Origin of the sequence: Mangrovicoccus algicola, from assembly GCF_014903745.1 — a bacterium.
Lineage (GTDB): Bacteria > Pseudomonadota > Alphaproteobacteria > Rhodobacterales > Rhodobacteraceae > Mangrovicoccus > Mangrovicoccus algicola.
Genome location: NZ_JACVXA010000012.1, coordinates 1 through 54,501, shown reverse-complemented (window position 1 = coordinate 54,501; position 54,501 = coordinate 1). Strand labels below are relative to the sequence as shown.

The window sequence follows — 54,501 nt, the reverse complement described above, 5'->3', positions numbered from 1 at the left end:
CCTATGACAGCCGCTGGCTTGATCCGGCCGAACGCGCCTGTGCCGGGCTGGCATATGCGCGCCACGGAAGACCGCGCCTGACGCATGTGCAGAATGACCAGAGCCATCGCGCCGGAACCGTCCATGTGATGCTGTCGGTGGCGGCGACGGGAGACGGGACCCAGCCGATCGCCTATTGCGCCTTCGACACGCTCGAGGGCAGTGCGCGCCTGCTGCCCGATCCCGGGCCTGCGCTGCGCGACAAGGCGAGGGCGACCTTCCGCTACCTGCGGCCGATGCTGCGCGCGCAGGGCGAAAGCATGTCCAGCGCCCGCGGACCGCAAGCCGCCGCCGCCTGGCTGCGCGCCTTCGATGAAAGCCGCTTCCAGTTCTGATGCGGCACCCACGGGGGCTCCCTTTCCGTCCTTGACGAAAAATCGGCGGGACTGCCCGGATTTTCGGCAAACTCGCAGGGGCAGGGGATATGATCCCCGTCTGAATATTGCATCAATAATTATATCTTGCGCCACCTACGCCGCGGTGCAGAACTTCCGTCAAGTACGAGTGAGACGTGACATGACGGACAAGACCCAACTGACCTGGCCCGAGCAGCTGCGCCGGGATGACCGTGAGCTCAAGGCCCTGACCTGCATGGCGCAGAATCTGCCCGCGACCCGCCCGGGCGTGACGCTCGGGGTGAAGGATATCATCGACGTGGCGGGATTGCCGACCGAATGCGGGTCGCCGATCCATGCCGGGCAGGTGGCCGCGCGCAGCGCGGATTGCGTCACGCTGCTGGAACGCGCCGGGGCGGTTGTCGCGGGAAAGACCGTCACGACGGAATTCGCCACGACCCGGCCGGGCCCCACCTGCAATCCGCTGAACCCCGCGCATACGCCCGGCGGGTCCTCCTCCGGGTCGGTGGCGGGCGTGGCGGCAGGGCTGTTCGACTGGGCGCTGGGGACCCAGACAGCGGGATCGGTGATCCGTCCGGCAGCCTATTGCGGGATCGCCGGTTTCCTGCCCTCGCCGGGGGTGATCCCGCGCCGGGGCGTCCGCATCATGTCGCCGACCCTGGACCGGGTGGGGGTCTTCGCCCGCGACATGCAGGGGATCGCGGCGATGCTGGAGGCCTTTCCCGGCTGGTCGCCCGCAGCGATGCCCGACAAGGCGCCGCGCATCGCGATGCTGCCGCGCGGAGTCTGGGAGGACAGTGCCGACGAGGCCACCTGCCGGACGGTCCTCGGCACGGCCGACGCGCTGCGCGATGCCGGGGCCGAGATGACCGAACTGGATGATCCCGCCCCGTTCCTCGAGATGATGGAGGCGCAGAAGGCGGTGATGGGCTACGAGATCCCGCGCGCGCTTCACCGGGAACTGGCCGAACACCGCGATCTTCTGTCGGAGGAGCTGCGCGACTATTGCGATGCCGCGCTGGCCATTCCGCATGAGAGCTATGCCGCCGCCCTGAAGACCGCCGACCGGTTCCGCCTGTGGATCGGCGGCGTGCTGGAGGGCCACGACGCGATCCTGGGCCCGTCCGCCGCGCAGCTTGCGCCAGAGGGGCTGGGCTGGACCGGCGATCCCTTCGTCAACCGCATATGGTCGCTGGCGAAGCTTCCTGCGGTGAGCCTGCCCGGCGCTGCCGCGCGAAACGGGCTGAAGGCGGCGGTGCAGCTGACCACCGGGATCGGGCGGGACGGGCTTCTCTGCGCGCTGGCCACCCGGTTCGCACCGCTGGTGGCGGGGATCGCCCCCGAGTGAACAGGGCCCGGCGCAATGGCCGCGCCGCCGGGCAGGTCCGATGAGACCATGAAAACAAGAAAGCGGCCGCTTTCCCAACAGCGAGGACGACCCATGTCTTTCCTTTCAAAGATCGCCCGGCCCGCAAGGGGCGCCGCCATCGCCTCGGCGCTGGCCTGCCTGTCGCTGCCCGCCGCGGCGCAGGAGTTCAAATGGACGGTCCAGACCGCCTATGCCTCTGGCGACGACCTGCACATGACCTTCGTCAAGCTGGCCGAGATGATCGACGAGATGTCGGGCGGCCGGCTGGTGATGGAGGTCAGCCCCGGCGGCGCCTTCGTGCCGGCCTTCGACGTGCTGGATGCCGTGAATGACGGCGTGATCGACGCGGCCGGCGGCGATGCCGATTACTGGGTGGGCAAGCACCCGGCCGGCAGCCTCTTTGCCTCGGCGCCCGGCTTCGGGATGCCCTCGATCGACCTGATGGGCTGGATGGAATATGGCGGCGGCAAGGAGCTGTTCGCCGAATACATCAACGACACGCTTCAGATGACCAATACCGTGTCCTTCCTGCTCAGCCCCGCCCAGGCGCAGCCCTTCGGCTGGTTCGAGGAGCCCGTCACCTCGGCCGAGGACATCAAGGGCATGAAATACCGCACGCCCGGCCTGCCGGTCGACGTGATGCGCGAGATGGGCGCCGCGGTCGTCACCGTGCCCGGCTCCGAGGTGGTGCCCTCGCTGGAGCAGGGGGTGATCGAGGCGGCCGAGTATTTCGGTCCCAAGGCGGACATGATCCTGGGCCTGCCGGATGTGCGCAAGATCTACATGATGCCGAGCTACCTGCAGCTGGGCTTGGTGCAGAACTTCTTCATCTCCAAGGACCGCTGGGACGAGCTGCCCGACGACCTGAAGGCGATCGTCAAATATGCCGTCATGGCGGAATCGGCGGATTTCTACTGGAAGGGTCTGGACGAGAATTCCAAGGCGCTGGCGCAGATGGAAACCGAGATGGGCGTGCAGGTCACCGAGACCCCGCGCGACGTGATGGAGGCGCAGCTGGCCGCCTGGTCGGCGGTTCTGGACCGCTATGCCGCCGATGACGAATTCTTCGCCAAGGTTCTGGACAGCCAGCAGGACTTCGCCCAGCGGGTGGTGCCGCTGAAGGCGCGGATCAACCCCCCGGCCGATATCGCGCTGAAGCATTTCGGCTTCGAGTGATCCGGCGGCGGGGCGGCTCCGGTCGGGGCCGCCCCGTGCCCGCATCCCAGCCAAGGTATCCAGATGACCGATGACGAAGACGACGCGCTGTTGCGCGTGCTGAAACAGGACGAGGACCTTCCCGACCTCGACCAGATGCGCAAGGCCGTGCCCGCGATCCCCGACCCCTGGCGGGCGATCGTGATGCGCCTGGACCGCTTTGCCGACCTTTACGGGCATGTGCTCAGCTGGCTGGTGCTGGCGCTGGTGGCCATCGTGGTGATGGAGGCGATCCGCCGCTACGCGTTCAACAGCCCCAGCATCTGGGCCTATGACCTCAGCTACATGCTGTATGGCACGATCTTCATGCTGGGGGCGGGCACGACGCTGCGCTTCGGCGGGCATATCCGCACCGACCTGTTCTTCAAGGACTGGTCGCCGCGCACCCAGGCGGGGGTGGACCTGGTCTTCTACCTGCTGCTGTTCTTCCCGGGCCTGTTCTTCTTCTTCTGGGCGGGCTTCGACAAGGCGCTGAGTTCCTACATGATTTCCGAACGCGCCTCGGCCAGCTTCTGGCGGCCGATCCTGTGGCCCTATCGCGCGGTCATTCCGGCCACCGCGCTCCTGCTGATGCTTCAGGGGGTTTCCGAGGTGATCAAGGCCGTGTTCCAGTTCCGCAGCGGAGAGCCCGTATGAGTTTCGGCGTCATTCTAGGTTTCGCCCAGCTGGCCGCGCTGCTGGCGGGGATCTTCGCGGGATTTCCCATCGCCTTCACGCTGATCGTGCTGACGGTGTTCTTCGGCTATCTGGGACTGGGCGGGCGGGCCTTCGACCTGATGGTCTACCAGTCCTGGGGCGTGATGGGGACCGAAACCCTGGCGGCGGTGCCGCTTTTCGTCTTCATGGGCTACATCCTGGAACAGGCCGGCATCATGGAGCGGCTGTTCAAGGGGTTCCAGTTCACCCTGGCCCGCGTGCCCGGCGCGCTTTACATCGGCGTGCTTCTGACCTCGACCATCTTCGCCACGGCGACGGGGATCATCGGCGCCTCGGTCACGCTGATCGGGATGCTGGCCGCGCCGGTCATGACCAAGTCGAATTACGATCCGGCCCTGTCGGCGGGGACGATCACCGCGGGGGGCACGCTGGGCATCCTGATCCCGCCCTCGGTCATGCTGGTGGTCCTGGGCCCGGTGGTGGGGGTGTCGATCCCCAAGCTGTTTGCCGCCTGCATCCTGCCGGGGCTGCTGATCACCTTCCTGTTCCTCGCCTATACGCTGATCCGCTGCTGGATCAATCCGGCGCTGGGACCGGCGCTGCCCGAGGCGGAACGCCCGGCCAGCTGGAAGGTCGCGGCCAGGGAACTGGCCATCGGCATGGCGCCGATGCTGGTGCTGATCGGCGCGACGCTGGGCAGCATCCTGACGGGGGTGGCGACGCCGACCGAAGGGGCGGGGATGGGGGCGGCGGGGGCGCTGATCCTGACGATCCTCTACGGGCGCTTCACCATGGGGCGGCTGCGCATGGCGCTGTATCAGACGGTCATCGTCTCCTCGATGATCCTGTTCCTGCTGCTGGCCTCCAACATGTTCGGCGCGGTGTTCAACCGGCTGGGCACCGGCCCCTGGATCGCCAATCTGCTGGTGTCGTGGGACCTGCCGCCCTTCGGCGTGGTCATGGCGCTGATGGTCGTGGTCTTCCTGCTGGGATGGCCGCTGGAATGGGCGCCGATCGTGTTCATCTTCCTGCCGATCTTCCTGCCCATCGTGCAGGAGGCGGGGCTGAACCTCTTGTGGATCAGCGCGCTGGTGGCGGTGAACCTGCAGACGGCCTTCCTGTCGCCGCCGGTGGCGATGGCGGCCTATTACCTCAAGGCCGTGGCCCCGCAATGGCATCTGAAACAGATCTATTCGGGGATGTTCCAGTTTGTCGGGCTGCAGGTCATCGCGCTGATCCTGGTGCTGGCCTTCCCGGCCATCGCGCTGTGGCTGCCCGCGGTGATGTTCGACTGATCCCGCCTTGCCGTTCCGGGGCCGAAATGCCCCGGGGCGGCGATCTCAGCCGGGACGGGCGATGGCGCCCAGGACCGCGCGGCGCACGGTCTGTTCGACATGATCGCGCAGGAGCCGTCCCGCCAAGGCGCCGTCACCCGCCCGCAGCGCCGCCATGATCGCCTCGTGATCCTGCATCGCCGCGTTCCAGTCGGCCTCGCTCTTCTCCGCGAGGAAGCGGCTCATATGCATCCGTGCCAGGGCGATGCGGTAGAGTTCCAGCAGCGCGCCATTGCCGCCCATCTCGATCAAGGCCTCGTGGAACGCCTTGTTTGCCTTGCGGAACCTGGCCGCGTCGCGCCCGGCATGCCCGGCCAGGATCTCTGCATGCAGTTGCTCCAGCTGGGCCAGCATCGCCGCGCGCTCCTCGGCCGGGGCGGCATCCAGAGCCCTGCACAGCAGTTCCGCGCCCAGTTCCTCCAGAACCCCCATCACCGGCAGCAGGTCGTCGAGCTGCGCGGCGCTGACCTCGGAGACGCTGGCGCCGCGATTGGGCATCAGCGTCACCAGCCCCTCCACCGAGAGCGCCTTGAGCGCCTCGCGCAGCGGCGTGCGCGATACCTCCAGCTGCTGCGCCAGCGCCTGTTCCGGCACCTTGGTGCCCGGACGCAGCGCGCCGCTGAGGATCATCTCGCGGATCTCGCCGGTGATTTCCTGGTGAAGTGAGCGCCGTCCCACGCTGTCGAACTCCCGACGCTTCGGATTTAATGCATTATTCAATACCGGGGCAGGGACGGCAACCCCTCCGGACGACAGGACGGCACAGGCACCCGCGATGCGTTGCACCTCCCGTTGCGACCCGCTATCAAGGCGCCACGGCCCCGTAGCTCAACTGGATAGAGCAGGTGACTTCTAATCACCAGGTTCCGGGTTCAAGTCCTGGCGGGGTCGCCATCGCCCGAGGGAGGGCGACGAAGGGGAGGAGTGTTTGTCAAGCGCGTCTCCGCCGTGATAGAGGACCGGTTTCCCCGAGGGACAGGATGCGCGCGACGGTGTCGGCCGGCCCCGGGGGGATGGACGAGAGGTCTTCGAGTGACTGAGAAACGCGACTATCCCGAGCTGGCGAGCGCCGCCCGCCTGTCCGTGGCCCCGATGCTGGACTGGACGGACCGGTTCTGCCGCCTGATCCACCGGCAGTTTTCCGTGCGCACGCTGCTTTATACCGAGATGGTGACGGCCCCGGCGCTGGTGCGGGGCGGGGCGCTGCACCTGTTGGATCACGACCCGGCGGAGCATCCCGTGGCGCTGCAGCTGGGCGGGTCGGACCCTGCCGAACTGGCCGAGGCGGCGGCGCTTGGCTGGCAGGCGGGCTATGGCGAGATCAACCTGAATGTCGGCTGTCCGTCGGACCGGGTGCAGTCGGGATGTTTCGGGGCGGTCCTGATGCGCGATCCGGCGCTGGTGGCGCGGGCCGTCGCGGCCATGATCGCCGCCAGCCCGGCCGAGGTCACGGTGAAATGCCGCATCGGCGTGGATGACGACGATCCGGCCGCGGTCCTGCCGGGCTTTCTCGATGCGGTGGCCGGTGCCGGGGTCCGGCGGGTCACGATCCATGCCCGCAAGGCCTGGCTGAAGGGACTGTCGCCCAAGGAAAACCGCGAGATCCCGCCGCTGGACTATCCGCTGGTCCTGGCGATGAAGCAGAGGTTCCCGCAGCTGCATGTCTCGGTCAATGGCGGGATCACCTCGCTGGATCAGGCCGAAAGTTTCCTGGCGGCGGGTCTGGACGGGGTGATGATCGGCCGCGCGGCCTATCACGAACCGGCGGCGATCCTGGCCGATGCCGACCGGCGGATCTTCGGCGACGCGGCGCAGGCGAAAACCGCCGGGCAGGTCGCGCGCGCCATGATCCCCCATATCGCCGCGCATGTCGCCGCGGGCGGGCGGGCGCATGCGATGACGCGCCACATGCTGGGGCTCTTTGCCGGGCGCCCCGGGGCCCGGGCCTGGCGGCGGCATCTCTCCGTCGCGGCCGCGCGCCGCGAGGCGGGGGCGGAGATCGTCGAGGAGGCGCTGGCGCTGGTCGAGCGGGAAACCGCCCGCGCCGCGGGCTGAGCGGCGCTCAGACCGCCTGCGCGTCGAGATCGGCGAGGCCCGAGGCCTCCATGGCCCGCGCCGCCTGTTCCTCCATCAGCCGTTCGCGCCCGGCGCCCTCGACCGGGACCCGCCCGGCCTCCAGCAGCAGCGGCGCGGCCAGGGGCGACAGCCGGTCCAGAGGCTGGTGGTCGATCCGTCCGCCGATGCGCCGCAGCATCTCCTCGATCCGGCCGAAATCGACCAGCCCGCCAAGCGCCTCCTGCCGCGTGATGCGCAACAGCAGGTGATCGGGGTCGTAGCGGCGCAGCGTGTCATAGAGGATGTCGGTGGAAAACGTCGCCTGGCGCCCGGATTTGCGGCTGCCGGGATGGTTGCGCTCGATCAGCCCGGCGATCGTGGCCACCCCGCGGAAGCTCCGCTTCATCACCGCATTGCCCGCAAGCCAGGTTTCGAACCCCTCGCGCAGCCCCTCGGGGGAGAGCAGGGCGGCCGGATCGGCAAGCGGTTCCAGCCCCCAGATCAGAAGCGCGTAATCCGTGGCCACGAAGCCCAGCGGCGCCAGGCCCTCCGTCTCCATCCGCCGGGTCAGCAGAAGCCCCAGCGTCTGCATCGCGTTGCGTCCTGCGAAACCGTAGAAACAGGCATGGTGACGCCCGTCATGGGGGAAGGTTTCGACCAGCAGCCTCTCGCGGCGGGGCAGGCGCGACACCTGCGCCTGCAGCTGCAGCCATTCGGCGGTATGGGCGGGCAGGCCGGGCCAGCCCGGCCGCGCCAGCAGTCCCAGGATGCGGTCCGACAGCTGGGTCGAGGTGGCGAATTTCGTGCCCGAGAACACCGCCAGCCGGGGCTCCCGCCCGCGCGCGCGGCTGACCTCGACGGTCGTCTCGCGCAGGCCCTCGTAGCGCACCACCTGTCCGCCGATGAGGAAACTGTCTCCGGGGCTCAGCGTCGCGGCAAAGGCTTCCTCCACCTCGCCCAGCGGCGCGCCGCGCCCGCGCAGCCGCACCCGCACCAGGTCGCTGTCCTGGATCGTGCCCAGGTTCATGCGGATCAGCCGCGCCGCCCGCGGATCGCGCAGGCCCCAGCTGCCATCGGGGCGCTGCTTGAGCCGCTGCCAGCGGTCATAGGCGCGCAGCACGTAGCCGCCGGTCGCGCAGAAGTCGAGGCAGGCGTCGAAATCGGCGCGCGGCAGCCCGGCATAGGGACCGGCCTGTGTCACCTCGGCGTAAAGACCGTCAGCGGTGAAATCCCCCGCGCAGGCGGCGATCAGGATATGCTGGCACAGCACGTCCAGGGGGCCGGGGCCGCGCGGGCTGCCGTCGAGATCGCGCGCGCGCACCGCCTCCAGCGCGGCCTGGCATTCGATCACCTCGAAGCGGTTGGCCGGGACCAGCCGCGCGCGGGAGGGGGCGTTGTAGCGGTGATTGGCCCGCCCGATCCGCTGGACCAGCCGCTTGATGTTGCGGGGCGCGCCGATCTGCAGGACCAGGTCGACATCCCCCCAGTCGATCCCCAGGTCCAGCGTGCCGGTGCAGACGATGGCGCGCAATTCGCCCGCGATCATCGCCGCCTCCACCTTCTGGCGGCTTTCGCGCGACAGGCTGCCGTGATGGATCGCGATGGGCAGCGCATCGGCATTCTGCATCCACAGGTCGTGGAAGAATATCTCGGCCTGGGCGCGTGTATTGTGGAAGATCAGCGTCGTGCGGTGGCGGCGCACCTCCTCCAGCACGCGGGGAATCGCATAGCGCCCGCCGCCCCCGGCCCAGGGGGGCGGCACGGGCAGGTCCAGCATCGCGATATCGGGATCGGGCCCGGGATCCGCCTGCAGCACCGGGCAGGGGTCGGGATGGCGGGCCAGGAACCGCGCCAGGGCCGGAGGGTCCTCCACCGTTGCCGACAGCCCGACCCGCCGCAGCCCGGGACACAGCGCCTGAAGCCGCGACAGCGCCAGCATCAGCTGGTCGCCGCGCCTGGACTCGGCGAGGGCATGGATCTCGTCCAGCACCACCCTCTGAAGCCCGGCAAAGATCCGCGGCGCGTCCGGGTAGGAGAGCATCAGCGCCAGGCTTTCCGGCGTGGTCAGCAGGATATGCGGCGGATCGGCCCGCTGGCGCCGCCGCGCGGTCGCGGAAGTGTCGCCGGTGCGGTCCTCCACCCGGATCGCCGCGCCCATCTCGGCGATGGGACGGTCGAGGTTGCGCCGGATATCCGCGGCAAGGGCCTTGAGCGGCGAGACGTACAGCGTGTGCAGGCCCGGCGGCGGGGACAGGCCCAGTTCGGCGAGGCTGGGCAGGAAACCCGCCAGCGTCTTGCCGCCGCCCGTGGGCGCGACCAGAAGCTGGGCGGAGGCCTGCTTCTGCGCCAGCATCTGCGCCTGATGCGGATGCAACACCCAGCCGCGCGCGGCAAGCCAGTCCGAGACATGGGGGGGAAGATGCGTCATGATGCATGAACTAGTCCGCCTTGCGGTGCAGGGCCAGCAACCGAATGTTAGCCTGGCGGCGGGCATTCTGCCCCGGCCTGCCGCAATTGGGGATCCGTCGTGTTCAAGACTTTCCGCCCATCGCCGCCGCCGCCCCATATGTGCGTCCCGCGGCCGCTGGTGATCGATGCCGATCACGGGCTGATCCGCGGCGGGCAGGGCAGGCTGCGTCACCCCGATCCGCAGCGCCTCGAACTGAACCGTTCTGCGCTGGAGCTTCTGCGCCTGTGGCTACGGTTCCGGGGCCGGGTGCTGCTATTGTCCTCGCTGCCGCAGGACTGGGCGCTGTGGCTGAGCGAGACGCTGGGCATCCCCGGCGCGGTCCAGGCCGTCGGGCGACGGGCCGGCGACAGGGCGGAGGATGCGGTGCGCCGTTTCGGCATGCGCGGCTTCGAATTTCTCGGCGGGCCGGAAACCATCGCCGTGCTGGGGGCCGGGGCGGCGCGGCTGTGGCTGCTGGGCGATCCCGGGACGCTGCAGGCGCAGATGCGCACTCTGGGCGTGCCGCTGATCGTTCTCGATACGGGGGATGCGGTGGCGCTGCGCGATCTTGCCGGGCGCGGGGCCGGGGGCTGGCCGCTGGACCGGCCCCGCAGCGACGGTGCCCGCGAACAGCGCGGCCTCGGCCCCTGAGCGCCGCAGCGGGCGCCGCCGGAAGGCATCCCGCCGCGGGGCGGGATGCGCCGGGTCTCAGTTGACGATCGTCGCCTCGGTCGCGGCGCGCATCTCCTGCTCGGTCACGCCATCGGCGAGTTCCAGGATCTTCAGCCCGCCCTCGACCACGTCGAGCACGCCCAGATTGGTGATGATCCGGTCGACGACCCCGGTGCCGGTCAGCGGCAGGGTGCATTCCTTCAGCAGCTTCGACTCGCCGTGCTTGTTGGTGTGGTCCATCACCACGATCACCCGGCCGACGCCCGCGACCAGGTCCATGGCGCCGCCCATGCCCTTGACCAGCTTGCCGGGGATCATCCAGTTGGCCAGATCGCCGTTCTCCGCGACCTCCATCGCGCCCAGGATCGCCGCCGCGATCTTGCCGCCGCGGATCATGCCGAAGCTCATGGCGCTGTCGAAATAGGCGGTATTGGGCAATTCGGTGATGGTCTGCTTGCCGGCATTGATCAGGTCGGGATCCTCTTCGCCCTCATAGGGGAAGGGGCCCATGCCGAGCATGCCGTTTTCCGATTGCAGCGTGACATTCACCCCCTCGGGGATGAAGTTCGGCACCAGGGTCGGAATGCCGATCCCCAGGTTCACATAGGTGCCGTCTTCGAGTTCCTGCGCGGCACGCGCCGCCATCTGGTTGCGATCCCAAGGCATTTTCGGCCCTCCTGTGGTCGGTCGCGGGACGGGCCCCCGGGGCTGCCCGCGGATGTTGCGTCGGACGGTGTCAGGCGGCGGGGCGGGTCGTGACCTTCTCGATCCGCTTCTCGTGGGTGCCCTGGATCAGGCGGTGCACGTAGATGCCGGGCAGGTGGATGTGATCGGGGTCGAGCGTGCCCACCGGCACAATCTCCTCGACCTCCATGATGCAGGTCTTGCCGCACATGGCGGCGGGCGGATTGAAATTGCGCGCGGTCTTGCGGAAGATCGCGTTGCCGGTCTCATCCGCCTTCCAGGCCTTCACGATAGAGATGTCGGCGAAGATGCCGCGCTCCATGATGTAGGTCTCGCCGTCGAACTCCTTGTGTTCCTTGCCCTCGGCGATCCGGGTGCCGACGCCGGTCTTGGTGTAGAAACCCGGGATGCCGCAGCCGCCGGCGCGCATCCGTTCGGCCAGCGTGCCTTGCGGGTTGAATTCCAGCTCCAGCTCGCCCGAGAGGTACTGGCGCATGAACTCCGCGTTCTCGCCGACATAGGAGGACAGCATCTTGCGGACCTGGCGGCTTTGCAGGAGGATCCCCAGCCCGAATTCGTCCACCCCGGCATTGTTCGAGGCGACGGTCAGATCCTTGGTCCCTGCGTCGCGGATCGCCTGGATCAGCAGTTCCGGAATGCCGCACAGGCCGAAGCCGCCCGCGGCGATGAACATCCCGTCGAACAGAAGCCCGTCGAGCGCATCCGTGGCCGAAGCGTAAACTTTCTTCATTGGGTATCCCCTTTGCCTCCACTTCCCAGCGTTGTGACGCGCTGCAGCGAAGCTGTCAACGGACTGGGGAGAGGGCGGATTTTCAAAGCCGGGCAGGACCTGTCCGGGACGGCGCCGCGGGCGCGGGCGCGTTCATGCCGCGCCTGCACCCGGGTCTTTGCCGCTGCGGCGCCGTCTATTCCAGAACGTCCGCCCCGTCGTCGCCCTTGTTCCCCGGCTCCGCCTTCTTCGCGGCGGGTTTCTTCGCCGCGGTCTTCTTTGCGGCGGTCTTGCCGGTGGCGGCCTTCTTTGCCGCGGGCTTCTTCGCGGCGGCCTTCTTGGCGGGGGCCTTCTTCTTGGTGCCGGACTTGCTGGCGCGGGCATTGACCAGCTCGACCGCGACATCCAGCGTCACGTCCTCCGGCTCCACCGTCTCGGGGAGGGTGGCGTTGACCTTGCCCCATTTGACATAGGGCCCGTAGCGTCCCTTCATCACGGTGATCTCGCCGCCATCGGGGTGTTCGCCGACTTCCTTCAGCGGCGCCTGCGCCGCGGGCTTGCCGCGCTTGGGCTTGGAGGCCAGCACCTCCACCGCGCGGTTCATGCCGATGGTGAAGACCTCTTCGACATCCTCCAGGTTGGCATTGGTGCCGCCCTTGTTGGAGATTGAATCGGCATGTTTCAGATAGGGGCCGTAGCGGCCGATATTGGCCCAGATCGTCACCCCGTCCTCGGGATGGGCGCCGATCTCGCGCGGCAGCGACAAGAGCTTCACCGCCTGTTCCAGCGTGACCTCCTCGGGCGGCCAGGGCTTGGGCACGGACTGGCGCGGCGGCTTGGGGGTCTCGTCGGTGACCGGGCCGCGCTGGACATAGGGGCCGAAACGCCCCTTGAAGACGCGGATCTCGTCGCCATTGTCCTCGCCCAGAAGCTTGCCCTCGGGCGGGATCGCGCGGGCGGCCTCGTCGCCTTCCAGCGGCGGGCCGAAGGGCCGGGTGAAGCGGCATTCGGGATAGTTGGAACAGCCGATGAAGGCCCCGCCCGAACGTGCGGTGCGCATCGACAGCCGGCCGGTGCCGCAATTGGGACAGATCCGCGGATCGGTCCCGTCCTCCTTGGGCGGATACAGGTGCGGCGCCAGCGCCTCGTCGATCTGGTCGAGCACCTCGGAGATGCGCAGATCCGCCGTTTCCTCGATCGAGGCCGAGAAATCGCGCCAGAACTGCCGCAGCACCTCCTTGTAGTCGCGGCTGCCCGCCGAGACATCGTCAAGCTCGTTCTCCAGCCCGGCGGTGAAGTCGTATTCCACGTAGCGGCGGAAGTACTTGGTCAGGAAGACCGTCACCAGCCGTCCCTTGTCCTCGGGGATCAGGCGGTTCTGCTCCTTCACCACATAGCCGCGATCCTGGATCGTCGTCACGATCGAGGCATAGGTGGAGGGGCGCCCGATGCCCAGCTCTTCCATGCGCTTGACCAGCGTGGCCTCGGTATAGCGCGGCGGCGGCTGCGTATGGTGCTGCTCGGGGGTGACCGTGTCCTTCTTCATGGGCTCGCCCTGCGCGACCTGCGGCAGGCGGCGGTCATCCTCCTCCTCGGGCTCGTCGCGGCCTTCCTCGTAGACTTTCAGGAACCCGTCGAAGAGCACCACCTGGCCGGTGGCGCGCAGCCCGACCTGTCCGTCGGCCGAGCCGATTTCCACCGTGGTGCGTTCCAGCCGCGCGGCCTCCATCTGGCTGGCCAGGGTGCGTTTCCAGATCAGCTCGTAGAGGCGGCGCTGGTCGCTATCGGTGATCTTCAGCCGGTCCGGCGCCATCGCCATTTCGGTGGGGCGGATGCATTCATGCGCTTCCTGCGCGTTCTTGGCCTTGTTCTTGTAGGTGCGCGGCTTGGCGGGCAGGTACTCGGCGCCGTAACGGTCCTTGATCGCGTCGCGGGCCATGGTCACCGCCTCGGGCGCCATGTCGATGCCGTCGGTCCGCATGTAGGTGATGTGCCCGGCCTCGTAGAGCCGCTGCGCCGCCGACATGGTCTGGCGCGCGCCCATGCCGAATTTCCGGCTGGCCTCCTGCTGCAGGGTCGAGGTCATGAAGGGCGGGGAGGGGTTGCGGCTGCCGGGGCGGGCCTCCACCGAGGTGACGGAGAGGTCGCGGGACCGGATCGCCTGAACCGCCAGATCGGCAGCCTCCTGCGTGGGAATGTCGAATTTCTCGAGCTTCCTGCCGCCCAGCACGGTCAGCCGGGCCTCCAGCATCTGGTTGCGCGGCGTCTGAAGCTGCGCCTTGACGGTCCAGTATTCCTGCGCGCGGAAAGCCTCGATCTCCATCTCGCGCTCGACGATCAGGCGCAGGCAGACCGATTGCACCCGGCCCGCCGATTTGGCACCGGGCAGCTTGCGCCACAGCACCGGCGACAGGTTGAAGCCCACCAGGTAATCCAGCGCGCGGCGTGCCAGATAGGCCTCGACCAGTTCCATGTCGACATCGCGGGGCTGGGCCATCGCGGCGGTCACGGCGGATTTGGTGATGGCGTTGAAGACCACGCGCTTGACGTCGGTGGTCTTCTTGATCGCCTTGCGCTTGGTCAGCGCCTCCTGCAGGTGCCAGGAAATCGCCTCTCCCTCGCGATCGGGGTCGGTGGCGAGGATCAGCGCATCATCCTCCGCCAGGGCATCGGCGATGGCCTTGACGTGCTTCCTGCTGTCGGAGCCGACCTCCCACAGCATTTCGAAATCCTTCTCGGGATCGACCGATCCGTTCTTGGGAGGCAGGTCCCGGACATGGCCGTAGGAGGCCAGAACCGTGTAGTCGGAACCCAGATACTTGTTGATTGTCTTGGCTTTTGCCGGGGATTCGACGACGACGACGGGCATTGACGCTCTTTTCGGACTGACGCTCTGGAAACTGCCGGGTAGATGTGACCGTTGCCCGCAGAATGTCAATGGATGCGGGGCGGACCCTGCGGCGCCATCTATCCCGAGAGGCTGACCAGCCCGCCGCTCTGCCTGCAGATGCGGCCGTCGAGTTCCAGCGACAGCAGGACCGGAGACAGGTCTGCCGCAGCGATGCCCAGATCGCGGATCAGCTGATCCTCCGGCACCGGCGAGGGGCCGATGCGGGACAGGATTTCCTGATGCAGGGGCAGCATCTGGGCGGCATCGCCGCGCGGGACGGGCCCCGGCGGGTGACGGCCATTCGCCGGCGGCGCCCCGGCCCCGCCCGCCGCTGCGCGCGCCGCATCGGGGGCGGCGAGGGCGGCGGCATGTTTCCGGGCCTGGTCGCGCCAGTTTGACGCAACCTGCCGCGGTGGCATCTCCAGCGGCCCGATCGCCTCCAGGATGTCGTCGAGCGCACGCACCAGCCGCGCCCCGTCGCGGATCAGCATGTTGCACCCCGCCGCGCGCGGATCGAAGGGATGACCCGGCACCGCCATGACCTCGCGGCCCTGGTCCAGCGCGGCCCGCGCGGTGATCAGGCTGCCCGAGCGCGCGGCGGCCTCCACCACCACCAGACCATGCGCCAGCCCGGCGATGATGCGGTTGCGGGGCGGGAAATGGCGCGCCTGCGGCTCCAGCCCCGGCGCCTGTTCGGACAGCCGCAGGCCCTGCTGCCCGATCTCGCGGAAAAGCCCGGCATTCTCGCGCGGATAGGCGATGTCGACGCCCCCGGCCAGAGCAGCGACGGTGCCGGTCTTCAGTGTCGCGCCATGGGCGGCCGTGTCGATGCCGCGCGCCATCCCCGAGACAAGGGTGAACCCCGCCTCGCCGAGGGCGCCCGCCAGAAGACGCGCCATGCGCTCGCCGAGCGAAGAGGCGTTGCGGGCGCCGACCAGTGCAATCATGGGGGAATGCAGCAATTCGGTTCTCCCGCTGCACCACAGCAGAGGCGGCGGATCCTCGATCGCGGCCAGCAGCGCGGGATAGTCGGGATCGCCGAAGCAAAGAAGCCGCGCGCCGGTGCGGCGTGCGGCCTTCATCTCGGCGCGGGCGGCATCGACGGAACAGGGCCGGTACTCGTCGACCCCGGCGGCGCGGGCAATGTCGGGCAGCGCCTCCAGCGCGGCGGCGGCGGTGCCGTGTTCCTTGATCAGCCGGTGAAAGGTGGCCACTCCGACCCTGCGGGATCGAAATAGGCGAAGCCACGACAACCTGTCTTCTTCCAACTTGGGTGGGGTGAGGGGTGTGGGGATGGAAGAATACAGTTTCTTGGTCATCGCAGCTCCGCCCGAGGGGTGACACCAACATGGCGTTCTTAAGGTTAACCCCAAGTGAACGGATGCGGGCTCAGTCGAGAAAAAATGGAATCTCCCGCATTTTTTTCATCTCCGCGCCACGCCCCGCCTTCATTTCCGCGCCACGCCCCCGTCCGGTCGCGCGCTCAGCTTCCCGCCCCGCCGACGGTCAGCCCGCCCATCAGCAGCGTCGGCTGGCCCACGCCCACCGGCACCCATTGACCGGATTTGCCGCAATTGCCGATTCCCGGATCCAGCGCCATGTCATTGCCGATGGCGCGGATCCGCTTCATCGCCGCCGGGCCGTCGCCGATCAGCGTGGCGCCGCGGACCGGCGCGCCGATCTTGCCATCCTTCACCCGGTAGGCCTCGGTGCAGTTGAAGACGAACTTGCCGTTGGTGATGTCCACCTGTCCGCCGCCGAACCCCACGGCATAGATGCCGTCCTTCAGCTCGGACAGGATCTCTCCGGGGGTCGCGTCGCCGCCCAGCATGTAGGTGTTGGTCATGCGTGGCATGGGCAGATGCGCATGGCTTTGCCGACGCCCGTTGCCGGTGGAGGCGCTGCCCATCAGCCGGGCGTTCTGGCGGTCCTGCATGTAGCCGACCAGCACCCCGTCCTCGATCAGCACGGTGCGCTGCGACGGCGTGCCCTCGTCATCGACGGTGATGGAACCGCGCCGGTCGGGAATGGTCCCGTCATCGAGGACGGTGACGCCCCTGGCCGCGACCTGCTGGCCCATCAGCCCGGCGAATGCGGAACTGCCCTTGCGGTTGAAATCGCCCTCCAGCCCGTGGCCCACCGCCTCGTGCAGCATCACGCCCGGCCAGCCCGCGCCGAGGACCACGTCCATCTGGCCCGCGGGGGCGGGGACCGCCTCCAGGTTGACCAGCGCGATCCGCAGCGCCTCGCGCACGCTCGACTGCCACAGCGCGGGCTCCAGGAGGCCGCTCAGCGCGGTGCGCCCGCCGCCCCCGGCATTGCCGCTTTCGCGGCGGCCGTTCTCCTCGACGATGACGGAAACCGACAGCCGCGTCATGGGGCGGGTATCCTCGACCATATGGCCGTCGGCGCGCAGGATCGCCACCTGCTGCAGCGACGCCGCCAGCGTCGCAGAAACCTGCACCACGCGGGGGTCCAGATCGCGGGCGAAGGCATCGATCTCGCGCAGGGTCTCGACCTTCACCGGGAAGGCGGCATCCTCGATCGGATCGAAGGCGGCATAGAGATGCCGGTTGGTGGCGCGCGGGGCCTCGGCCATCACGCCGCCGCCATCGCCCACGGCCAGCCGCGCCGTGGCGACCGCGCGACGCAATGCGGATTCGGAAATCTCGGTGGAATGGGCATAGCCCGCCGTCTCGCCCTTCACCGCGCGCAGCCCGAACCCTTCGGAGGCATCGAAACTGGCCGTTCTCAGCCGCCCGTCATCGAAGCTCAGAACCTCCGCCCGCCGCCGTTCCAGGAACAGTTCGCCATCGTCAGCGCCATGGGTGGCCTCGGCGACGAGCCCCAGGGCTGTGTCGCGGTCGAGCTCCGTCTCGAACGGGGCGAAGGGCTGGAGGGACATCTCGTTTCCTTTGTTTTCTGATCGAGATCAAATTCTTGTGGACCTTGCGGCACGGCTGCGATTTAACAGATGCAGAAAGTGCCGGCGCAGAACCGGTCATCCGAAAGAACACCTCGCCGGGGCGGGAAGGTCAAGCGAGACTGTCCCGGGCGGATAGCGGAGTTTAAGGGAGAATCCATGCGACTGACCAGGTCATCGGCCGGTTCGGCAGCGGCGCTCTGGGCGTTTCTCGTCGGTTCGGCGGCTTTCGCCCAGGACGTGCTCGGGCCTCTGGAAACCATCGGCAAGCCGGTGCCGGGAGGGCTGGGTTTCCAGCCCGCGGCGACCGAGCTGGCCCGCGACATCCACTGGCTGGACGGGTTCCTGCTGATCATCATCGCCGCGATCGTGCTGCTGGTGACGGCGCTGCTGGCCTGGGTGATCCTGCGCTTCAACCGCCGCGCCAATCCCACGCCCGCCGCCTTCACCCACAATTCGCCGCTGGAGATCGCCTGGACCATCGTGCCGATCCTGATCCTGGTGGTGATCGGGGCATTCTCCCTGCCGATCCTGTTCAAGCAGCAGGAGATCCCGCGCGGCGACATCACCATCAAGGTGACGGGCTACCAGTGGTACTGGGGCTATGAATATGTCGACGAGGGATTCGCATTCGACAGCTTCATGCTGCAGCGCGACCAGCTTGCCGAATACGGCTACAGCGACGACGAATACCTCCTGGCGGTGGACACGCCGCTGGTGCTGCCGGTGGGCAAGACGGTGGTGGTCCAGATCACGGGGGCGGACGTGATCCACTCCTGGGCGATGCCTTCCTTCGGGGTAAAGCAGGACGCCGTGCCGGGACGCCTTGCACAAGCCTGGTTCAACATCGAAAAGGAGGGCGTCTATTTCGGCCAGTGCTCCGAACTCTGCGGCAAGGATCATGCCTATATGCCGATCACCATCAAGGCGGTCAGCGAGGAGGTCTATGCCAGGTGGCTCGAGGGCGCGAAGGCGGAATATGCCGGCCTGCCGCCTTCGGTGAAGGTGGCCTCGGCCGAGTGAACCCGAGGGAGGCAATTTGAAGGCCCCGCGTGCGGCGGGGCCCGATGGAAGGCTAGATGACTGATACGACTGTCATTTCAACCGAAGGCGAAGCCGGTTTCGGCGATTACGTGGCGCTGCTGAAGCCGCGGGTCATGTCGCTTGTCGTCTTCACCGCGCTGGTCGGGCTGCTGGTCGCGCCGGTGCCGGTGCATCCCGTCGTGGGCTTTGCCGCGATCCTCTTCATCGCCATCGGCGGGGGGGCGTCGGGGGCGCTGAACATGTGGTGGGATGCCGATATCGACCGCATCATGACCCGCACGCAGAAGCGCCCGATTCCCTCCGGCAAGGTCGGCGCGGACGAGGCGCTGGCGCTGGGGCTGGCGCTTTCGGGCTTCTCGGTGGTGATGCTGGGGCTTGCCGCCAATGTCGCGGCGGGGGCGCTGCTGGCCTTCACGATCTTTTTCTATGTCGTGATCTACACGATGTGGCTGAAGCGCTGGACGCCGCAGAACATCGTCATCGGCGGCGCGGCGGGGGCGTTTCCGCCGATGATCGGCTGGGCGGTCTCCACCGGCGGCATCTCCGTCGAATCGGTGCTGATGTTCCTGCTGACCTTCATGTGGACCCCCCCGCATTTCTGGGCGCTCGCGCTGTTCATGAAATCCGACTACAACGCGGCCGGCGTGCCGATGCTGACCGTCACCCATGGCCATGACGCCACGCGGCGGCATATCCTGGTCTATACCGTCCTTCTGGCCCCGGTCGGGCTGGCCCTGGCCTTCACCTCGATCGGCGGACCTGCCACGCTGCTGGCGGCGGTGGTGCTGAACCTGATGTTCCTGCACGGCGCCTGGACGATCTTCCGGCGCAGCACCGAACAGGCCCTGGCCGACGGCTATGCGGCGGAGAAGCGGGTCTTCAGGTTCTCGCTGCTCTACCTCTTCGCGATGTTCGGCGCGCTGCTGGTCGATGCCACGCTGCGCGGACTGGGATGGGACGTGATGCCATGGCTCTGACCCGGCTGCACGAGATCCACGCCCGGCGCTTCGGGCGCAACCTGGGCGTGGGGCTTTGCCTGCTGGCATTCGTCGCGCTGGTCTTCGGGCTGACGATCGCCAAGGTCTCGGGGCAGGGCGCCACGGAGGGGTTCGATCACGTGCTGCGCCCCGACATGGTGCCCCCGGCCGCGGAGGCGCCGGGAGAATGAGGCTTGACGGTCCCCGCAGAACGCTGGCTGCCACGATCGGCACCGTGCTCTTCATGGGGGCCATGGCCTGGGCCTCGGTGCCCTTCTATCGCTGGTTCTGCGCGGTGACGGGGTTCGGCGGGACCACCGGCGTCGCCGAAGCCGCGCCCGACCATGCGCTGGAGCAGGAAATCACCATCCGCTTCGACGCCTCGAAGGATCGCGGCATGCCCTGGGACTTCCGCCCGCTGCAGCGCGAGATGACGCTGAAGATCGGCGAGACGGGGCTGGCCTTCTACGAGGCGGTCAATCCCACCGACCGCACCATCGCGGGATCCGCCACCTACAATGTCGCCCCCTACGAGGCGGGCGGGTTCTTCACCAAGATCGACTGCTTCTGCTTCACCGAACAGGTGCTGGAGCCGGGGCAGCGGGTGGACATGCCGGTGACCTTCTATGTCGATCCCGAGATCGTCGCCGACCGGGATGCGAAATACGTGCACACGATCACGCTGTCCTATACTTTCTACGAGACCGGGCTGCCCGATGACCGCGCGGAGGCGGTCCCGGACATCCCGCAGGGGACGACGCCACAGGGAGGATAGACCGCAATGGCGCATGCCAAGACCCATGACTACCACGTCCTGCCACCCTCGATCTGGCCCTTCCTGGGGTCGGTCGGGGCCTTCGTCATGCTGTTCGGCGCGGTGCTGTGGATGCACGGCTCCATGCCCTGGATCTTCTTCGCCGGACTGATCTGCGTGCTCTATGTCATGTGGGGCTGGTGGGCGGACACGATCACGGAAAACGACGCGGGCGACCATACGCCGGTGGTCAAGATCGGGCTGCGCTACGGCTTCATCTTCTTCATCATGTCCGAGGTGATGTTCTTCGCCGCCTGGTTCTGGTCCTTCTTCAAGCATGCCATGTACCCGATGGGACCGATGAGCCCGATCGTCGACGGCGACTGGCCCCCCGCCGGGATCGAGACCTTCGACCCCTGGCACCTGCCGCTGATCAACACGCTGATCCTGCTGTGCTCGGGCTGCGCGGCCACCTGGGCGCATCATGCGCTGGTGCACGAGAACAACCGCAAGGACCTCAAGAACGGGCTGCTGATCGCGATCCTTCTGGGCATGCTGTTCACCGCCTTCCAGATCTACGAATACAGCCACGCGGCCTTCGGATTCGCGGGCAACATCTACGGCGCGAATTTCTTCATGGCGACCGGGTTCCACGGCGCCCATGTCGTCATCGGCACGATCTTCCTGGCGGTGTGCCTGGCGCGGGCGATGCGGGGGCATTTCACCCCCGAGAACCATACCGGTTTCGAGGCTGCGGCCTGGTACTGGCATTTCGTCGACGTGGTCTGGCTGTTCCTCTTCGCGGCCATCTACATCTGGGGCAGTTCCTAGGCCCGGGGACAGCCCCCGCTTGCACCGGGGGCCGATTTCCGACAAGAGCGGAGGGCGCGGATCGCAGGATCCGCGCCCTTGCCGCAAGAGGAGCCCGCCCGCATGTCCAGGTATGTCGCCCCCTTCCTGATCGGCGTGCTCGGCACGCTGGTCCTGATGGGGCTGGGCGTCTGGCAGATGCAGCGGCTGGAATGGAAACAGGCGGTGCTGGCCGAGATCGACACGCGGCTTGCCCTCCCGGCCGAGGCGCTGCCCCTTGCGCCGGATCCGCTGCGCGACAGGTTCCGCCCGGTGCGCCTGCAGGGACGGCTGGGCGAGGGACGGGCGCTGGTGGCGACCCCGGCCGATGGCGGCGGCGCCATGTGGATGCGGGTGATCCGGCCGCTGGAACTCCCCGATGGCCGCCGGATCCTGCTGGAACTGGGCCGCACCACGCCCGAGGCGGCGGAGCTGCTGGATCTGCTGCCGGTCTTCGAGGGCGAGGCGATTCTCTACTGGCCGCAGGAAACCGACATCTTCACGCCCGCCCATGAACCGGGCAGCCAGCTGTGGTATGCGCGCGATCCCGAGCTGATGGCGCGGGAGCTGGGCACCGAGCCGCTTCTGGCCATCGTCCGCGCCGCCGATACCGTCAATCCGATGCTCATCCCCTCCGAGCCCGATCCGACGCGGATCCCGAACAACCATCTGAATTATGCCGTCACCTGGTTCGGTCTGGCGATCGTCTGGGCGGGCATGACCGTCTTCTGGCTGCTGCGCCTGCGCCGCCGCCGGTATCTGGAAAGGTAGTACCATGCGCTATGTCTCGACCCGCGGAAACGCCCCCGTCCTGAGCTTCGAGGAGGCGATGCTGACCGGGCTCGCGCGTGATGGCGGGCTCTATGTCCCCGAGACCATTCCGGCATTCACCCCCGAGGAGATCGCGGCCCTGGCCGGGCTCTCCTACGAGGAGGCCGCCTTCCGCGTGATGCGTCCCTTCACCGGCGATGCCTTCACCGACGAGGAATTCCGCGGCATCATCGCGCGGGCCTATGACGGCTTCGGCCATGCCGCGCGCGCGCCGCTGGTCCAGCTGGGACCGAACCATTTCCTGTGCGAGCTGTTCCACGGGCCGACCCTGGCCTTCAAGGATTTCGCGATGCAGCTGATCGGGCAGATGTTCGAGACGGCCCTGAAGCGGCGCGGCGACCGGGTGACCATCGTCGGCGCCACCTCGGGCGATACCGGCTCTGCCGCGATCGAGGCCTTCGGCGGGCTCGACGCGGTCGATGTCTTCATCATGTACCCGCATGGCCGCGTCTCCGAGGTCCAGCGCCGCCAGATGACCACGCCTGCCGCGGCGAATGTCCATGCGCTGGCCATCGAGGGCGATTTCGACGATTGCCAGGCACGGCTGAAGGACATGTTCAACCATTTCGAGTTCCGCGACCGGGTGCGGCTCGCCGGCGTCAACTCGATCAACTGGGCGCGGGTGCTGGCGCAGGTCGTCTATTACTTCACCTCCGCCGTCGCCCTGGGCGCCCCCGCGCGCAAGGTCAGCTTCACCGTGCCCACCGGCAATTTCGGGGACATCTTCGCGGGCTATATCGCGAAGCGCATGGGGCTGCCGATCGACCGGCTGGTGATCGCCACCAACCAGAACGACATCCTGCACCGCACCATCGCCACCGGCGCGCATCGCAAGACCGGCGTGACCCCCTCGATCAGCCCCTCGATGGACATCCAGGTCAGCTCCAATTTCGAACGCGCGCTGTTCGATGCCTATGACCGCGACGGCGCCGCCGTGGCGCGGCTGATGGAGGAACTGGCCAGCGAGGGCGGGTTCGAGGTCAGCCAGGGCGTCCTGGCGCGGCTGCGCGACATTTTCGCCTCGGGCCGCGCCGACGAGGAGGAAACCGCCGCCCAGATCGCCGCCACCTATGCCGCCACCGGCGAGGTGCTGTGCCCGCACAGCGCCGTGGGCGTGAAGGTCGCCGGGGAGCATCTGGACCCCGCCGTGCCGATGATCACCCTGGCCACCGCGCATCCGGCGAAATTCCCCGATGCGGTCGAGGCGGCGATCGGCATGCGGCCCCCTCTTCCCAAGCGCATGGCGGACCTCTATGACCGTTCCGAGAGAGTGCTGCCGGTCGCCAACGACCTGGCGGTGCTGGAGGAGACTATTGAAGGATTGATTTTCGCGTGACAGTTCAGATCCACAGGTTGTCCAACGGGCTGCGCATCGTAACCGAGCATATGCCCGGCCTGAAATCCGCATCCCTGGGGTTGTGGATCAATGCCGGCGGCCGCCATGAACGGGTGGAGCAGAACGGCATTGCCCATTTCCTGGAACACATGGCCTTCAAGGGCACGCGCACGCGCAGCGCGCTGGAGATCGCCGAGGCGATCGAGGATGTGGGCGGCTATATCAACGCCTATACCTCGCGCGAGATGACCGCCTATTACACGCGCGTCCTGCAGGAGGACGTGCCGCTGGCGCTCGATGTCGTCTCGGATATCGTGCTCAACCCGCTGTTCGATCTGCGCGAGATCGAGGTGGAGCGCGGCGTGATCCTGCAGGAGATCGGACAGGCGCTGGACACGCCCGATGACGTGGTCTTCGACTGGCTGCAGGAAGTGTCGTATCCCGGCCAGGCGCTGGGGCGGTCCATCCTCGGCCCGGCCGAGCGGGTGGGCACCTTCTCGCGCGAGGACCTGTCGAAATTCGTCACCGAACGCTACGGGCCGGGGCAGATGATCCTCGCCGCGGCGGGGGCGGTCGATCACGACAAGCTGGTGCGCCAGGCGGAGGCGCTGTTCGGCCATCTGCGCGCCAGCCCCTTCGAGGTCGCGGACCCGGCCAAATTCGCCGGCGGCGAGCGGCGCGAGATCAAGCAGCTGGAGCAGGTCCATTTCACCCTGGCCTTCGAAAGCCCCAGCTATCGCGACCCGGCCATCTACACGGCGCAGATCTTCGCCACGGCGCTTGGCGGCGGCATGTCCTCGCGGCTGTTCCAGGAGATCCGGGAGAAGCGCGGCCTGTGCTATTCGATCTTCGCCCAGGCCTCGGCCTATAGCGATACCGGCATGACCACGATCTATGCGGGCACGTCCGGAGAGCAGCTGGGCGAATTGTGCGACATCACCATGGACGAGATCCGCAAATCCGTGGACGGCCTGACCGAGCCCGAGATCGCGCGGGCGCGCGCGCAGATGAAGGCCGGGCTGCTGATGGGGCTGGAAAGCCCTTCGGCCCGGGCGGAGCGCCTGGCGCGGGTTCTGTCGATCTGGGACCGGGTGCCCACCATCGAGGAGACGATCCAGAACATCGAGGCGGTCGGTGCGGATCGCCTGCGCGATTTCGGCGCCGAGCTGGTGACGCGCTCGCCCCTTGCCATGGCGGTCTACGGACCGGCCGGGGACGTGCCGCCGCTGGACCAGCTCAGGAGCCGCCTGGCCGCCTGAGACCCGCCCCATGATCGCACGCAAGCGCCGGTTCCGGCTCCTGTCCGAAAGGCTCCTGCTGCGGCCGCCGCAGCATTCGGATTTCATCGCCTGGACCGCGCTGCGCAGCGAAAGCCGCGATTTCCTCGTCCCGTGGGAACCCACATGGGCCGAGGATCACCTGACCCGCAAGGCCTTCACCAGCCGGGTCTACTGGGCGCAGCGCGTCATCCAGGCCGGCACCGGCGTGCCGCTCTTCGTGATCCGCCAGGAGGACGAGGAACTGCTGGGCGCGATCACGCTGGACAATATCCGCCGCGGTCCGGCCCAGGACGGGACCATCGGCTACTGGATCGGGGCGCGCCATGCCCGCCACGGCTACATGCGTGAGGCGATCCAGACCCTGGTGCATCACAGTTTCCAGGTCCTCGATCTCAGCCGTCTGCATGCCGCCTGCCTGCCCGAGAACATCGCCTCGCGCGGGTTGCTGGAATCCTGCGGCTTCAAATACGAGGGCGTCGCCCAGAGTTATCTGCAGATCAACGGCCGGTGGCGCAATCACGTGCTTTACGCCAATCTGCGCGGCGACCGGCGCGGGCGGACCGGGATCGGCCAGGTCTGAGCGGCGCCGGGCCCGGGCCGGGTCAGGGCGTCACCCGCGGCGCAGCAGCAGGACCACCCCGGCGGGATCGGAGGTCCAGTGCCCGTCCACCGTGCCGAGCGGTTCCAGCTCGTCGCGCAGCGGGCTCTGCAGATGGGCCAGCGCGGCGCCCGGATCCTCGGCGGTCAGCTCCAGCCAGACATCCGTCTGGCTCTGGCGCTCCACCCGGTCGACCCACAGCGTCATGGTCCCGAAGGCGAAGGCGGTGCTTTCCGGCAGCTCCCGCAACACCGGCAGACCGACCCGGTCGCGGTAGAAGGCCACCGTTTCCGTCCATCGATGCCGCGGCACCTTGAGCGCGATGTTCCCTCCCGGCTTGATCTCCATGGCCTTCCCCCCGGCTGCGGGACCAGCCTGAGCCCCCTCGGGCGGGCATGGCAAGCCCGCTGCGCGGCCGTGCCGGGTCCTGACGCGATCGTGACCATCGCCGGGGCCGGGCTGTGTTTACCCTTGGTCATCTTTCCGGGGGTCCCACATGCGTTTTCCGATTGCTGCCCTGCTGTGCCTCGCCGTGCTGCCTGCCGCCGCGCAGGAAACGGCCTGGCGGCCCAGCCACTGCATCTCGCTGGTGGACCATGTGCCGGGGGTCAGGGTGATCCCCGCCGGGCTGTCCGAGCCGCTGCCCGAATATACCGTGCAGATCGGCTATATCGACCATTCGATGTTCGTCATCCGCGATACCGAGGGCCACACGATCGTAACCGATTACGCGGGCTATCTGGGCGATGCCGGTTTCGTTCCCGAGGTGGCGACGATGAACAAGGGGCATTCCAGCCACTGGACGTCGCGCCCCGATCCACGCATCCCCCATGTCCTGCCGGGCTGGACCGGGGATGGCAGCCCCGCGGATCACTACCTGCAGCTGGGCAACCTGCTGGTGCGCTCTGTCTCCACCGATATCCGGGGCTATGGCGGCACCGAGGCGAATGGCAACGCGATCTTCGTCTTCGAGACCGAGGGGCTGTGCATCGGCCATCTGGGCCACCTGCATCACGAGCCGACCCCCGCCCAATACGCCGCGCTGGGGCGGCTGGACGTGCTGATGGTGCCGGTGGATGGCGGGCTGACGCTGGATCTGCCGACGATGATCCGCGTGGTCGAGCGGCTGCGGTCGTCGGTGGTGCTGCCGATGCACTGGTTCAGCGGCGCCTCGCTGGAGGCTTTCCTCGCCGGGCTGGGGGACGGTTTCGCGGTGGACCGGCGGGCGGAAAGCTTTATGCAGGTGTCACTGTCAACGCTGCCGCCGCGTCCGACCGTGGTGGTCCTGGAACCCCGCCTGATCGAAGATGACAACTGACACGCCGACCGACCTTTCCGCCCTTTCCGCCGCGCTGCCCGGCATCGACCTGATCGCCGCGCCCCCCGCCTATCTGGAGGAGCCCCGCGGACGGTTCCACGGCCGGGCGATGGCGCTGGCGCGGCCGCGCGGCACGGCAGAGGTGGCGCGGATCGTGACCCATGCCGCCGCCACCGGCCTGCCGCTCATTCCCTATGGCGGCGGCACGGGGCTGGTCTCGGGGCAGGTGGCGCCCGAGGGGCGGCCTCCCTTGCTGGTCTCGCTGGAGCGGATGACCGCGATCCGCGAGATCCATGCCGAGGAGGCGCTGATGACGGTGGAGGCCGGCGCGATCCTGCAATCAGTGCAGGAGGCGGCGGAGGGGGCGGGGATGCTGTTCCCGCTGTCGCTGGCCTCGCAGGGCACGGCGCGGATCGGCGGGCTGCTGGCCTGCAATGCGGGCGGGGTGAACGTGCTGCGCTATGGCAATGCGCGCGACCTGTGCCTGGGGATCGAGGCGGTCCTGCCCGACGGGTCGGTCTTCAACGGGCTCAAACGGCTCTACAAGGACAATACCGGCTATGACCTGCGCAACCTCCTGATCGGGGCGGAGGGGACGCTGGGCATCATCACCGCCGCCACGCTGAAACTGGTGCCGCGCCCGGCCGCGCTGGCCACCGCGATCTTCGTCGTGCCCGATCCGGCGGCGGCGCTGCATCTGCTGGGGCTGGCGCGCGCGCGCATGGCCGGGCAGCTTTCGGCCTTCGAGCTGATCTCGGGGCAGGGGCTGGACTTCCTGGCCGAGGCGCTGCCCGACCTGCGGCGCCCCTTCGTGGATGCGCCCGGCTGGATGGTGCTGGTCGAGCTGGGCCTTGTCGCAGGCATAGACGGCAATGCGGCGCTGGAATCGCTCTTCGAGGCCGGCGCCGGGGAGGGCTGGGTGACCGACGGCGTGATCGCCGCATCGCAGGCGCAGCGGCAGGACTTCTGGTCGGTGCGCGAACACATCCCCGAGGCCAACCGCCGCATCGGATCCGTCTCCTCCCATGACATCGCGGTGCCGGTCTCGCGCATCCCGGATTTCATCGCCGAGGGCGCGGCGCTGGTCGCGGGGCTGGGCGACGGCTCGATGCGGCTGAACTGTTTCGGACACATGGGCGACGGCAACCTGCATTACAACGTCTTCCCCGGCGCGGGGCGGGCGCGGTCGGACTATGACGACCTGCGCGGCACGGTGAAACGCGCGATCCATGACCTGGTCCATGCCTATGGCGGTTCGGTCTCGGCCGAGCACGGGATCGGGCGGCTGAAGGTCGAGGATCTGGAACGCTACGGCGATCCGGCGAAACTGGCGGCGATGCGGGCGATCAAGGCGGCGCTGGACCCGGCGGGGATCATGAATCCGGGCGCCGTGCTGCGGCAGGGCTGAGGTGGGGGAAACAGGACTGTCCCCGAGGTTAACGCTGGGGTAACTTCTGTCCCAACGAAACGGGGGCAGCGACAGGCAGGGACCGGAGCCAACACAGGGGTTCTGCCATGAAACTGACCGTCCTCGCCTTCCTCTCCGCCACGCTGCTGGCGGGCACGGGCCTTCCCGCATCCGCCCAGCAATGCCCGTCGACGCATACGCCCTGCGGCAATGTCTGCTGTCCGCGGTGAGGATGCGTCATGGCTGAGCGCAATCCTTTCATGACCATGGCCCGGCGCTGGATGCTGCGCATCGTCGGCGGGCTGGGGCTGGTGATCGTCCTGTTCTATGTCGTGGCCGTGCTGTCGATGGTGCGCACCGAGGATGTCGCGCGCTTCTACGGGCTGGGCCGGCCGATGCCGGTGCCGCAGCTTTCGGGCGGGGCGATCTACGCGATCTCGGCCGACGGGACGCGCTATGAATATCTCTGCGCCTCGGACCTGGATCCGGCGCGGGTGCAGCGGCTGGAGGAGGAGCGGGATTTCTACAACTTCCTTGCCGCCGCGCTGCCGATCATGGACTGGGTGCTGGAACAGAACCTGCCCGGCTTTCCCGATGTCGAAGGCGGCATCCCGACCGAGATCAGGTTCCGCGGGCAGGTCACCTGGCTGGATACCGGCGCGACGCGGACCTTTCCGGAAAGCTGCGAGTCGCGGATGGTCGCGCAGGCGGGGCAGCGCGCCAAGATCTGCCGCGTGCGCATGACGCTTCAGCGCAGCAGCGACCAGACCTTCGCCGCCTTCGGCTTCGACGGAGACCAGATCTGGCTGCCGCCCGCGATCTTCGAGAAATACGGGCGCAGCCGCACCGATGCCATCGCGGCCGTCCAGGCCCAGCCCTGTCCGGCGGCGGCGCCGCTGCCCTGGGACGTGGTGCTGCGCGGCTGGCTGGGGCTGGTGCTGGAACGCGACGAGAGGGCGCTGCCGCTGTCGAGCTGAGCGCGGGCGGTCAGTGGCCCTCGTAGGCGGCAAGGGCATGGACGGACATTCCCAGCGCCTCGAGCCGCCGCCGTCCGCCCAGATCGGGCAGATCGACCACGAAGGCACAGCCCGCGATCTGCCCGCCCAGCCGCTCGACCAGCTTGATCCCCGCCTCGGCCGTGCCGCCGGTGGCCAGCAGGTCGTCGACGATCAGCACGGTCTGTCCCGGCTGGATCGCATCGGTGTGGATCTCGACCGTCGCGGTGCCGTATTCCAGCGCGTAATCCTGCGCATGGGTGGCGGCGGGCAGCTTGCCCTTCTTGCGCACGGGAACGAAGCCGCAGCCGAGCTGATGCGCCACCGCGCCGCCCAGGATGAAGCCGCGCGCCTCCAGCCCGACCACCGCGTCGATGCGCGCGCCGACCCAGGGCGTCAGCAGCCCGTCCACCGCCATGCGCAGCCCCGCCGGATGGGCAAAGAGCGTGGTCACGTCGCGGAACAGGATGCCCTTTTGCGGGAAATCGGGGATGGTGCGGATATGTTGCTTGATGTCGTCCAAGGCGGGGCTCCGTGCGGGATCAGGCAGTCAGGATGCGGCCCGCCACGGCGTCGAGCCGCGCCAGCAGGGCGGGGTCGCGCGCCGCCGGGGCGGTCAGGATCGCGTGCTCCAGCGCGCGGTCGCAGCCATGCGGGCAGGCATCGCGGGCAGGCCCCAGGATCCCGGGCAGGCGCGCCACCAGGCCCCGGGCCTTGTCCGCGTTTCCGGCCAGGGTGCGGATGATGTCGGTGATCTCCACGGCGCCGTGATCGGGATGCCAGCTGTCGTAATCGGTGATCATCGCGACGGAAGCATAGCACAGCTCCGCCTCGCGGGCGAGCCGGGCCTCGGGCATGTTGGTCATGCCGATCACGTCGCAGCCCCAGGCGTCGCGATACATCCGCGATTCCGCCATCGTGCTGAATTGCGGGCCTTCCATGGCCAGGTAGGTGCCGCCATCATGCACGGTGATGCCCTCGGCGGCGGCCGCTGCGGCGCAGGCGGCGCCCAGCCGCGGGCAGGTGGGATGCGCCAGCGACACATGCGCGACGCAGCCGGTCCCGAAGAACGAGGCCTCGCGCCCGACGGTGCGGTCGATAAACTGGTCGACGATGACGAAATCCCCCGGCGCCATCTCCTCGCGGAACGACCCGCAGGCCGAGACGCTGACCAGATCGGTCACGCCCAGCCGTTTGAGCGCGTCGATATTGGCGCGATAGGGCACGGCGGAGGGCGCATGGACATGGCCGCGGCCATGGCGGGGCAGGAAGGCCATCGGAACCCCGCCCAGCCGCCCGGTCAGGATCGCGTCCGAAGGCGCCCCCCAGGGGGTGGCCATCTCGGTCCAGGCCGCGTCTTCCAGCCCGTCGATCTGGTAGAGCCCGCTGCCGCCGATCACGCCGATCATGGTGTCCGTCATGGGCCTGTCTCCGATGCTGCCTGCCCATGGGTGGCAGAGCCTCGCATCCGGCTCAAGCCCGCCGTCCCGCGCGGGCGCGCGCAAACCGCCGCAGGCGGCCGGCTCAGCCGCGATCGTCGGGCCGCGCCAGCGCGAAGAGGTCGCGCACCACCAGGTAGTCGCGATAGCCCAGCCGCGCCAGAAGCCCCGCCGCCGCCACGTCGAACCGTCCGTCGCGCAGGAACTCGTCGCGGATATGGATGCCCGTCACCTCGCCGAAGACCGCCGCATTCGCCGCCCCTGCAAGGGTCAGCACCTGCGTCACACGGCATTCCAGCGCGGCGGGCGCTGCCGCCACGCGCAGACAGTCGATCGTGTCGCAGGGCGCGGTCTCCAGCCCGGCGCGGTCGAATTCGCTCTCGCCCGCGGGCAGCGCGGCAGAGGTCGCGTTCATCGCCTCCCGCAGATCCCAGGAGACGATGTTGACACAGAAGACGCCGGTCTCGCGGATATTGGCCTGGCTGTCCTTGGTGCCGTCGCGGTCGGGCTTGGCGCCGGTGGAGGCGAACATCACCTGCGGCGGCACATAGGCAACGGCATTGAAGAAGGAATAGGGGGCGAGGTTGGCACGTCCATCCGCCCCGCGGCTGGAGATCCAGCCGATCGGCCGCGGCGCGATCAGCGCGTTGAACGGGTTGTGCGGCAGGCCGTGGCCGTCTTCGGGGCGGTAGAACACTGTGCTACTCCGGGTCTTCCGTCGGCTTCCCGACCTGTGATAGGGCGCGGCCGGACGACTGGAAAGGGGTGCGTGCCGGTGTTTCATATCGAGCCCGAGACTTCACGGGATCATGACGAGGTCGAATGGCTCTATGACACATGCTTCGCCCCGGGGCGCGAGGCGCTGTCCTCCTACCGCCTGCGCGAGGGGGTGCCGAAAGTGGCCGAGCTGTGCCTGGCCGCGCGCGACGATGACGACATCCTGGCAGGCGCGATCCGCTTCTGGCCGGTGCTGGTGGGCGGCACGCGGGCGCTGCTTCTGGGGCCGGTGGCGGTCCATCCCACCCGCCAGGGAGAGGGTCTGGGCGCGCTGCTGATGACCGAGAGCCTCGGGCGGGCAAGGCGGCTGGGATGGCACCGGGTGATGCTGGTGGGCGATGAACCCTATTACCGACGGTTCGGGTTCGCCCGCCTCGACGGGGTGGACATGCCGCCGCCCACCAATCCCGACCGGGTGCTGGGCCTGGCGCTGCAGGAGGGCGCCTGGCTGGGCGTGCAGGGCGAGGTGACGCGCATCCTGTGACGCGCGGCATCGCAGGCTCAGTCCAGCGCGCGGGCCAGGGCGCAAAACCGTTCCAGCGACACGGTCTCGGCGCGCGCGGTCGGGTCGATCCCGGCCTCTTCCAGCTTCGCCTCGATCCCCGGTCCGTAACCTTTCAGCGACGAGCGGAGCATCTTGCGGCGCTGGTTGAAGGCGGCGGCGACGACCTTCGACAGTCCCTCGGCAGGCGCGGGAAAGCGCGGCTCGGGCAGGGCGGTGACATGCACCACGGCCGAGTTCACCTTGGGCGGCGGGGTGAAGGCGCGCGCGGGCAGGTCCATGACGATCCGCGCCTCGGCGCGCCACTGGGCCAGCAGCGCGAGGCGGCCATAGGCCTTGGATCCCGGCGCCGCGACGATGCGTTCGGCCACCTCGCGCTGGAACATCAGCGTCAGGCTCTGCCACAGGGGCGGCCAGGTCTCGGGCGTCAGCCAGCGCACCAGAAGTTCCGTGCCGACATTGTAGGGCAGGTTGGCGCAGACCCGGATGGGGCCGTTCAGATGCGCCGCCCAGTCGACCTCCAGCGCGTCGCCCGGGATGATCTCCAGCCGACCGGGATAGGCGGCGGCGATCTGCTCCAGCGCGGGCAGGCAGCGGGTGTCCTTCTCGATCGCCACGACGCGGCGGGCGCCCATGGCCAGCAATCCGCGGGTCAGCCCGCCGGGGCCGGGGCCGATCTCCAGCACGTCGCAGCCGGTCAGGTCGCCCGCGGAACGCGCGATCTTGGCCGTCAGGTTCAGGTCCAGCAGGAAGTTCTGGCCCAGCGACTTGCGCGCCGAAAGACCGTGCTCGGCGATCACCTCGCGCAGGGGCGGCAGGGCGTCGATGCCGCTCATGCGCCCGCCCTCGCGGCGGCCATCTCGGCCGCCAGCCGCAGCGCCGCGATGGTCGAACTGGGATCGGCCCGGCCCTGGCCCGCGATGTCGAAGGCGGTGCCGTGATCGGGCGAGGTGCGGATGAAGGGCAGCCCCAGCGTGACATTGACCCCGCCGGCGAAATCCACCGTCTTGATCGGGATCAGGGCCTGGTCGTGATACATGCAGATCGCCGCGTCATAGCGCGCCCGGGCCTCGGGGTGGAACATCGTGTCGGCGGAGGCGGGGCCGGCAAGGTCGATCCCCTCGCCCCGCAGCCGGTCCAGAAGCGGCGCGATCATCTCGATCTCCTCGCGGCCCATGGCGCCGCCTTCGCCGGCATGGGGGTTCAGTCCGGCCACGGCAAGGCGGGGATGGGCGATGCCGAAATCGCGGCGCAGCGCGTCGCGGGCGATGCGGATCGTCTCTTCCAGAAGCGGGGCGGTCAGCAGGCCGGGCACCTCGGACAGCGGCACGTGGATGGTGGCCGGGACGACGCGCAGATCCGGGGCGGCCAGCATCATCACCACGCGGTCGACCCCCGCGAGATGCGCGAGATACTCGGTATGGCCGGGAAAGGTGAATCCCGCCCCGTCCTTCAGCGCCTTCTTGTGAATGGGCAGCGTGCAGACCGCCCCGGCCGTGCCGTCCATGACCAGGCGCACCGCCCGGGCGATCACCTCGATCACGCCCTGCGCATTGGCGGGGTCGGGGATGCCGGGGGTGGCGGCACCGGCGAAATCATGGCGCAGCACGGCCAGGCTGTCGCCGGGCTCGGCCGCCTCGGCGGGGCTGGCGATCTCGTGCCAGCGCGCGCCTTCGGGCAGGTGGCGGGGATCGCCGATCCAGAAGAAGGGCAGCGTCGTGCCCAGCCGGGCGGATGCCAGAAGCGCAAGCTCGGGACCCACGCCCGCAGGTTCGCCGCAGGTCAGCGCGATCGGGGCCAGCGGGCGGGGGGCCATCAGCTGCGCTCGACGAAGGCGTTGGCGCGCAGTTCCGCCAGGTAGCCATCGGCCAGGCTCTCCAGCTTGCGCTGGAACAGCCGCCGCTGCAGGTCGTCGCGGCTGAGATCCGCGCCGGGGATCGGCGTGCGGCCGCACAGCATGACGAAGGCGGAATTCCCCGGAAGGACGGTCATCTCCAGCGGGTCCAGCGTGTCGATGGCGGCGCGGATCCCCGCGGCGGTCTCGGCGCGGGGGCCGGTCACTTCCTCGATCCGGTTGCCCTGGGCGACATGGGTGTAAAGCGTGCCGCAGGTGCTGATCAGCGGCTTGACCCGTGCCATTTCGGTCGCGGCGGCGCCCTGGGCGGTTCGCACCACCAGGTAGTCCAGTTCGACATTCTGCATCACGCCGGGACGGGAATCGCGGATGCCGCGCAGCTGGAACAGGGCGATGGCATTGACATTGGGCAGCGGCAGCGGCGGGGTGACATCGCCCGGCGCCATCGACAGGAATAGCGGGGCGATCTGCTCGGGCAGATCCGACAGCGGCACCCAGCCGAGCGCGCCGCCCTGCTCGCCCGAGGAGGAGGCCGACATGTCGCGCGCGGCCTGCGAGAATTCGCCGAAGCTGTTCATCTGCTGGATCGCCTCGGCCTGGAACCGCACCTCGCCCGCGGTCTCGGGCATCAGCGGCAGGACGATCTCGGCCAGCTGGACCTGCACGGTGCCCTGGCCCGTGCCGAGCGCGATGGCGCGGTCGATTTCCTCGTCGGAGACCCGCGCCTGGCGCGAGAAGCGCTGGCGCACCACTTCGCGCCAGGCGGCGCCGGAGCGGACGAAATCGCGGAAGGTCTCCGGCGCGACGCCTTCCTGGCCGATCGCGGCGATGAATTCCTCGGGGCCCAGATTGGCGCGCGCGGCGAATTCGGCCATCGCCTGCTCGGTCTGGTCCTCGGTCAATTCCTGGCCCAGCCGCCGTGCCTCGGCCATCTGCAGCCGCTCGTCGATCAGCGAGTCGATCACGCCTTCGCGATTGACGCCCGGCTGGCGCAGAAGGGTCAGGAATTTCAGCCGCTGGTCGATCTCGAAGCGGGTGATGACGCTTTCATTGACGCGCACGACCGCGTCGAAGGGCGATTGCGCGGCGGCGGGCAGGGCGGTCCAGCCCAGGCAAAGCACCAGCATCCAGCGGACGCCCTGCAGGATAGTCTTCAGCATACGCTCTTCCTCATCAAGAACACCGGCCTGCGCGCTTCGTGCCGGATCCACCGTTGCCGAACCCGTTCAAGGTCACCATCAGGCCGTAGGAATAGGTCGGTCCGGAGCCGCTGCTCTTAAACCGGCGGCCGCCGGAAACGTCAACCTTGACGCATTCGTTCTGCCAGGCGACGCCGAGATTGGCCCGCGTCGTCTGCTCCGAGATCATGTCGCGCCGCAGGTACAGCGTCGAGGACCAGGTGTCGTTGAAGCGGTAGCTGCCGTCGAAGGTGATTTCGCCCAGATCCTCGTCCTGGTTCAGATCCTCGTCCTCGATCTGCCAGACATAGCCCAGGTCGACCTCCAGGTCGTCCCAGGTGTAGTTCACCCGCGCCTCGTTCAGCGTGAAGCTGCCATCGTCGGAGATCAGGGCCAGGTTGCGCAGGGTCAGGCCGCCGACATCCAGGTCGACCTGGGTCAGCCAGTCCGAACTCACCCCGCCCAGCCCGGTCCCGGGGGAATAGCCCGCATCCGTGCCGCGCAGGATCCGCCCGAAGGTCAGGCCCAGCGACCATCCCTCGGGGGACAGGCGCTGCCAGCGCAGGGCCAGGTTGGTGCGGAACCCGTCCTCGACCCGGTCCAGCCCCGGATAGCGCTGATAGCCCAGCAGGTTGCCCGCGTCGAAGGCAGGCTGGGTGCTGTCGTCATTGGGGCTGTCTATGTCATAGTCGCCGACCCAGACCGCCTGGGCCATCGGCTCCAGCAGGTAGGACACGCCGTTGCGCCCGCTCTTGGCCATGGGCAGCGAGGCCCCGACCGAGGCGCCGGGGGTCAGCGCCGTCTGGAAGGTCTCGTACCGGCTGTCCTGCACGATATGCTTGGCATCGGCGATGGCGCGCAGGTCGCCCGAGAGGCGGATCCCCGGCCCGGCGGTGACGACATCGCCCCAGCGCAGGAAGCCGCGCGCCTGGGCCATGTCGCGCCCGGTGCCGTCCTCGTCGGAACTGCGTTCATGGCCATGCCCGATCAGCGCCAGGTCCAGATAGCCCGGCAGCATCGCGGGCTGCCAGCGCCGGTCATAGCGCGCATCGCCGGCCAGCGTGGGAATGGTGTCGTTGTCCTCGTCGTCGCGCAGCGTGTTGAAGGTGACCAGCTCCGCCTCGAAGCGGCTGTCGCCGACCACCCGCAGCAGGCCCAGCGAATTGCTCAGCCGGTCGTCGCCTGCATAGTCGTAGTCGCTGAGGTAATCCTCGTCGGTGACAAGCTGGATGCCGAAGGTCAGCTCGGTCTGCCAGGGCAGGTCGAAGGCGCCCGAGCCGAACAGGTAGCCGCGAGTGCCGTGATCCTGGTCGTCCTGCGTCACCGCCCCCTCGAAGCCGATATCGCCGGCGGTGAAGGCTTGGCGATAGCGCATCTCCAGCGTTTCGGTCGTGTCGCCATTGGGATCGACCGCGAGGAAGGGCGCGAAGGTCAGGTCGGCATGATCGCCCAGCGGCACGAAATAGGGCAGGCGCAGGCCGCTGCCGTAGAGGTCGTCGCTTTCGACCGAGGGCACGAGGAACCCGGCCGCCCGGGTCACGTCCGGCGTGGGCACGGACATGGCGGGCAGATAGGCGACGGGAACGCCCAGGACGCGGAACTGCGCGTGCTGGAAATAGATCCGCTTGCGTTCCTCGTCATGGATGACCCGCTGCGCCCGGATGTGCCACAGCGGCTCCTCGCCCGGGGAACAGACCTCGCAGCTGGTCGCCACCGTGTCGCGCAGGTCGGTGAACCGGCCCTGCTGGCGCTGCGCGGAACTGGCGGCGATCTGCACCTGCTGGCCGAGGATCACGCGCACCCCCTCGATGATGCCCTCGCGCAGATCGGTGCTCAGCTCGGCGGCATCGGCCAGCACGACCGTGTCCTCGCCCTCCGTCAGCGTGATGGGACCCTCGACGCTCAGCCGGTCACTGTCCTGGTCGTAGACCAGCCGCGTGGCACGCATGTGCCGGCCTTCCGAGAAGACCTCGACCGAGCCCTCGGCGATCAGCACCGACTGCGACTCCACGATGACCTGATCCGCGACCAGCGTGACCGGCCCCTCCTGGGCGGCGGCAGGCAGGGCAAGCCCGATGCCGAAACTGACCAGCAGCGCGGCGATGAAGCGGTTTCGGCGGGGGGCGGGGATCAGGCTCATCCGTCCTCGAAATGCAATAGCGCCGCGAGCGCCAGGCAGATCGCGGCAATGGAAGGGCTCCAGACCGCGAAGGGCACCGGAATCTGGCCGTTCTGGCCCATCAGCTGGGTCAGGTTGGCGATGAAGTAGACGAGGAAACCGGACAGGACCGCCAGCAGCACCATCAGCCCGGTGCGCCCCATCCGCGTATGGCGCAGCGTGAAGACCGCGCCGATGAAGACCATGGCGACGAAGCTGAGCGGCCGCGCCAGCTCGGCCTGCAGCCAGACCATGTGCGTGCGCGCGGAAAATCCGGCGTTTTCAAGCTGGGAGATGAAGGCGGGCAGCGCCCAGATGGAGATGGAGGAGGGCGTTCCGAAACTGTCGCGGATCTGGTCGGGCGTCAGCTCGGAGGGCAGCAGGTAGCTGTCCAGCTGCCGCGCGCCGGCCTCGGGGATCTCGTCCTGCGCCAGGTCCCAGATCTTGGCCTGCGACAGCTGCCACCCGTCGGGGGTCAGCGCCGCCTCCGCCGCCTGGATGCGGAAAATCGGCGTCCCCTCGGGGTCGAACCCGTAGAAATCCGTGTCGTAAAGGACGGTGCCGTCGAGATTGGTGCGCGCCGCGCGGATCGCGGTCTGGTTGTCATCCACGCCCTGGCGCAGCCACAGCCCCTCCTTGCTGACCGACAAGACGCGGCCCCCGTCGCCGTCGATGGCGCGTTCATAGGCCTTGGAGGACAGCGCCACCAGCGGATTGGCCAGCGACACCACCAGGCAGCCCAGCACGAAGGCGGTGATCGCGGGCGAGGCCAGGCTGCGCAGCGCGGAGCGCCCGGTCGCGCGGGTGATGACCAGCTCGGAGGTGCGCGCCAGCGTGATGAACATCGTGATCGTCGAGAGCAAGACGACGAGGGTCAGCACCTGGTACAGCACCTCGGGCAGGTGCAGCGCCGCCAGGTAGCTCAGCCGCAGGAATCCCATCTCGCCCGCATCGTAGCGGCGGATATGCTCCAGCAGTTCGACCAGCCAGATGAAGATCGTGAACCCGCCCAGGATCATCGTGAAGATCGACAGGTATTTCCGGGCGAAATAGAGATGCAGGATCATCCGGCGCGCCTCCGTCCGCGCAGCGCCAGGCTCAGCGCATGCAGCCGCCCGCCGCCCAGCCAGAGCAGCAGCGCGGCGATCGCCCCGGCCAGCAGCGAGGGCAGGTAGATCACCGGCCAGGCCGCGGGGGCGGACTTGGCCAGGTCGGCGGCGGCATTGTCGATCAGCTTGACCACCACCACCAGCCCGACGGCCAGCGTGATCTGCCGCCACAGCCCGAACCGGCTGAACGTGCCGATCAGCAGCGCGGCGAATCCCATCACGCACAGCATCGGTGCCAGCGTGCTTTCGGCCAGGCGCATATGCGCCTCGCGGCGCAGCCAGGTGGCGTCGCGCCGGGTCTCTTCCTGCAGCGCGGGCGAGGCGGCCAGAAGCGCGGGGGTCGCGACCTGGCGCGGGTCCAGCCGCCGGTCGCGGGGCGCGCCGATCATGCTGTCCACCGCGAAGGTGAAATCGGTGAAGCGGGTGATGGACAGGCGGCCGGTCTGCTGATCCAGGCTCTGCGCCATGCCGTCCAGCATCACCAGTTTCGGCCCGCCCTCGTCGCGCAGGAACAGGGCCTTCTCGGCGGTATAGGTGACGGCCTGGTCCGGATCGCGCCGGTCCGAGAGCATCAGCCCGAGGATGGTGCCGGCGGGATCGATCTCGCGCACGTAGATGGTCACGCCGCTGACCGGATGCTGGAAGCTGCCGGGCACCAGCAGCCGCGAGGAGGCCGCATCGGTCAGCGCCGCCTCCTTGTCGTTCAGCCGCGCCATGGAGACCGGCACCAGCACATGCGCCAGCACCCCGATCAGCAGACCCGCGATGCAGCCGAAGACCAGAACCGGGCGCGCCAGGCGGAAGCCCGAGAATCCCGTCGCCTGCACCACCACCAGTTCGCTGTCAGAATAAAGCCGGTTGGCGACCTGCAGCACGGCCAGGAAGGCGGCGATGGGCAGCACCAGCTTGACCAGGGTGGGCAGGGTCAGCAGCGTGAGTTCCAGCACCAGGATGCCGGAACTGCCCGCGCCCATGAACTGGTCGACCAGGATGACGGCGCGGTTGATCCAGTAGACCCCGACCAGGACCAGCGCGAAGAAGCCGAAGACCAGCATGAGCTGTGACAGCAGGTATCTGTCAAATCTGCCCATGCCCGTTCCCCGTTCCGCCGTGTTTTCCGCAACCTACAGGAAGGCGCGGGCAGGGAAAACTCCTAACTGGCCAATCCCGGCGACGCGGGCTAGGGTTCGCCCGACTGACGAAGGGCATCCGATGACGACACCTGTAAACATCCATTTCCAAGAGACCGATCTGGACACTGCTGCCACGTTCGAGGGACGCGTCGTGACCTTCGTCACCGCCGATGGCCGTCTGGACCAGCCGGGGCGCCGGGTCAACCGGCTCTGCCGCGGCGCGTTGGAACGCGCCGTCGCCAGCCCCGCCTTCGAGGCGCTGTCGCCGGGCGAGGCGCTGGAGATGGGCTTTCCCGCGGGGATGCGCGCCAGCGCGCTGCAGGTGGTCAAGCTGGGCCGCCGCCCGCGTCCCGAGGAGGCCCGCGCGGCGGGCTCCGCCATCGCCCGCGCCAAGGGCGGCAAGCCGGTGCTGGTGCTGGCGGGGGCCATCGCCAATGCCGCCGAGATCGCCTTTGCCCTGGCGCTGCGCAGCTATGGCTACAGCGACATGAAGAGCAAGCCCGCCGATCCCGAGGGCGCCGTCACCGTCATGGTCTCCCGCCCCGAGGCGGTCGCCGCGGCGGCGAAGGATCAGGCAGCCCTGTGCGAAGGCGTGTTCTTCGCGCGCGACCTGACCTCTGCCCCGGCCAATGTGCTGGGAACCCTTGATTTCGCCGCGCAGCTGGCCGCGATGCAGGAACTGGGGCTGGAGGTCGAGATCCTCGGCGAGGAGGATCTGGCGCGGCTGGGCATGCGGCTGGTCCTGGCGGTGGGCCAGGGCTCGGCCAGCCCCTCGCGCGTGGTCGTCATGCGCTGGAACGGCGGTGGCGAGGAGGCGCCGCTGGCGCTGGTGGGCAAGGGGGTCGTCTTCGATACCGGCGGCATCTCGCTGAAACCCGCGCAGGGCATGGAAGAGATGACCATGGACATGGGCGGCGCGGGCGTCGTCGCGGGCGTCATGCGGGCGCTGGCGCTGCGCCAGGCCGGGGCGAATGTCATCGGCCTGGTCGGGCTGGTGGAGAACATGCCCTCGCATATGGCGACCCGTCCGGGCGATGTCGTGCGCTCGATGAAGGGCGACACGGTCGAGATCAACAATACCGATGCCGAGGGGCGGCTGGTGCTGGCCGATGTGCTCTGGCACGCGCAGGAGGCCTACAAACCCGCCGCGATCGTCGACCTGGCGACGCTGACCGGCGCGGCGGTCGTCGCGCTGGGACATGAAATGGCGGCGGTCTATTCGAATGATGACGGATTTGCCGGGTCCTTCCTGGCCGCCGCGGCGGCCGAGGGCGAGGGCGCCTGGCGGATGCCGCTGGGCCCGGGCTATGACCGGATGATCAAGTCGTCCATCGCCGATATCAAGAACTCCGCCGGGCGCGCGGCAGGCTCGGTCACGGCGGCGCAGTTCCTGCAGCGCTTCGTCAGGGAGGGCACGCCCTGGATCCACCTGGACATCGCCGGGGTGGCTGCGGTGAAGACCGACACGGTCCTGTCGCCCAGGGGCTGCACCGGCTGGGGCGTGCTGGCGCTGGACCGGCTGATCCGGGACCGGTTCGAGGGCTGATCCGATGGGCCGCGCGATGTTCTACCAGCTGGGCGGCATTTCGCTGGAGGCGACCCTGCCGCGCCTGCTGGAGCGCGCGCTGGACGCCGGCTGGAAGGTGGATCTGCGCGGTCGCGACGCGGCCCGGCTGGAGCGGCTGGATGCCGCGCTTTGGCTGGGACCGGAGGCGGGGTTCCTGCCGCACGGGCTGGAGGGCGGCGCGCATGACGCCCGCCAGCCCGTGCTGCTGACCACCGCCGCGACGGCGCGTCCGGACGCGGCCTGCGTCATGGCCATCGATTCCGCCGAAATCGATCCCGCCGAGGCGGCGGTGCTGGAACGGGTCTGCATCCTCTTCGACGGGCAGGACCAGATGCAGCTGACCGCGGCGCGGGGCCAGTGGCGCGCGCTGACATCGGCCGGGGTTGTGGCCGAATACTGGGCCGAGGAAGACGGCCGCTGGCAGAAACGGATGAGCACCGCCGATCGCGGCTGAGCGCGGCGCGGGTGCGGTTTTCCGGCAGCCGGGGACAAAAGGCTTCGCCGCCCATCGGATTTGCGTTAACGTTGGGGAAGATTTTCCGGCATGACCCGTCGCAGGGCGTGCCGCCCGTTCATTTGAACCGCAGAAGGGACCCCGTCGCCCATGGGATTTGCCGTCACCGCGTTGCGCCTTCTTCTCCTGATGGCGGCGCTCGGTTCCGGCGCGGGACTGCCCGCCGCGGCGCGGGCGGCCAGCTATTGCGCCGATCTTGTCGAGATCCGGGAAGAGGGCGATGCCCCCGTGCTCTCGGTCCGGTTCAGCAGCCTGTTCGACCTGTTCCGGCGCGAGGACAGCAGCGAACCGTCGCGGATCAGCGATAGCAAATATTGGTTCACCACGCGTTTCGGCCAGTTCGACGGGCTGACCTGCGGCCGCTTCGGCCACGAGATGCAGGAATACTATCCCATCGGCATCGTGGTGAAGCCGCTGCGCCAGCTGGATCTGCCCAATTACCATCGCGGCACCCCGGTGCTGGTCGAGACCGAATATGGCCATCGCAAGGTGCTGCCGCTGGAGGACATGGCGCCGATTGCCGTCAATACCACCTACCTGCTGCCGGATTCCGCGGCCAAGGCCTGGATGTGCAACCACGAGGACAGCTGCCGCGGCAATCTGGTGGCGCCGGTGGCCGATGGCATCGAGATGCCCTGTCCCTCGGCCGAATGCCGTTACGACATATCGGCCTTCGGCGGCTATGCCTCCGTCGGCAGCCAGAATGACGGGGCCCGCCAGCCGCTGGAGGAGTACCGCAGGCTGATGCGCGACCCGATGGCCCCGCCGGTGCGCTTTGCCGACGATGCCGCGCGCGAGGAGGCGATGAGGACTGTCTGCGCGCCCTTCCAGGTCACGGCATGGAAGGGCGGCGGGACGCGCCACCAGCCGCGCCGGGTCTGGCTGTCGCTATGCAGCGAGATGACGCCCTCCGATGGCGGACCGGCCGCGCTTTCGGTCTTCAAGATCGTCGATACCGCCTGGGCGGAGGCGCGGTTCGGCGACGGGCTCTGGGGGTCGTTCCATCGGCGCTTCGGCGAGAGCTCGCGCGAATTCGACAAGGCGCAGATCGATGCCGCGCGGATCGCGGACGGGCTGCGCGACATCATCCAGCTGCGGCTGGGATCCGAGAAGCCCTGCGGCCAGGTGATCGAGGAGACCAACAGCCTGACGCTGGGCGGCGGCGCGGGCTTCGACCTGGGCGCGGTGCTGCCGGTGGAGGCGCTGACGCTGTCGGTCGATGCTGCGCGCGAGCGCAACGAGAAATACCGCACGACCATCCCCGCGGATGTCTTTCTCGCCTACAGCACCTATTTCGTGCATCCGATCCCGCTGGAGGACGAACAGGAGCGGCTCTGGGTCTTCGACATCATCTCGCGCGTGCAGTGCAGCGAGGCGGGCATCCCCCAGACCCCGGCCTCGATCACGCTGTTCTATCACAGCCTCACCGACGGATACGAGATCCTCGATGCCGGGGAAACGCTGTCGCGGCGCTATTTCAGCCGCAACGGCAACCTGTCCTACCAGCCCGCGGATGTCGTCGCGCTGATGCGCACGGGGCGGTTCTGGCGCGTGCCCGATCACATCGGCTATTTCACCTGGCGCGATGCGCTGCGCGAGGTGGTCTCGAAGGACATGCCGCAGATCAAGCAGCTGCTGGAATACTATCCGCCGCAGGAACGGCCGCAGATGCGCGATTTCTTCGTCCATCTGCTGCTGGCGGCCGCCTTCGACTATGATGCCGATTTCCGGCCGAACGGATGAGGTCCGCCATGCATCGTCCCCTTGCCGCGCTTGCGCTTGTCCTGTCCCTGGCAGCCGGGGGCGCGGCCGGGCCGCTGGCCGGGGCAGCCCCGTGCGATGCCGCCGCGGGAACCTGCTGCTGCGTGATGGCCAACGGGCTGCGCTGCTGCGGATTGTCGGCGCGCTGCCCGTCGAACGCGATCTCGGGCTGTCCCTGTTCCGGGCCGGTGCGTCCCGGCTGAGCCGGGATCAGCGCGTCAGGGTCATCCGCCCGTCGCGGATCTCGATGGCGGCGAAGCTTTCGAGATAGCGCATCCCCAGCAGCGACCCGGCCATGTCGCCGCCATTCACCCGCGCGGGCACGTTGCGGTCGGCGATCTCGCCGATCTGCACCTCGCCCAGCACGATGCGGGCGGTCTGGACCGTGCCATTCGCGGTCTGGGCGCTGCCGAAGAAGGCCAGGCTGTCGGGATCGATGCCGATGCGGCGGGCATCCTCGCGGCTCAGCACGATGTCGGTGGCGCCGGTATCGACGATGAAGCGCACCGGCGTGCCGTCGATGCGCATGGTCAGGTGGTAATGCCCGTCCGGCCCGCGCGGCACCGAGATCTCGCCGGTGCTGGTGAAGACCTGGCTCTGCATCCGCCCGTTCCCGACATCCTTCCACAGCGCATAGCCCAGCGTCACGGCCAGGAACAGGAGCCCCCAGATCACCCCCAGCCGCAGCGCCTGCAGCATCCGCCCCCGGAAGGCCAGGAGCAGCGCGCCGCCGATCACCCCGAGGATCAGCAGGTGGCGGGCAAGATGGGCGATCTGGTCTTCGGTCATGGATATCCCTTCACGGTGCATGGCCGATATATGGGCCGGGGCCCCCATGCGCGAGGGCCCGGCCGCCGATCATCGCGATGCGGCCCCGGCGATGCCGGCAAGGCGCAGCCCGTCCAGGACGAATTGCACGGAAAGCGCCGCCAGCAGCATCCCCAGAAGCCGCGTGACCACCATGATGCCGGTGCGTCCCAGCAGCCGCCCCAGCGGCCCCGCCATCGAGAAGAAGGCCATCACGATCGCCACGACGGCAACCTGCGCGGCGATCACCGTCGCCGTTGCCTGCCATCCCGCATCTGCGCCGGTGGTCAGCAGAACGGTGGCCGCCAGCGCCCCGGGGCCGGCGATGAAGGGCGTGGCGATCGGAAAGACCGAAGGGTCGTCGGGCGCCTCCTCCTCTTTGTCCTCGCGGCGGCGGGTGCGGCGCTCGAACAGCATCTCCATGGCGATCAGGAACAGCAGGATCCCGCCGGCGATGCGGAAGGCGGGCAGGGTGATCCCCACCGTTTCCAGGATCGGCATGCCGATCAGCGCGAAGGCCGCGAGGATGCCAAGCCCGATGGCGCAGGCCCGTGCCCCCACGCGCAGCCGGTGCGTGCGGTCCATCCCGTCGGTCAGCGCCACGAAGATCGGGGCCAGCCCCACGGGGTCGATCATCACGAACAGCGTCGTGAAGGCGGCCAGGAAGGTTGCCGGATCCATCGGGCTTCAGGCCCCGCCCGTGCGCGGCAGGGCGGACCCGGTCCGGTCCCGGGCCGGACCGGGGGGGCGCGGAAGATCCCGCAGGATCCATTTCGGCGACATCGATCCCGGCGCGCCCGTTCGCGCGACGGGCCCGGTCCCGGCTGCGCCCCGGCCTTCGCCGCGGTCGCAGACCGCGAGGAGCACGCCGCGGGGCGGGGCGTTTCCGGCAGGAGAGAACGGGGCTGACATCTGGGGATCCATCCGGTCGTCTTCCGGGCCAGACTTCCCGCCGGGGCGGCCCGTGTCAAGACGCGGCACCGCCCGGGCGCAAGACCGGGCGGCGGCGATGGCTCAGTAGACCGGAACGTCGATGCCGGTCTTGTAGGAGGGCAGCACCACCACCCGGGCCTTGGAGGTGACGCGCTTCTCCAGGTCGATCGCGTCCTGGTCCAGAAGCCGGATGCAGCCCGAGGACACGGCCTTGCCCAGATATTCGGGCTCGCAGCCGCCATGGATGCGGTACAGCGTGTCGACGCCGTTCTGGAACAGGTAGAGCGCCCGCGCGCCCAGCGGATTGCCCGGCCCGCCATCCATGCCGCCATTGGCGATGGAATAGGGCGCCCATTTGGGGTTGCGGGCGATCAGCTCGTCCGGGGGGTTCCAGCGCGGCCAGGAGCGGGTGAACTGCACCACGGCGCCGCCATCCCATTCGCGGCCTGCCGCGCCCGTGCCCGCGCCATAGCGCAGCGCGTTGCCGTCATCCTGGATCAGGTGCAGGTAGCCCGCATCCGGGTCCACGACGAGCGTGCCCTTCTCGTATTCGGGAAAGGGGTTGGCCACGACCTGGCGCCACAGGCGCTGGGGCACCACGCCCTCGGGCACGGCGGGGATGGGGAACTTGTCGTCCACCGGCCCGTAGAAATCGGGCAGCTTGGGCGTCGCCTCGCGGAAATTGGGCGATTGCGCCACGGGCTGGAACTGTTCGGGTTGGGCACAGGCGGCCAGCGTCGCTGCCGCGCCCGTTGCCAGGAAGGTACGTCGGGTGAGCATTTTCGGGTCTCTCGTGAACTGATCTGGATGTCGGGTCATTCGGCGGATCAGCTGCGCCGGGGCGGGATGAAGGGTCCCGCGGGGTCGTGCAATGCGCCCATGCGCGTCCCGGCAGCGGGCCGGGGCTGCGCGGCATCGGGCGAGCCGGGCAGACCGGCCCCGCCGGGCGCGGCCGTGAAGAGGCTGCAGCCGGGCAGCGGCAGCCCCGTCGCCATCTGGCATCGCGACAGCGTGGAGGCGCTGCGCGGGGAGATGGTCTGTCGCGGCTCGGCGCGCTCCGGCGCGGCCACCCTGTAAGGCGCCGCCTCCGCCGCGCGCGCGGCATGGATCCACGTCCCCCAGGGCAGGAGCGCGATCACCAGGAGCGAAAGGAACGCGGCGCGAAACATCGACATGAGCATCATCATACTACGTCTGCGGCGCCGGGCCAGTTCCCCCGCATACGGATTCCGGCAGGCGTTGCCGTCCTGCCGATCACGAAGCGGTGAAACCCGGATCCGGCTCAGCCCGCCGCCTTCTCCAGCCGGTCCTGCGCATCCATCCACAGGCTTTCGGCGCGGTCGATCCCCTCCATCACCTCGGCGTATTTCTTCTGCCATACGGCGCGGTCGCCGGCGCGTTCGGGTTCGTAGAGTTCGGGATCGGCCAGTTTCGCCGCCAGCTTGTCCTGCATCTCGGTCAGCTTCTCCAGCCGGGTCTCGCATTTGCGGACCTCCGAGCGCAGCGCCAGAAGCTCGTCGCGCGAGGCGCGTTTCGGCTTTGCCTTCTGCTTTTCCTCGGCGGGTTTCTGCGGCGCGTCGGAGGTCAGAACGAAGGCGCGATAGGCCTCCAGGTCCTCCTCGTAGGGGGCGACGGCCCCGTCCTTGACCAGCCACAGACGGTCGGCGACGAGGCTCAGCAGGTGCATGTCGTGGCTGACCAGGATCACCGCGCCGGAATATCCCGACAGCGCCTCGACCAGCGCCTCGCGGCTTTCCATGTCGAGGTGGTTGGTCGGTTCGTCGAGGATCAGCATATGCGGCGCGTCCAGCGTCGCCAGCAAGAGCGACAGCCGCGCCTTCTGCCCGCCCGAGAGGCGGCGCACCTCGGTCTCGGCCTGGTCGGCCATCAGCCCGAACCCCGCCAGACGGGCGCGCAGCTTGCCCGGCATCTCGCCCGGGCGCTCGCGCTGCAGGTGCTGCAGCGGCGTCTCCTCGGGCACCAGCTCGTCCAGCTGGTGCTGGGCGAAATAGCCGATCCTCAGCTTGGACGACCGGGTCATCTTGCCGGCCATCTGCTCCAGCCGCCCGGCCAGCATCTTCGACAGCGTGGACTTGCCCTGGCCGTTCTTGCCGAGAAGCGCGATCCGGTCGTCCTGGTCGATGCGCAGGTTCAGCCGCGACAGCACCGCGCGCCCGTCATAGCCGACCGCGCCGCCCTCGATATTGATGATCGGCGGGCTCAGCTCGTCGGGCTGGGGGAAGGAGAAGGCGCGCGACTTGGCCTCCTCGGGGGTGGAGATCGTCTCCATCTTCTCCAAGAGCTTCACCCGGCTCTGGGCCTGCTTGGCCTTGGACGCCTTGGCCTTGAACCGGTCGACGAACGCCTGGAGATGCGCGCGCCGCGCGTCCTGCTTCTTGGCCTCGGCGGCCTGCACGGCGCGGGCGGCGGCGCGCTGGCGGGCGAAACTGTCGTAATTGCCCTGCCAATAGGTCATCTGGCGGTTCTCCAGATGCAGGATCCCGCCCACCGCGCGGTTCAGAAGCCCGCGATCGTGGGAGATGATGATGACGGTATGCGGGTATTTGGCGAGATAGCTTTCCAGCCACAGCGCGCCTTCGAGGTCGAGATAGTTGGTCGGCTCGTCCAGCAGCAGCAGGTCGGGCTGGGCGAAGAGCACGCCCGCCAGCGCCACGCGCATCCGCCAGCCGCCGGAGAAATCCGAACAGGGCAGGCGCTGCTGGGCGTCGTCGAAGCCGAGGCCCTTGAGGATCGCGCTGGCGCGGCCTTCCGCCGACCATGCGTCGATATCGGCCAGGCGGGTCTGCACCTCGGCGATGCGGCCCGGATCCGTCGCGGTCTCGGCCTCGGCCATCAGCGCCGCGCGTTCGGTATCGGCCGCCAGCACGGTATCCAGAAGCGAGGTCGCCGAGGCCGGAACCTCCTGCGCGACACCGCCGATGCGCGAGCGCGAGGGCAGGGTGATCGCGCCGCCCTCCAGCGTCAGCTCGCCGCGGATCAGCCGGAACAGCGTGGTCTTGCCGGTGCCGTTGCGGCCGACGAGGCCGACCTTGTGGCCGGTGGGGATGGTGGCGGAGGCGTCCTCGATCAGCGGACGTCCCTCGACGGAATAGGAGATGTGCTCGATTTTCAGCATGGCGCTCTGGTGCCGCATTGCCGGGGGAAGGTCAATCTGAGCTTTTCAAGCGGTCATGCCCGTGGTAGCGGGCGTCGCGATATTGGCCGGGTCGATCTCCGGCTGACGCCGGATCGCGCGCCCTGAGGGCAGACGGAACGGCATGAACCCACGAGGACTGAGAAATGGCCACCGAGCGCACCCTGTCGATCATCAAGCCCGACGCAACCCGCCGCAACCTGACCGGCAAGATCAATGCCAAGTTCGAGGAAGCGGGCCTGCGCATCATCGCGCAAAAGCGCATCCACCTGTCCAAGGCACAGGCCGGTGTCTTCTACGCCGTGCACAAGGACCGTCCGTTCTATGACGAGCTGTGCGAATTCATGGCGTCCGAGCCGGTCGTCGTGCAGGTTCTCGAAGGCGAGGATGCGATCGCGAAGAACCGCGAAGTGATGGGCGCCACCAACCCGTCCGAAGCCGCCGCAGGCACCGTGCGCGCCGAATTCGCCCTGTCGATCGGCGAGAACTCGGTCCATGGCTCCGATGCGCCGGAAACCGCCGCGGTCGAGATCGCCTATTACTTCTCGGGCCTCGAACTGGTCGGCTGAGTCACCGGTCCGAATGCCGCAGATCAAGGGCCGCGCCTCCGGGTGCGGCCCTTTTTCCTGAAGGAAGGGGAGGCGCCGGATCAGGTCCGGCGCGGGACGACGCCGATCTCGTCGAGAATGCGCTCCAGCCCGCGCAGCGCTGCCGTTTCGCCGGGCGCCGCCGCGGCCTTGAGGCGGTCGAACCGCGCGCGCAGCGCGTCCTTCTCGGCACCCCGGCAGTCATTCCAGGGCCGCCCCTGAAGCGCCATCTCGATCACGTAGTATCCGATGAAATGCGGCCGCACGCCGTTTTCCAGGAGTCTCGCATAGGCCGCATCCGTGCCGAGGTCGCGCAACGCCTCGACGCTGCCGATCCCCGCCGCGGCGAAGGCGGTCTCCATCGCGGGTCCCAAGTTGCGCAGGCTGGAAATCGGCGTCGGCATGGTCTCTCCCCGCATCCGGGGCAGAGTGTCGCCGCAACACGACGCAGGCGCAAGCGCGATCAGATCCCGCGTTTTTCCTTGTAGTAATACCAGGCCTCGCGGATCAGGATGCTCATCAGCGTCAGCACCAGCTTGCGCTCGATCTCGGCGCGGTTGGCAACGACATAGGCGCGGAATTCCTCGAAGCTGGAAATCTCGGTCAGGCTGGTATTCTGGTCCACGTGGTCGGCGATCAGCGACGATCCCATTTTCCCTGTCTCCCTGCAATGCATCTGCCGTTCAACGGCGTCACAGGGGGGCGGGTTCCCGCGCCCCGCACGGGCACCGCCGCGGGGCGGTGCCGGCGGGGGGCGCGGGCCGGTCAGATCATCGCCCAGTCGAAGAAGATCTGGCGCTGCTCTGTCTGCCGCGCGGCGCCCTTGCGCGGGCCGGGCGTCGCGGGGATCACGGTCTTGCGGATGGTTTCGGTCTTCATGTCGGCTCCTCCGTTCGGTTGCCCTGCCGTTCTGACAGGCGATCGGGGAGCCAACGTGGCGCAATTGCGGCGGTTCCGCGGCGGGTTCCTCGACTTGGCCGGAGTCCCTTCATTCCTTCTTCATCTCGAGCGCGTCGTAATTCGCGCGGATCCGTTCGGCGATATAGTCCCCGGCGGTGATCGGCGGGTATTTCCGCCCGGGGCCCTGCAGCACGACATCGCGATTGGCCTGGGCGAAGAACGGCATGGAATAGCGCGGGCCCAGATACTCGTCGCGCCGCGGCATGCGCACGCGGTGGGGATTGGACAGCAGCCGGTCATCCGACCAGCGCATCAGCATGTCGCCGATATTGCAGGTGATGACGCCGGTCACGGGCTCGACCGGGGTCCATTCGCCGGTTTCCGCCTCGGCCCCCGGCGCGATCTGCAGCCCGCCCTGTCCGGTCTTCTGGTGCAGCAGCGTGAGGCAGTCGAAATCGGTATGGGCGCTGGCCCGCCAGCCGCGGAAATCCTCCGGCAGGGCATCGGTCATCGGCAGGTAGTGGATCAGCCGCAGCGTCGACTGGTAATCCGGGCTCTCGGGGTCATGGGCCGCCGCGAAGAAGTCCGGCGCGAAGCCCAGCTTGAGCGCGAACGCATCGAGGATGCGCATCGCCACCTTCCAGTTGGCCCGCTCGAAGGCCAGCATCCTGTCGCGAAATCCGGGGAGGGCCGAGGGATCGGGCCATAGCCCCTCCATCTTCGGCCGGGTGATCTGGTAGCTTTCCTTCTGGTCGGGCGTGCCGGTGGAGGGCCGGATCTGGCTCTTGAACTCCCAGCCCGCATTGGTGCCGGGGCGCAGCGGCAGCGCGGCCTTGGCGCGTGTCGGCTGCGAGAAGAAGGCCTCGGTCAGCGTGAAGGCTTCCTCGATCTGGCCCAGCGGAATGCCGTGGCCGGTGACCTGGAACAGGCCCAGCCCGGTGGCCGCCTGCCACAGCGCGTCGGCGATCTCCGCCTTGCGCGCCTCGTAATCCGACAGGTCGATCACGGCGACCGCGCGCGCCTTTTCGGTGCCGGTGCCGCCGATCCGGGATTCCCGTCCGAGTTCGTGCATGTCTGTCATGGAATGCCTGCCTTCCAGAGCAATGACCCGGCCCGGGGGGCCTGACTGCTTCTGCTCCGGCGTTTGCCTGTGCTGGTCCGTGTCGTGTCGGTCAAGCGGCGGCGCGCCGGGAAGGGAGGAGAAGGGCCGGGGCGCCGCCGCTCAGCCGACAGGTCCAGACTGCGCCTTTCGCCGGGGCGGCGCCAGCGTCGCGGGCCGGTGGTGCCTTCGGTTTCGCGACGGGCCGCGAAATTTTGCACGAAGCCTCGGCCTTTGTCTAAAATTGCGGCTGTTAACGTCTGACCGCGGCGGCATCCCGGCGGGAGGGCCTTGGGTTTGTTTGCTTAACAAACTGTAAATGAACGGCGAATTCCACATCCGGAACGGTCGCCGTCCTGCCCGGTTTCGTCTCCGGCGGGTAACTCTCAGGCGAGGCCGGGGGCCACCGGCACGACGATCCGGCCGCGCACCTGTCCCGCGAGGAACCGCTCTCCGGCGTCCGGCACCTCCTCCAGCGGCAGCTCGCTGCTCATCCGCTCCAGCAGCGCCATGTCCATCTCGGCGGCCAGTTTCTCCCAGGCGGCGCGGCGCGGGGCGGAGGCCACGGTGACGCTGTTGATGCCGCAAAGCGTGATGCCGCGCAGGATGAAGGGCGCGACCGAGGCCGGAAGATCCATCGACGCGGCGAGGCCGCAGGCGGCGACCGCCCCGTCGGCGCGGATCATCGACAGCATGTTGGCCAGGATCGCGCCGCCGGCGGCATCCACCCCGCCGGCCCAGCGTTCCCTGTTCAGCGGCCGCGGCGCGCCCTCCAGTTCAACCCTGTCGATGATCTCCGTCGCGCCCAGGGATGTCAGGTACTCCGCCTCGGCGGCGCGCCCGGTGACGGCCGTGACCTCGTATCCGCGCCCTGCCAGCAGCGAGACCGCGACCGAGCCCACGCCGCCTGTGGCGCCGGTGACGACGATGCCGCCCGATGCCGGAGTGACGCCCTGGCGGGCCAGGGCCTCGACGCAGAGCATGGCGGTGAACCCGGCCGTTCCCAGCGCCATCGCCTGGCGCGCGCTCATGCCATCGGGCAGCGGCACCAGCCAGTCGCCGGAGACATGCGCCCGTTCGGCCAGGCCGCCCCAATGAGATTCGCCCACCCCCCAGCCGGTCAGGATCACCCGGTCGCCGGGGGACCAGCCGTCATGGTTGCTGTCTGCAACCACCCCGGCGAAGTCGATCCCCGGCACCATGGGAAAGCGGCGCACCACGGGCGAGGCGCCGGTCAGCGCCAGCGCATCCTTGTAGTTCAGCGTCGAGAAGGCGACATCCACCGCGACCTCGCCGGGGCCCAGGGGCGGCAGGTCGATGTCGCGCAGGCCGCTGCTCTGTCCGGTTTCGGTCTTCTCGATCAGGACGGCTCGGGTCATGGCGGATCTCCTCCGGTTTTGGTCGGCTCAGGCGTCGAAACGCCCGGTCGCGACGTTCTTTTCCAGGTCTGCGGCGGCAAAGACGCGGCCGTTCATCACGCCCCAGACGCCCTCGGGCAGGCATTGCGCGGCGATGATCGCCCCGCCCAGGTTGAAGCCCGCGTCAGATCGACCGAAGGAAAACGGCCGCATCGCCCCGGTCAGCACCACCGTCTTTCCCGGCAGCCGCCCGTCGAGGAACCGCGCGGTCTGCCCCATCGTGCCGGTGCCATGGGTGACGACCAGCGCGGGCTCGGCGGCCGCGGCGCAGGCCTCGAGGATCGCCTGCCGCTCCGTGTCGGTGAAATCCAGGCTGTCCATCTGCAGCAGTTCCGTCACTGCCGGATGGTGGCAGCGCGCCTCGGCCAGAAGCCCGGGCACCTGGCTGGCGCCGTCGGGGGGGAAGGCCAGGCCCTCGCTGGCGGTGTCGTGGATCTTGTCGAGGGTGCCGCCGGTCAGGATCAGGCGCACGGCGCGGGCAGCGGGGGTCATAGCGTGCCGATCCTTTGCGTCAGCAGGTCGTAATAGCCATCCGCATCGGCCTGGCCCATGAACATCGCATTGGGCGCCCGTCCCGAGATGCCCCACCAGTCGGCCACGGTCATGCCCATGGTCAGGGGCGAGGCGATCTCGATCTCCACGTTGATGTGGCGCCCCGAGAACAGCTCTGGCCGGATGAGGTAGGCGATGACGCAGGGATCGTGCAGCGGGGCCCCTTCGGATCCGTATTTCGCCATGTCCCAGCGTTCGAAGAACCCGGTCCAGGCCGCCACCGCCTCGCCGGGGGCGGTGCCGAGGTCGCGGAAGGCCCGGTTGCGGGCGGGCGAGGTCAGAACCTTGTGGGTCACGTCCAGCGGCATCACCACCAGCGGCACGCCCGCACCGAAGACCACATGCGCCGCATGGGGATCGGCGAGGATGTTGAACTCGGCCGTCGGGCTGGTATTGCCGACCTCGAAATAGGCCCCGCCCATCAGCACGATCTCCTGCACGCGCCCGACGATGTCGGGGGCGCGGCGGAAGGCGGTGGCGATGTTGGTCAGGGGCCCCAGCGGGCACAGGGTCACCGTGCCCGGGGCCTCCGCCCTGAGCGTCTCGATGATGAAATCGACCGCGTGCTGCTCCTGCAGCGGCATGGACGGCGCGGGCAGCTCGATCCCGTCCAGCCCGGTCTTGCCATGCACGTTCTCGGCCGTGCGCGGCGGCAGCAGCAGCGGCCGGTCGGCCCCGGCGAAGACCCGGATATCGCTCCGCCCGGCCAGTTCGCAGACCTTGCGCGCGTTTTCCTGGGTCCGCGACAGGGGCACGTTCCCGGCCACGGCAGTGATGCCCAGCACCTCGATCTCGGCGGGCGAGCCGAGCGCCAGCAGGATGGCCACGGCATCGTCCTGGCCGGGATCGGTGTCGATGATGATCTTGCGGGGGGACATGGAACCTCTCACGCTCTGTCTTGTCCGCACCCTGTCTTCCGCGGCGGCGAAAGGCAAGCGGGGCTAGCGGCCGCGCATCTGCCGTGCCGGGACCAGCGCATCCAGCCGCAGGCTCAGGCGCAGGATCATCGGCCCGAACAGGAAGGAGATCACCGCCGCGCAGGGCCATCCGATGCGGAAGGCGGTCATCCAGCGGGCCACGAAATCGGGAACGAAGCCCAGGTTCAGCCAGGTGACGAAGAAGGTCATCAGGAAGCTGAGCACCAGCGACATCAGAAGGGCGAAGATCAGGCGTTGGGACATGGCAGGCACTCCGCTCGGGCAGCGACGGGGATTTACGGGCAGGCTGGCAGTCGCGGACCCTGTCGCGAGAGGCAGCCATCGGGGTTCAGTCGAGGATAGACATGCCGTATCGGCAATTATATGCCGAAATATGCAGAGTTTAATTGCGGAAACGGAATCATGCTGGATGACGTCGCCCTGTTCGTCGCGATTGCCGAGACCGGCGGACTGGCCCTTGCGGCGCGCAGGCTGGGGCTTCCGCCCGCCACGGTCACGCGGCGGCTGCAGCGGCTGGAGGAGCGGCTGGGCTGCCGCCTCGTGCACCGCTCGGCCCGGCGGTTTTCGCTGACCGGCGAGGGCGAGGCCTATCTGCGCCGCCTCGGGCCGCTGATGGCGCAGCTGGACCATGCGCTGCGCGGTCTCTCGGCCGACCTGACCCAGATGCGCGGCCCGCTGCGGGTGATGGCGCCGACCAACCTGTCGGTCGACATCCTGCGGCCGATGTGGGCGGCCTTCGTCGCGGCCCATCCGGAGGTGGAGCTGGACCTGCGCCTGTCGAACCGGGTGGAGAACCTGGTGGAGGCCGGGGCGGACCTGGCGCTGCGGGTCGGGCCGCAGCCCGATAGCGGCCTGACCCGCCGCCGCCTGGGCCTGACCTGCACCATCGTCGTGGGCGCGCCCGGCTACCTGCGCCGGCACGGCTGCCCCGACGATCCCGCGGCGCTGGAGCGCCACCGCATCATCGGCACCGCCGCGGTGTCGCCCTGGCTGCTGATCCCCGCGGAGGGCGGGCGCGCCGTGACGCCGCCGCTGAGCCCCGCGACGCGGCTCGACGATGTCGGGCTCGGCACCCATCTGGCGCGCGAGGGGCTGGGGCTGGCGCTGCTGCCGGTGACGCAGGTGGCGGCGGATATCCGCGCCGGGCGGCTGGTGCATGTGCTGCCCGGCTGGCGCGGACCCGAGCGCGAGATCTTCGCGGTCTGGCCCTCGGGGCGGCTGCTGTCGGAGCGGGCGCGGGTGCTGGTCGATCACATGGCGGCGCATGTCGCGGGCGAACCGGCGCTGCAGGGGCGGGTGCCCGAACCGGACCGGCCCGGTCCTGCGGCCGGGTGAGGCCCGCGGCGGCGGGCGGGCC

Annotated in this window: 56 protein-coding genes and 1 tRNA gene (1 of these 57 only partly in view); 28 read left to right on the top strand and 29 right to left on the bottom strand. The window is 68.8% G+C overall.

The window, feature by feature from the left end; all coding sequences use genetic code 11:
* The 5 genes from ICN82_RS06240 to ICN82_RS06220 form a co-directional block, all read left to right on the top strand.
* On the top strand, window positions 1-374 hold the 3' portion of the coding sequence (locus ICN82_RS06240; RefSeq protein ID WP_193180818.1) for a hypothetical protein. The gene continues 400 nt to the left of window position 1, outside the view; only the last 374 of its 774 coding nucleotides appear in the window; the start codon falls outside the window, past its left edge; the stop codon is at window positions 372-374.
* A gap of 181 nt (window positions 375-555) precedes the next feature.
* Window positions 556-1,743, top strand: a complete 1,188-nt coding sequence (locus tag ICN82_RS06235) for an amidase (RefSeq protein ID WP_193180816.1) — start codon at window positions 556-558, stop codon at window positions 1,741-1,743.
* Between the two features lie 93 nt (window positions 1,744-1,836).
* Window positions 1,837-2,940 (top strand): TRAP transporter substrate-binding protein, encoded by a 1,104-nt coding sequence (locus tag ICN82_RS06230; protein WP_193180814.1) that lies wholly within the window; start codon window positions 1,837-1,839, stop codon window positions 2,938-2,940.
* A gap of 63 nt (window positions 2,941-3,003) precedes the next feature.
* Entirely contained in the window at window positions 3,004-3,615 is a 612-nt protein-coding gene (locus ICN82_RS06225; RefSeq protein WP_193180812.1) for a TRAP transporter small permease subunit, read from the top strand.
* The gene (locus tag ICN82_RS06220) at window positions 3,612-4,931 is read left to right on the top strand and encodes a TRAP transporter large permease (protein WP_193180810.1); all 1,320 of its coding nucleotides are present in this window, start codon (window positions 3,612-3,614) and stop codon (window positions 4,929-4,931) included. The genes ICN82_RS06225 and ICN82_RS06220 overlap by 4 nt, the downstream gene beginning before the upstream one ends.
* 45 nt (window positions 4,932-4,976) lie before the next feature.
* Here the strand turns inward: ICN82_RS06220 and ICN82_RS06215 are convergent, their stop codons facing one another.
* The gene (locus tag ICN82_RS06215) at window positions 4,977-5,648 is read right to left on the bottom strand and encodes a GntR family transcriptional regulator (RefSeq protein WP_330998969.1); all 672 of its coding nucleotides are present in this window, start codon (window positions 5,646-5,648) and stop codon (window positions 4,977-4,979) included.
* A 139-nt stretch (window positions 5,649-5,787) separates the two neighbouring features.
* Between ICN82_RS06215 and ICN82_RS06210 the strand changes: the two genes are divergently transcribed.
* A tRNA-Arg gene (locus ICN82_RS06210) sits at window positions 5,788-5,864 on the top strand.
* 138 nt (window positions 5,865-6,002) lie between these two features.
* Window positions 6,003-7,025 carry a tRNA dihydrouridine(20/20a) synthase DusA gene (dusA, locus tag ICN82_RS06205; RefSeq protein WP_330998968.1) on the top strand — a complete coding sequence of 341 codons (1,023 nt, stop codon included), beginning with the start codon at window positions 6,003-6,005 and terminating at the stop codon, window positions 7,023-7,025.
* Window positions 7,026-7,032: 7 nt separating this feature from the next.
* Here dusA and ICN82_RS06200 read toward each other — a convergent pair whose 3' ends face one another.
* Window positions 7,033-9,453 carry a ligase-associated DNA damage response DEXH box helicase gene (locus ICN82_RS06200; RefSeq protein WP_193180808.1) on the bottom strand — a complete coding sequence of 807 codons (2,421 nt, stop codon included), beginning with the start codon at window positions 9,451-9,453 and terminating at the stop codon, window positions 7,033-7,035.
* Window positions 9,454-9,552: 99 nt separating this feature from the next.
* Here ICN82_RS06200 and ICN82_RS06195 point away from each other — a divergent pair, with 99 nt between their 5' ends.
* Window positions 9,553-10,125 (top strand): hypothetical protein, encoded by a 573-nt coding sequence (locus ICN82_RS06195; RefSeq protein WP_193180806.1) that lies wholly within the window; start codon window positions 9,553-9,555, stop codon window positions 10,123-10,125.
* A 57-nt stretch (window positions 10,126-10,182) separates the two neighbouring features.
* On the opposite strand, the gene ICN82_RS06190 is transcribed toward ICN82_RS06195, so the two are convergent.
* From ICN82_RS06190 to tldD, 5 genes are all read right to left on the bottom strand, one after another.
* Window positions 10,183-10,812, bottom strand: coding sequence for a CoA transferase subunit B (locus ICN82_RS06190; protein ID WP_193180804.1), 630 nt, complete (start codon window positions 10,810-10,812; stop codon window positions 10,183-10,185).
* 70 nt (window positions 10,813-10,882) lie between these two features.
* Entirely contained in the window at window positions 10,883-11,581 is a 699-nt protein-coding gene (locus ICN82_RS06185; RefSeq protein ID WP_193180802.1) for a CoA transferase subunit A, read from the bottom strand.
* Between the two features lie 175 nt (window positions 11,582-11,756).
* The gene (gene topA, locus ICN82_RS06180) at window positions 11,757-14,429 is read right to left on the bottom strand and encodes a type I DNA topoisomerase (RefSeq protein ID WP_193180800.1); all 2,673 of its coding nucleotides are present in this window, start codon (window positions 14,427-14,429) and stop codon (window positions 11,757-11,759) included.
* 98 nt (window positions 14,430-14,527) lie between these two features.
* The gene (gene dprA / locus ICN82_RS06175; protein WP_193180798.1) at window positions 14,528-15,769 is read right to left on the bottom strand and encodes a DNA-processing protein DprA; all 1,242 of its coding nucleotides are present in this window, start codon (window positions 15,767-15,769) and stop codon (window positions 14,528-14,530) included.
* Window positions 15,770-15,933: 164 nt separating this feature from the next.
* On the bottom strand, window positions 15,934-17,355 hold the full coding sequence (gene tldD, locus ICN82_RS06170; RefSeq protein ID WP_193180793.1) for a metalloprotease TldD: 1,422 nt from the start codon (window positions 17,353-17,355) through the stop codon (window positions 15,934-15,936).
* 177 nt (window positions 17,356-17,532) lie between these two features.
* Between tldD and coxB the strand changes: the two genes are divergently transcribed.
* From coxB to ICN82_RS06125, 9 genes are all read left to right on the top strand, one after another.
* The gene (gene coxB / locus ICN82_RS06165; protein WP_193180791.1) at window positions 17,533-18,396 is read left to right on the top strand and encodes a cytochrome c oxidase subunit II; all 864 of its coding nucleotides are present in this window, start codon (window positions 17,533-17,535) and stop codon (window positions 18,394-18,396) included.
* A 56-nt stretch (window positions 18,397-18,452) separates the two neighbouring features.
* Entirely contained in the window at window positions 18,453-19,394 is a 942-nt protein-coding gene (cyoE, locus tag ICN82_RS06160) for a heme o synthase (RefSeq protein WP_193180789.1), read from the top strand.
* Window positions 19,385-19,585 carry a hypothetical protein gene (locus tag ICN82_RS06155; protein ID WP_193180787.1) on the top strand — a complete coding sequence of 67 codons (201 nt, stop codon included), beginning with the start codon at window positions 19,385-19,387 and terminating at the stop codon, window positions 19,583-19,585. Before cyoE ends, ICN82_RS06155 begins: the two co-directional genes overlap by 10 nt.
* A complete protein-coding gene (locus tag ICN82_RS06150; protein ID WP_193180785.1) occupies window positions 19,582-20,169 on the top strand; it encodes a cytochrome c oxidase assembly protein in 588 nt (195 codons plus the stop codon). Before ICN82_RS06155 ends, ICN82_RS06150 begins: the two co-directional genes overlap by 4 nt.
* A 6-nt stretch (window positions 20,170-20,175) precedes the next feature.
* A complete protein-coding gene (locus ICN82_RS06145; RefSeq protein WP_193180784.1) occupies window positions 20,176-20,979 on the top strand; it encodes a cytochrome c oxidase subunit 3 in 804 nt (267 codons plus the stop codon).
* Window positions 20,980-21,081: 102 nt separating this feature from the next.
* A complete protein-coding gene (locus ICN82_RS06140) occupies window positions 21,082-21,768 on the top strand; it encodes an SURF1 family protein (RefSeq protein WP_193180783.1) in 687 nt (228 codons plus the stop codon).
* A gap of 4 nt (window positions 21,769-21,772) precedes the next feature.
* Entirely contained in the window at window positions 21,773-23,164 is a 1,392-nt protein-coding gene (gene thrC / locus ICN82_RS06135) for a threonine synthase (RefSeq protein WP_193180782.1), read from the top strand.
* Window positions 23,161-24,423 (top strand): M16 family metallopeptidase, encoded by a 1,263-nt coding sequence (locus ICN82_RS06130; RefSeq protein WP_193180781.1) that lies wholly within the window; start codon window positions 23,161-23,163, stop codon window positions 24,421-24,423. Before thrC ends, ICN82_RS06130 begins: the two co-directional genes overlap by 4 nt.
* A gap of 10 nt (window positions 24,424-24,433) precedes the next feature.
* Window positions 24,434-25,024 (top strand): GNAT family N-acetyltransferase, encoded by a 591-nt coding sequence (locus tag ICN82_RS06125; RefSeq protein ID WP_193180780.1) that lies wholly within the window; start codon window positions 24,434-24,436, stop codon window positions 25,022-25,024.
* A gap of 30 nt (window positions 25,025-25,054) precedes the next feature.
* Here ICN82_RS06125 and ICN82_RS06120 read toward each other — a convergent pair whose 3' ends face one another.
* Window positions 25,055-25,390 carry a hypothetical protein gene (locus ICN82_RS06120; RefSeq protein ID WP_193180779.1) on the bottom strand — a complete coding sequence of 112 codons (336 nt, stop codon included), beginning with the start codon at window positions 25,388-25,390 and terminating at the stop codon, window positions 25,055-25,057.
* Window positions 25,391-25,538: 148 nt separating this feature from the next.
* On the opposite strand from ICN82_RS06120, the gene ICN82_RS06115 reads away from it, so the two are divergent.
* The 4 genes from ICN82_RS06115 (at window position 25,539) to ICN82_RS06105 (ending at window position 28,745) form a co-directional block, all read left to right on the top strand.
* The gene (locus tag ICN82_RS06115; protein WP_193180778.1) at window positions 25,539-26,360 is read left to right on the top strand and encodes an MBL fold metallo-hydrolase; all 822 of its coding nucleotides are present in this window, start codon (window positions 25,539-25,541) and stop codon (window positions 26,358-26,360) included.
* Entirely contained in the window at window positions 26,350-27,768 is a 1,419-nt protein-coding gene (locus tag ICN82_RS06110; protein ID WP_193180776.1) for an FAD-binding oxidoreductase, read from the top strand. Before ICN82_RS06115 ends, ICN82_RS06110 begins: the two co-directional genes overlap by 11 nt.
* Window positions 27,769-27,875: 107 nt before the next feature.
* Window positions 27,876-27,998, top strand: coding sequence for a hypothetical protein (locus ICN82_RS21470; protein ID WP_269142376.1), 123 nt, complete (start codon window positions 27,876-27,878; stop codon window positions 27,996-27,998).
* Window positions 27,999-28,007: 9 nt separating this feature from the next.
* Window positions 28,008-28,745: a hypothetical protein gene (locus ICN82_RS06105; RefSeq protein ID WP_193180774.1), complete on the top strand. Its 738-nt coding sequence runs from the start codon at window positions 28,008-28,010 to the stop codon at window positions 28,743-28,745.
* A 10-nt stretch (window positions 28,746-28,755) separates the two neighbouring features.
* Here ICN82_RS06105 and ICN82_RS06100 read toward each other — a convergent pair whose 3' ends face one another.
* The 3 genes from ICN82_RS06100 to ICN82_RS06090 form a co-directional block, all read right to left on the bottom strand.
* Window positions 28,756-29,286, bottom strand: a complete 531-nt coding sequence (locus ICN82_RS06100; protein ID WP_193180772.1) for an adenine phosphoribosyltransferase — start codon at window positions 29,284-29,286, stop codon at window positions 28,756-28,758.
* Between the two features lie 19 nt (window positions 29,287-29,305).
* The gene (locus ICN82_RS06095; protein WP_193180770.1) at window positions 29,306-30,184 is read right to left on the bottom strand and encodes an S-methyl-5'-thioadenosine phosphorylase; all 879 of its coding nucleotides are present in this window, start codon (window positions 30,182-30,184) and stop codon (window positions 29,306-29,308) included.
* A 103-nt stretch (window positions 30,185-30,287) separates the two neighbouring features.
* On the bottom strand, window positions 30,288-30,899 hold the full coding sequence (locus tag ICN82_RS06090; protein ID WP_193180768.1) for a flavin reductase family protein: 612 nt from the start codon (window positions 30,897-30,899) through the stop codon (window positions 30,288-30,290).
* 78 nt (window positions 30,900-30,977) lie between these two features.
* Between ICN82_RS06090 and ICN82_RS06085 the strand changes: the two genes are divergently transcribed.
* Entirely contained in the window at window positions 30,978-31,463 is a 486-nt protein-coding gene (locus ICN82_RS06085) for a GNAT family N-acetyltransferase (RefSeq protein WP_193180898.1), read from the top strand.
* A gap of 17 nt (window positions 31,464-31,480) precedes the next feature.
* Here ICN82_RS06085 and rsmA read toward each other — a convergent pair whose 3' ends face one another.
* The 6 genes from rsmA to lptF are packed head-to-tail and all read right to left on the bottom strand — an operon-like array spanning window position 31,481 to window position 38,872.
* Window positions 31,481-32,317 carry a 16S rRNA (adenine(1518)-N(6)/adenine(1519)-N(6))-dimethyltransferase RsmA gene (gene rsmA, locus ICN82_RS06080; protein WP_193180766.1) on the bottom strand — a complete coding sequence of 279 codons (837 nt, stop codon included), beginning with the start codon at window positions 32,315-32,317 and terminating at the stop codon, window positions 31,481-31,483.
* Window positions 32,314-33,297 (bottom strand): 4-hydroxythreonine-4-phosphate dehydrogenase PdxA, encoded by a 984-nt coding sequence (gene pdxA, locus ICN82_RS06075; protein WP_193180765.1) that lies wholly within the window; start codon window positions 33,295-33,297, stop codon window positions 32,314-32,316. The genes rsmA and pdxA overlap by 4 nt, the downstream gene beginning before the upstream one ends.
* Window positions 33,297-34,496, bottom strand: coding sequence for a peptidylprolyl isomerase (locus ICN82_RS06070; RefSeq protein ID WP_193180763.1), 1,200 nt, complete (start codon window positions 34,494-34,496; stop codon window positions 33,297-33,299). The genes pdxA and ICN82_RS06070 overlap by 1 nt, the downstream gene beginning before the upstream one ends.
* A gap of 13 nt (window positions 34,497-34,509) precedes the next feature.
* A complete protein-coding gene (locus ICN82_RS06065) occupies window positions 34,510-36,654 on the bottom strand; it encodes an LPS-assembly protein LptD (protein WP_193180761.1) in 2,145 nt (714 codons plus the stop codon).
* Complete coding sequence (gene lptG, locus ICN82_RS06060; protein WP_193180759.1) at window positions 36,651-37,739, bottom strand: LPS export ABC transporter permease LptG; 1,089 nt, start codon at window positions 37,737-37,739, stop codon at window positions 36,651-36,653. Before lptG ends, ICN82_RS06065 begins: the two co-directional genes overlap by 4 nt.
* The gene (gene lptF / locus ICN82_RS06055; protein ID WP_226898315.1) at window positions 37,736-38,872 is read right to left on the bottom strand and encodes an LPS export ABC transporter permease LptF; all 1,137 of its coding nucleotides are present in this window, start codon (window positions 38,870-38,872) and stop codon (window positions 37,736-37,738) included. Before lptF ends, lptG begins: the two co-directional genes overlap by 4 nt.
* A 121-nt stretch (window positions 38,873-38,993) precedes the next feature.
* Between lptF and ICN82_RS06050 the strand changes: the two genes are divergently transcribed.
* The 4 genes from ICN82_RS06050 (at window position 38,994) to ICN82_RS06035 (ending at window position 42,959) form a co-directional block, all read left to right on the top strand.
* A complete protein-coding gene (locus ICN82_RS06050) occupies window positions 38,994-40,460 on the top strand; it encodes a leucyl aminopeptidase (protein WP_193180757.1) in 1,467 nt (488 codons plus the stop codon).
* A gap of 4 nt (window positions 40,461-40,464) precedes the next feature.
* The gene (locus ICN82_RS06045; protein WP_193180755.1) at window positions 40,465-40,935 is read left to right on the top strand and encodes a DNA polymerase III subunit chi; all 471 of its coding nucleotides are present in this window, start codon (window positions 40,465-40,467) and stop codon (window positions 40,933-40,935) included.
* A gap of 150 nt (window positions 40,936-41,085) precedes the next feature.
* On the top strand, window positions 41,086-42,738 hold the full coding sequence (locus tag ICN82_RS06040) for a hypothetical protein (protein WP_193180753.1): 1,653 nt from the start codon (window positions 41,086-41,088) through the stop codon (window positions 42,736-42,738).
* A gap of 8 nt (window positions 42,739-42,746) precedes the next feature.
* A complete protein-coding gene (locus tag ICN82_RS06035; RefSeq protein WP_193180751.1) occupies window positions 42,747-42,959 on the top strand; it encodes a hypothetical protein in 213 nt (70 codons plus the stop codon).
* A gap of 7 nt (window positions 42,960-42,966) precedes the next feature.
* Here ICN82_RS06035 and ICN82_RS06030 read toward each other — a convergent pair whose 3' ends face one another.
* The 5 genes from ICN82_RS06030 to ICN82_RS06010 form a co-directional block, all read right to left on the bottom strand.
* A complete protein-coding gene (locus tag ICN82_RS06030; protein WP_193180749.1) occupies window positions 42,967-43,545 on the bottom strand; it encodes a retropepsin-like aspartic protease family protein in 579 nt (192 codons plus the stop codon).
* Between the two features lie 69 nt (window positions 43,546-43,614).
* Complete coding sequence (locus tag ICN82_RS06025) at window positions 43,615-44,244, bottom strand: MarC family protein (RefSeq protein ID WP_193180742.1); 630 nt, start codon at window positions 44,242-44,244, stop codon at window positions 43,615-43,617.
* A gap of 333 nt (window positions 44,245-44,577) precedes the next feature.
* On the bottom strand, window positions 44,578-45,276 hold the full coding sequence (locus ICN82_RS06020) for a L,D-transpeptidase (protein WP_193180740.1): 699 nt from the start codon (window positions 45,274-45,276) through the stop codon (window positions 44,578-44,580).
* A 47-nt stretch (window positions 45,277-45,323) separates the two neighbouring features.
* Window positions 45,324-45,671 carry a hypothetical protein gene (locus ICN82_RS06015; RefSeq protein ID WP_193180738.1) on the bottom strand — a complete coding sequence of 116 codons (348 nt, stop codon included), beginning with the start codon at window positions 45,669-45,671 and terminating at the stop codon, window positions 45,324-45,326.
* A gap of 107 nt (window positions 45,672-45,778) precedes the next feature.
* Window positions 45,779-47,632, bottom strand: coding sequence for an ABC-F family ATP-binding cassette domain-containing protein (locus tag ICN82_RS06010; RefSeq protein ID WP_193180736.1), 1,854 nt, complete (start codon window positions 47,630-47,632; stop codon window positions 45,779-45,781).
* A 164-nt stretch (window positions 47,633-47,796) separates the two neighbouring features.
* Here ICN82_RS06010 and ndk point away from each other — a divergent pair, with 164 nt between their 5' ends.
* The gene (gene ndk / locus ICN82_RS06005; protein WP_193180734.1) at window positions 47,797-48,219 is read left to right on the top strand and encodes a nucleoside-diphosphate kinase; all 423 of its coding nucleotides are present in this window, start codon (window positions 47,797-47,799) and stop codon (window positions 48,217-48,219) included.
* Between the two features lie 80 nt (window positions 48,220-48,299).
* On the opposite strand, the gene ICN82_RS06000 is transcribed toward ndk, so the two are convergent.
* The 7 genes from ICN82_RS06000 to ICN82_RS05970 form a co-directional block, all read right to left on the bottom strand.
* Window positions 48,300-48,641, bottom strand: coding sequence for a TfoX/Sxy family protein (locus ICN82_RS06000; RefSeq protein WP_193180732.1), 342 nt, complete (start codon window positions 48,639-48,641; stop codon window positions 48,300-48,302).
* Between the two features lie 59 nt (window positions 48,642-48,700).
* On the bottom strand, window positions 48,701-48,889 hold the full coding sequence (locus tag ICN82_RS05995) for a hypothetical protein (RefSeq protein WP_193180730.1): 189 nt from the start codon (window positions 48,887-48,889) through the stop codon (window positions 48,701-48,703).
* A 336-nt stretch (window positions 48,890-49,225) separates the two neighbouring features.
* Window positions 49,226-50,218 carry an isopenicillin N synthase family dioxygenase gene (locus ICN82_RS05990; RefSeq protein ID WP_226898314.1) on the bottom strand — a complete coding sequence of 331 codons (993 nt, stop codon included), beginning with the start codon at window positions 50,216-50,218 and terminating at the stop codon, window positions 49,226-49,228.
* A 404-nt stretch (window positions 50,219-50,622) separates the two neighbouring features.
* Window positions 50,623-51,615, bottom strand: coding sequence for an acrylyl-CoA reductase (NADPH) (acuI, locus tag ICN82_RS05985; RefSeq protein WP_193180728.1), 993 nt, complete (start codon window positions 51,613-51,615; stop codon window positions 50,623-50,625).
* A gap of 27 nt (window positions 51,616-51,642) precedes the next feature.
* Complete coding sequence (locus ICN82_RS05980) at window positions 51,643-52,146, bottom strand: asparaginase domain-containing protein (RefSeq protein WP_193180726.1); 504 nt, start codon at window positions 52,144-52,146, stop codon at window positions 51,643-51,645.
* Complete coding sequence (locus tag ICN82_RS05975; RefSeq protein WP_193180724.1) at window positions 52,143-53,084, bottom strand: nucleoside hydrolase; 942 nt, start codon at window positions 53,082-53,084, stop codon at window positions 52,143-52,145. The genes ICN82_RS05980 and ICN82_RS05975 overlap by 4 nt, the downstream gene beginning before the upstream one ends.
* A 63-nt stretch (window positions 53,085-53,147) precedes the next feature.
* Entirely contained in the window at window positions 53,148-53,387 is a 240-nt protein-coding gene (locus tag ICN82_RS05970) for a DUF2798 domain-containing protein (protein WP_193180723.1), read from the bottom strand.
* A gap of 159 nt (window positions 53,388-53,546) precedes the next feature.
* Here ICN82_RS05970 and ICN82_RS05965 point away from each other — a divergent pair, with 159 nt between their 5' ends.
* On the top strand, window positions 53,547-54,479 hold the full coding sequence (locus ICN82_RS05965) for a LysR family transcriptional regulator (RefSeq protein WP_193180720.1): 933 nt from the start codon (window positions 53,547-53,549) through the stop codon (window positions 54,477-54,479).
* Window positions 54,480-54,501 lie beyond the last annotated feature (22 nt).

Excerpts from the sequence above, each read along its gene's own strand:
- ICN82_RS06235 (WP_193180816.1), top strand. The coding sequence starts at position 556 with ATGACGGACAAGACCCAACTGACCTGGCCCGAGCAGCTGCGCCGGGAT.
- ICN82_RS06230 (WP_193180814.1), top strand. The coding sequence starts at position 1,837 with ATGTCTTTCCTTTCAAAGATCGCCCGGCCCGCAAGGGGCGCCGCCATC.
- ICN82_RS06225 (WP_193180812.1), top strand. The coding sequence starts at position 3,004 with ATGACCGATGACGAAGACGACGCGCTGTTGCGCGTGCTGAAACAGGAC.
- ICN82_RS06220 (WP_193180810.1), top strand. The coding sequence starts at position 3,612 with ATGAGTTTCGGCGTCATTCTAGGTTTCGCCCAGCTGGCCGCGCTGCTG.
- ICN82_RS06200 (WP_193180808.1), bottom strand. The coding sequence starts at position 9,453 with ATGACGCATCTTCCCCCCCATGTCTCGGACTGGCTTGCCGCGCGCGGC.
- ICN82_RS06190 (WP_193180804.1), bottom strand. The coding sequence starts at position 10,812 with ATGCCTTGGGATCGCAACCAGATGGCGGCGCGTGCCGCGCAGGAACTC.
- ICN82_RS06185 (WP_193180802.1), bottom strand. The coding sequence starts at position 11,581 with ATGAAGAAAGTTTACGCTTCGGCCACGGATGCGCTCGACGGGCTTCTG.
- topA (WP_193180800.1), bottom strand. The coding sequence starts at position 14,429 with ATGCCCGTCGTCGTCGTCGAATCCCCGGCAAAAGCCAAGACAATCAAC.
- dprA (WP_193180798.1), bottom strand. The coding sequence starts at position 15,769 with ATGACCAAGAAACTGTATTCTTCCATCCCCACACCCCTCACCCCACCC.
- tldD (WP_193180793.1), bottom strand. The coding sequence starts at position 17,355 with ATGTCCCTCCAGCCCTTCGCCCCGTTCGAGACGGAGCTCGACCGCGAC.
- coxB (WP_193180791.1), top strand. The coding sequence starts at position 17,533 with ATGCGACTGACCAGGTCATCGGCCGGTTCGGCAGCGGCGCTCTGGGCG.
- cyoE (WP_193180789.1), top strand. The coding sequence starts at position 18,453 with ATGACTGATACGACTGTCATTTCAACCGAAGGCGAAGCCGGTTTCGGC.
- ICN82_RS06155 (WP_193180787.1), top strand. The coding sequence starts at position 19,385 with ATGGCTCTGACCCGGCTGCACGAGATCCACGCCCGGCGCTTCGGGCGC.
- ICN82_RS06150 (WP_193180785.1), top strand. The coding sequence starts at position 19,582 with ATGAGGCTTGACGGTCCCCGCAGAACGCTGGCTGCCACGATCGGCACC.
- ICN82_RS06145 (WP_193180784.1), top strand. The coding sequence starts at position 20,176 with ATGGCGCATGCCAAGACCCATGACTACCACGTCCTGCCACCCTCGATC.
- ICN82_RS06140 (WP_193180783.1), top strand. The coding sequence starts at position 21,082 with ATGTCCAGGTATGTCGCCCCCTTCCTGATCGGCGTGCTCGGCACGCTG.
- thrC (WP_193180782.1), top strand. The coding sequence starts at position 21,773 with ATGCGCTATGTCTCGACCCGCGGAAACGCCCCCGTCCTGAGCTTCGAG.
- ICN82_RS06125 (WP_193180780.1), top strand. The coding sequence starts at position 24,434 with ATGATCGCACGCAAGCGCCGGTTCCGGCTCCTGTCCGAAAGGCTCCTG.
- ICN82_RS06120 (WP_193180779.1), bottom strand. The coding sequence starts at position 25,390 with ATGGAGATCAAGCCGGGAGGGAACATCGCGCTCAAGGTGCCGCGGCAT.
- ICN82_RS06115 (WP_193180778.1), top strand. The coding sequence starts at position 25,539 with ATGCGTTTTCCGATTGCTGCCCTGCTGTGCCTCGCCGTGCTGCCTGCC.
- ICN82_RS06110 (WP_193180776.1), top strand. The coding sequence starts at position 26,350 with ATGACAACTGACACGCCGACCGACCTTTCCGCCCTTTCCGCCGCGCTG.
- ICN82_RS21470 (WP_269142376.1), top strand. The coding sequence starts at position 27,876 with ATGAAACTGACCGTCCTCGCCTTCCTCTCCGCCACGCTGCTGGCGGGC.
- ICN82_RS06105 (WP_193180774.1), top strand. The coding sequence starts at position 28,008 with ATGGCTGAGCGCAATCCTTTCATGACCATGGCCCGGCGCTGGATGCTG.
- ICN82_RS06095 (WP_193180770.1), bottom strand. The coding sequence starts at position 30,184 with ATGACGGACACCATGATCGGCGTGATCGGCGGCAGCGGGCTCTACCAG.
- rsmA (WP_193180766.1), bottom strand. The coding sequence starts at position 32,317 with ATGAGCGGCATCGACGCCCTGCCGCCCCTGCGCGAGGTGATCGCCGAG.
- pdxA (WP_193180765.1), bottom strand. The coding sequence starts at position 33,297 with ATGGCCCCCCGCCCGCTGGCCCCGATCGCGCTGACCTGCGGCGAACCT.
- ICN82_RS06070 (WP_193180763.1), bottom strand. The coding sequence starts at position 34,496 with ATGCTGAAGACTATCCTGCAGGGCGTCCGCTGGATGCTGGTGCTTTGC.
- ICN82_RS06065 (WP_193180761.1), bottom strand. The coding sequence starts at position 36,654 with ATGAGCCTGATCCCCGCCCCCCGCCGAAACCGCTTCATCGCCGCGCTG.
- lptG (WP_193180759.1), bottom strand. The coding sequence starts at position 37,739 with ATGATCCTGCATCTCTATTTCGCCCGGAAATACCTGTCGATCTTCACG.
- lptF (WP_226898315.1), bottom strand. The coding sequence starts at position 38,872 with ATGGGCAGATTTGACAGATACCTGCTGTCACAGCTCATGCTGGTCTTC.
- ICN82_RS06050 (WP_193180757.1), top strand. The coding sequence starts at position 38,994 with ATGACGACACCTGTAAACATCCATTTCCAAGAGACCGATCTGGACACT.
- ICN82_RS06045 (WP_193180755.1), top strand. The coding sequence starts at position 40,465 with ATGGGCCGCGCGATGTTCTACCAGCTGGGCGGCATTTCGCTGGAGGCG.
- ICN82_RS06040 (WP_193180753.1), top strand. The coding sequence starts at position 41,086 with ATGGGATTTGCCGTCACCGCGTTGCGCCTTCTTCTCCTGATGGCGGCG.
- ICN82_RS06035 (WP_193180751.1), top strand. The coding sequence starts at position 42,747 with ATGCATCGTCCCCTTGCCGCGCTTGCGCTTGTCCTGTCCCTGGCAGCC.
- ICN82_RS06030 (WP_193180749.1), bottom strand. The coding sequence starts at position 43,545 with ATGACCGAAGACCAGATCGCCCATCTTGCCCGCCACCTGCTGATCCTC.
- ICN82_RS06025 (WP_193180742.1), bottom strand. The coding sequence starts at position 44,244 with ATGGATCCGGCAACCTTCCTGGCCGCCTTCACGACGCTGTTCGTGATG.
- ICN82_RS06020 (WP_193180740.1), bottom strand. The coding sequence starts at position 45,276 with ATGCTCACCCGACGTACCTTCCTGGCAACGGGCGCGGCAGCGACGCTG.
- ICN82_RS06015 (WP_193180738.1), bottom strand. The coding sequence starts at position 45,671 with ATGTCGATGTTTCGCGCCGCGTTCCTTTCGCTCCTGGTGATCGCGCTC.
- ICN82_RS06010 (WP_193180736.1), bottom strand. The coding sequence starts at position 47,632 with ATGCTGAAAATCGAGCACATCTCCTATTCCGTCGAGGGACGTCCGCTG.
- ndk (WP_193180734.1), top strand. The coding sequence starts at position 47,797 with ATGGCCACCGAGCGCACCCTGTCGATCATCAAGCCCGACGCAACCCGC.
- ICN82_RS06000 (WP_193180732.1), bottom strand. The coding sequence starts at position 48,641 with ATGCCGACGCCGATTTCCAGCCTGCGCAACTTGGGACCCGCGATGGAG.
- ICN82_RS05995 (WP_193180730.1), bottom strand. The coding sequence starts at position 48,889 with ATGGGATCGTCGCTGATCGCCGACCACGTGGACCAGAATACCAGCCTG.
- ICN82_RS05990 (WP_226898314.1), bottom strand. The coding sequence starts at position 50,218 with ATGACAGACATGCACGAACTCGGACGGGAATCCCGGATCGGCGGCACC.
- acuI (WP_193180728.1), bottom strand. The coding sequence starts at position 51,615 with ATGACCCGAGCCGTCCTGATCGAGAAGACCGAAACCGGACAGAGCAGC.
- ICN82_RS05980 (WP_193180726.1), bottom strand. The coding sequence starts at position 52,146 with ATGACCCCCGCTGCCCGCGCCGTGCGCCTGATCCTGACCGGCGGCACC.
- ICN82_RS05975 (WP_193180724.1), bottom strand. The coding sequence starts at position 53,084 with ATGTCCCCCCGCAAGATCATCATCGACACCGATCCCGGCCAGGACGAT.
- ICN82_RS05970 (WP_193180723.1), bottom strand. The coding sequence starts at position 53,387 with ATGTCCCAACGCCTGATCTTCGCCCTTCTGATGTCGCTGGTGCTCAGC.
- ICN82_RS05965 (WP_193180720.1), top strand. The coding sequence starts at position 53,547 with ATGCTGGATGACGTCGCCCTGTTCGTCGCGATTGCCGAGACCGGCGGA.